Here is a 40,643-nt window from a genome sequence, read left to right on the forward strand (position 1 = left end):
CGCGCCGTAGCGCTTCCTCGTCGTCTTCATTCCCGTACCAGTCCTTCAGGTCAGGAGTAGCTTAACACCCTGTCCAGAAAACCGGCACCACCTCAAGGTGCTCGGGTTGGTCGCGCTCGACGGGTATCAGGCGGTGCAGGAAGTAGCCGTCAGGGTCGATAGCAAGGCCAAGGATAGGTGGAAGACGACTGCGGGCGGGGGAATGCTGGCAAAGGCTGCTGGCGGTCCTATCACGGGCTTCCGCGCTGGTTACATGGATCGAACGACCTTCACCGGGGCGCTGGTCATTGACGACCCGCTGAAACCAGATGACGCCTTCAGTCCGACCAAGCGCAAGACGGTCAACCAGCGCGCCACCAACACCTTCAGGTCGCGCCTGGCGCATGACGATGTGCCGATCATTGTCATCATGCAGCGACTGCACTCCGACGACTTCGTGGGGCACCTACTGACGGGCGGGACTGGCGAGAAGTGGCACCACCTGAACCTGCCGGTGCTGATCGACAACAGCGAGCCATACCCGGTCGAGTGGACCCACGGGCTGCCAATCAAGCACAATCTGCCTAATGGTCCGCTCTGGCGCGAGAAGCATGACGCGGCGGAAATCGAGGTGCTGAAGGCAGACGCGTACACGTTCGCCAGCCAATACATGCAGCGGCCAGTGTCGATCGAGGGCGCGCTTTTCAACATGGAGGGCTTCAAATGGTGGAAGGACCTGCCCCCGATCGAGTATTATTCGATCTATGCGGACACGGCGCAGAAGACCGGAGAGCGTAATGACTTCAGCGTGATCCAGCTATGGGGCAAGGCTGCCAGCGGGATATACCTGATCGACCAAGTGCGCGGCAAATGGGAGGCGCCCGAGCTTGAGAAGACAGCCAAGGCATTCTGGGAGAAGCACAAAGCGCTGACGCCACGCGGTTTTAAGGTTGAGGACAAGGCATCTGGCACGGGACTGATCCAGTCATTGCGACGCAACCAGCAAATCCCGGTGATCGGTATCCCCCGCGACAAGGACAAGTACACGCGGGGCCTAGACGCCGCGCCCTGGATCGCGACAGGGATGGTGCACCTGCCCGAGAATCACGAATGCAAGGTGGCGCTGCGTGCCGAGCTTCAGATGTTCGATGGCCTAGGCACAGGCTGGGACGATCAGGTCGATCCGTTGATGGATGCTATCGCCGATATGTTAGCCGGTGGCGGGGGCTACAACCTCGACGCCCTGTTGTAACGGCGGTAACGGGCCCACCCTCCCCGCCATAGCCCAGCACCATGGCGTGGATCACCGACAGCTTGACCCGTGCAATCGCAGCCGTAGTCTCGCCACTCTCCCGTTTCGGCAACCGTTCCACGTTCGGGTCCTACGGGGTCTTCAATTACCAGCTGGCCATCGCCGCATACCAGTCGAGCGGCCTGCTGCGTAAGGTCATCGCCATCCCAGCTAATGACCGGGTGCGCGAGTGGCGCGACTGGCAGGCAGACGGTGACCTAGCGGGCAAGATTGAGGCGGAGGAAAAGCGGCTCGGGCTGATCGCCAAGGTTCGCCAGGCGGAAACCCTGCGCGGCATCGGTGGCGGCGCGCTGATCCTCATCACGGCGGGCGATCACTCGCAGCCGCTCGACCCTGAGACGATAAACGCTGGCGGGCTGGTCGCGGTCAACGTCGTCAGCCGGTGGCAAATCCGGGGTGATGGCTGGATCCGCGAAATCACCGATCCGCGCTATGGCGAGCCGACGCGCTTCCTCATGGATACGGACGGCCGATCGGTGCCTATCCACCCCAGCCGCGTCGTCTGCTTTCGCGGGCCTACCCTGCCGGTTGGGTCGCTGCTGACCGATGAGGAAGCCTTCTGGGGCGATAGCCGGTTGCTGACCGTGCTGCGCGAGGCGGAGAACAGCGACAATGCGCAGGCGTGGTTCGCGGCGCTCATCAAGAAGGCAAAGTTGACCCGCGTCGGCATCGGCAATCTGTCCGAGCGTGTCGCCACGCCTGAGGGCTATTCCAAGATTGCCGCCCGGGTCGGCCTGCTTGCCGAGGGTGAGAATTCGCTGAACGCCAGCGTCTACGACCTCGGCAATGGCACCGATCTGCCTGCCGAGAAGATCGACGACTTTACCATGACGTGGAACGGTATCCCGGCCATGATGGACGCCTTCCTCCAGATGGTGGCGACTGTCGCGGACATCCCGTTTACGCGGCTGACCGGGCGCTCGCCTGCTGGCATGAACGCCACGGGGGCATACGATGACCAGAACTGGGCAAAGACGGTATCGGCCGGGCAGCAGCTCGAGACACGGCCCTGCCTCGACCAGATCGACCCGGTTCTGCTCCGATCCGCAGGCATCACCGATCCGGACAAGGTGTCGTGGAAGTGGGCACCGCTCTGGGCTCCGACCGAGAAGGAAGACGCGGACACGTTCTACGTCTTCACCCAGGCCGTCGAGAAACTGCAAGGCACCGGCACCATTCCAGATCAGGCGTTGGTCAAGGCGGTGCAGAACACCCTCTCCGATCGCGAAAGCTGGCTCGTCGGCATCGACGCGGCGCTCGCAGAAATTCCAGAGTCGGAAAGGTTCGGGCTCGACCCCGAAGACGACGGGACCGACCCGTCTGCTATTCAAGCGAAGGGAGGTGATCCAGAATCTCAGGCGACGGCGGGTGGCGATGGAAGCGCCCCCGCGCGTCGTGCTGCAAATGATGCCGCGCCGCGCTCGCTCTACGTCAGCCGCAAGGTGAAGAACGTGGGAGATTTGCAGGCGTGGGCTAAGTCTCAGGGGCTTCCCGATCTGCAAGACGACCTGCACGTCACCATCGCATACAGCACGACCCCCGTCGACTGGATCAAGATGGGCGGTGAATGGGGTAGCGATGAGGATGGCGGGTTGACCGTGCCTGCCGGTGGTCCGCGACTGGTTGAGCCGCTGGGTGATCGCACAGCCGTTCTACTCTTCGCGTCAAGCGGGCTTTCGTATCGCAATATGTCGATGCGTGAGGCCGGGGCGTCGTGGGACCACTCCGACTACCAACCTCATATCTCGCTGACCGGTGATCCTGTCGACCTGGCCAATGTCGAGCCGTATCGCGGACCTATCGAGTTTGGTCCTGAGATTTTTGAGGAGATCGATTGATGCAGACCGGTCATATCGAGGTGCACCTGCACGCTGAGCAGCGTCCGTGGTTCAAGCATGGGGTGACCGTGCTGGCGTGGGCCTGCGCGATTGTTGATCTCGCATCCACACGGGCAGCGCGCCGCGTCAGCGATATTGGGGCAGCGTTGCTCGTTCGTTATGGTATGCGGCTGACGGCAAAGTGATCCGCTGGCTTCGATCGCTGTTCGCATGGCGCACGATCTATGCGAACGATGCGTGGGAGTTGCGCGCGAATGACTTAACCGGCGCACGACGCTGGTTGCGCAAGATCACCGGTGGATACAGCCCCCGCCCTCTCATTGACGACGATGGGAACGTGATCCCACTTGGACCGCCCCCGTCGCGGCCGTCGCGGTGATCCGTGCGCTTCGACCGCAAAGACCGCGAACCAAGCGGTCAAAATTCGTGACTTTACAGCCCAATTGCGCCATTGTTGAGCGGCCCGGAAAGACGTTGGAGCGTCGATCCGAGCCTGACCAAACAACGCTATTGGAGTAGCGCGATGGCTTCCCTTCAAATCCTTCCCGTGCCGCCTCGAGTCAAGGACCATACGGGTTCCAAATTCGGTAGACTGACAGTTATCGGCTTCGTCGGCATGGATAGTGGCGTCCGACCTCGTCCGCGCTTTCTGTGCGAATGCGACTGCGGTGGAATGCACACTGCGCAAGCTGTATCGCTCGTCAAAGGGTACGTGAGAAGCTGCGGCTGCCTACAGTCTGAATGCGGGCGCCGAAACATTCGGCTGGCTATGGAGGCAGGGCGCGAAGCTAATCGCATCCGCCACACCACGCATGGCATGTCACACACACCAGAACACAATGCCTGGACTGGCATGAAGCAGCGCTGCCACAACCCACGCAACAAAATGTATAAGCATTATGGCGCGCGCGGTGTGGCCGTGTGCGATCGTTGGCGCGACAGTTTCGAGAACTTTCTATCTGATATGGGGCGTAGGCCAAGCGAAAAGCACTCAATTGACCGCATCAATGTAGATGGGGAATACGCGCCGGGAAATTGCCGCTGGGCTTCGGTAGAAACACAAGCGAACAACCGAACGGACAACCATCTTGTCGTTTACCAAGGGCAGCAGGTGTCCCTATCCGAGGCTGAACGACTTTCAGGTATATCGCAGAAAAACCTCTATTATCGTTCCAAAAAGGGTTGGGTCGGGGACAAGCTTTTTGCGCCGGTGAGGTCTCAGTAATGAAGTTTGATCTGCGAGCTATGGCGCGGCGGCCACGACGAAAATCTTTCGTGGTGTTCCGTGATATTAGGCCCCCGGCGACCTTTGCCTCTAATCTTTTTGCAGCAGTCTACGCACCGGCCGTAGCCATCTGGACGCGCCGCACTGATGCGATCCTGGCGGAATACGAGCGCAGCCTGTCCGCGCTGACGACGGACGCGGCTGGCGACATCAACAACGAGCTGGACCAGGCGGAGAACGAGTTCCTGCGCCTCGTGCTGTCGCTGCGGGCGGCTATGGGTGAGTGGCTAATCAAGGTCGAGAAGTGGGAAAGGTCGAAGTTCATCGGCGCAGCGCTTGCTGCGTCGGATGTCGACCTTTCCACCATGCTGACCAGCAATGATGTGAGCCAGCCACTGTCGGAGGTGCTGGAATGGAACGTCAGCTTAGTCCGAGACATTAACAGTCAGGCACGCCAGAGGATCGCAACGGCCGTCTTCAATGGCCTCCGTGCTCGCAGTCCCGCCCGCGATGTCGCTGCCGAAATCCGTAAGGCAACGGGCATGGCCCGCGACCGCAGTTTGCGCGTGGCGGCCGATCAATTGCAAAAGACCACCGCAAGGTTGGCGCAGGCTCGCGCTGAACAGGCAGGCATAACGAAGTACGTCTGGGTTCATTCAAGAAAGCTCCATCCGCGACAGAACCATGTCGAGCGCGATGGCAAGATCTTTGAATGGTCTGATCCGCCCGCAGATGGACCACCCGGAACCCAGCCTTACTGCGGCTGTAGGGCAAGGGCGTACTTGGAGTGGCTGGAAGAATAGTGTATGAAATTCGGGCCGGAAAGGTGGTGGAACACCCGACCGGCCCTGAGCAATCGGTCATTGGAGGACCATCATGCCTGCACCCGGAATATCAAAACGCGCGCCAGTCGGGAAGCGGTTCGGTCGTGTTGTCGTCTTGTCGCTCACCCGTCCTGCTCCGGGGAATTCAGCCGTTGTGGACTGCCAATGCGATTGTGGTGATGTCCGACCCTATTTTGTGGGTAATCTCGTCTCCCAGCGCCAACCTATGTGCCCTACATGCCGAACATTGGCACAGCCTGGGAAAGGCCAGGCTGGGCATCATCCGCTTTTCAACATTTGGAAAGCGATGATCCAGCGCTGCGAAAATCCCAACCACACTTGGTTCAAGCGTTATGGAGGTCGTGGAGTGCGGATATGCGACCGTTGGCGCAACGACTTCAATGCATTCGCGGCTGACGTTGGCGATCGACCGTCACCAAAGCACACCTTGGATCGCATCTGCGGCGACGGCGATTATGAGCCGGACAATGTGCGTTGGGCGACACCACTGGTGCAGCAACGCAACAGATCGGATACGTTGCGGATCGAATGGGCCGGTCGTACGATGTCAGGCAAAGAGGCGGCCGACATTGCTGGCTTAGAGGTGGCCACGTTTTACTACCGTCTCAAGGCCGGTTGGACGATGGAGCGCATTATGTCGACCCCTTCCACAATGACGACGAACAAGGGAAAGCCTAAGCCGAGGAAAGCCGCATGACCCCGCTTGAGCAAAACGCAAAAGGTGGTGCGGCTCATGCCGCCCAAGGTGAGCCCTTCGCTCTACTCGGTGAGGCCATGCGCGTTGATGTGGTAAACGAGAACGAAGGCCACGGAGATATTCGCGACCTTACGGTGTACGTGTCTTGGCTGGACTCCGAAGGCGGCATCATCTTGTGGGGCAACGAGATCGCGGAATTGCACACAGCGCTTGGTGAGATTGTAGCAGGCAGGGTCGATTTCAGTGGGGATGGCAATGAGCCCTCTTGAGCGAGCTGCGAGGGCTGTGGCCTGGGAAATGTTGATCCCCGACGAAGGCCCAATGAAGCCTGAACGGATCGCCCGCGCCGTGATCGAGGCGATCCGCGAGCCGAGTAGCCCTATGACGCATGCCGCGCAGAGCGAAAGCCACGTCGCTGGCAATTGTGAGGTCGACTATCATGGCATTTGGGCATCCATGATCGACGCGCTGCTGGAGGAAGGGGCGATGAAGCCCCAGCCGAACTACGCCAAGCAGATGGCCGATGTGATGACCCGCTACCAGCCCGCATTCGCTGCTTTTGGGAGGCAGATTGCAGAAACGCAGGCAGGGGCTGCCATGGCATTCGGTCGAGCACTGGCGGATCACCGCAAGACAAAATAACGCCTCCCACCTGACGGCGGTAAGCACCCCCGTCTAGCCCGAATATCCGGGCAGGGTGCTATTCTCGGATGCCCTGACGCTCGACGCCCCCCGCCCGCTGCAAGGCGGCGCTTTGGCTGTCCGCGCACGAGCCGCCCGAACCGGCGTTTACCAGTATGCCGGTCGCGAGATCGATCCTGACAATACGCATGGGCTGCGGGACACTGCTGTCGTCAACGTGCTGCGCGATGAGAGTGCGGTCTTTGACGAACGCGCCGTCCGCAGCTTTATCGGTAAGCCGATCACCGACGATCATCCGTCCCAGCCCGTAACCGCTGACAATTGGCGCACCCACGCGCGCGGGACGATCATGGGTGCAATGCGTGATGGCGAATATCTCGCATTCGACCTGATGCTGACTGATGCCCCCACCGTGGCGAAGGTCAATGCGGGCAAGCGTGAGCTTTCCAACGGCTATGCGTGCGATGTCGAGATTGGCGACTTCACCGCGCCTGACGGCACCAAGTGCCAAGCTCGGCAAAAGCCCGGCTCCATCATCGGAAATCACGTCGCTCTGGTCGATCGGGGCCGCGCTGGCTCCGACTGCGCCATTTGCGACGCCCTCCCCTCCAACCTTTTCGACACCCTGAAGACGGAGAAGCCCGTGAAGACCATGGTTATCGACGGGCTGACCGTCGACATGGCGAACGCCGATACGGCAATCGCCACCGTTCAGACCCTCATCGCCGCGCGTGATGCAGCGACCGGCAAGGTGACCACTCTGGAAGCCCAGACGGTTGCCGACGCGGCCACGCTGGTCGCCAAGGACGCGGAAATCGCCAAGCTGACCAAGGCGCTGGCGGATGCCAAGCCGACGCTTCAGCAGCTCCGCGACGCTGGCAAGGCATTCGCTGTGATCGAAGCCAAGGCCAAGGCGAATGGCGTGGCCGTCACCGACGCGATGGACGAAGCAGCCATCATGAAGGCCGTGGTCGACAAGGCGATGCCGGGCAACACCTATGAAGGCGAGCATGTCCGCATCGCGTTCGACGCGCTGACCAAGGACACGAAGGTCGATCAGCCCAAGGTCCAGCCGATCGGCGCGCCTGCCCAGATCACCGACGCGCACACCGATTACCTGAACGATCGCGCCAAGCAGCGCGCCGCTCTGTCGTCGGCCTGGAAGACGCCGTTCAACGCTGCCGACGCGGCATAAGGGGGGAAGAGACATGCCCATCACCGTTCAGGACACGTATCTCACTGGCTATGCGCAGGGCTTCCCCGGCATGCTGGCGGATGGCAACACACAGTCGCGCCCGACCGGCATTGCAGCTGACGCGGCCGGTATCGCATTCGGCAAGGCGGTCTTCTCGACTGGCGTCGGCAAGCAGGTCACCGCGACCCCCGGCACGAAGTTCAAGGGCATCGTGATCGCCGACAGTGGCATCGTGCCCGGCCTCACCGGCACGGCAGACGTGCACCCGCAGTACAGCACCATGTCGCTGCTCGATATGGGCGATATCTGGGTGCTGGCGGGCAGTAACACTACGAAGGACGCGGCGGCCTATGTGACCAGCGCGGGCGCCTTCACCACCACCGCGAGCGGCAACACGGCGATCCCTGCGACCTTCATGGACGCGGTGTCGAGCGGTGCGCCGGTCCGTCTCCGCGTCGTGCAGCAGTAAGAGGGGGCTGAACCAATGTACGCACCGAACATCATTCATCTTGGCGACGCGGCCCGCAGCTTTGGCGTGCCCCCGACGCTCGATCTTCACGACGCTCAGCAGACGGTCGGGTTCGCGCAGCCCGCGCTGTACCGTACCCACAAGTTCATCGGCCAGAAGTACCCGAGCTTCGACTATGCCGGGCTGGTTCCGGTCAACACCGATGGCGACATGTGGGATGTCGGCACGCTAGTCTATTCCGGCGATGTCGCTGGCAAGGCGGAATATCTGGGCGGCAAGGCCTTCGACGTTCCGAACGCCTCGATCAACTTCAACCAGGGCGTGACGCAGTTCCACTTGGCGGGCGTCGGCTATGAGTTGTCGCGTCGCGAGGTCGAGCGCTTCGCGCGCATGGTCGCGCAGAACCCTGGCGTCACCGAAGGCGGGTCCAACCTGGCCGAACGCAAGGCTTCGGCCGCGCGTATGGTTGCCGAGAAGTTCATCTACGATCGCGTCATTCGTGGCGATACCGGCGAGAAGAACTTTCTGGGCATGATCAACCAGACGGTCGTGCCCACCGCCAACGCCCCGACCGGCAATTGGGCGACCGCGACCGCCGATCAGATGTCGGCTGACGTGGACGCCGCACTGACGGACGTGTTCGTGAACACCCGCGAGACGGCAACTGCCAATTCGCTGCTGATCCCGACCAGCAAGTTCCTGATCGCCAACCGGACTCGGATGCCCAACACGGATCAGTCGATCCTGAAGTACATCACGGAGAACAACGCCTACACCGCGATCACCAAGCAGCCGCTCGACATCCGTCCGAGCCGCGAGCTGGAGACGGCGGGCACTGGCGGCACCGGCCGCATCGTCGCCTACGAGAAGAATCCCGACAACATGGAGTTCTTCCTGCCAGGCATGTTCGAGTTCATGCCGCTGTTCCCGACCTCGTCCATGACCTGGCGTGTCGACGGCGTGATGAACGTCGGTCAGTTCGAGCTCTATCGTCCGAAGACGATGAGCTACCGCGACAACATCTAAGGGAGCCGGATCATGAAGAAGACCAACTATCAGCCCGGCCCCCGTGGCATCAATCTGGCATCCGGTGGCACCTATTGGGTGGAGCCGGGCCAGAGCGTGACGATCACTGCCAAGGACAAGGACGGCGCTCAGCACATCGAGACTGAGGGCGGCGACAAGATCGAGATCAAGGGCGACATTCCCGATTTTGGCCGTAAGGTCGACGCCGAAGCGGATGCTGCTGCCAGCGATCGGGTCGAGGCGCTGACTGCCGAGAACGCGGACCTCAAGGCTCAGGTGGCGGCACTCCAGGCCGATCTGGAGAAGGCGACCAAGCCGGCCAAGTAACTCCTGCCGGGTTTCTCCCAGCCTCGGGCCGCTGCTTTCGGGCGGCGGCCTTTTTGTTGCGGCGCTGGCCTGAACGTCCGCGTCGTCGCTCGTCAGTAACGGCGGTACAGCCCGCCGCCTCATAGCCGCATGGAGGCAGTATGGCGCTGAATGCTCTCAACCTCTCCACCACCCAGGGCGTGCAGGGCCGCCCGTTCCAAGCGGCTATCTCCGGCCTGACCACGGGCCGGGTCGAGGTGTTGGGCGATGCGTCTCCGGGCTTTTCGGTCGTCAATGGCAACCTGATGTCGCGCGGCCTGCCCTATCCGGTGTCGACCGTCTCGTTGCGAGAATACGAACCAGGCGTCGGTCAGGGCTTTCGCGACACACGGATCGACATCACCGCCGTCACGCGGGACCAGCTTTTGGCGCAGGCTCAGGCGCTGCTCGGGCCGGGGCGGTCGCTGGTTCGATCGCGGGCTGCTGGCGAGCGCGATTACGCGGCTCCGAATTGGTGACCGCGATGGCTACCCCCGCAGACCTGAAGATGCGCTACCCGGCGTTCGAGAATGTCGATGACACGCGCATCCAATACTGGCTGACCGACGCAGATAGATACGTCACGGATGCCTGGGGCGCGGACGCTGATCCGGCCCGCTTGGCCTATGCGGCGCATAAGCTGGTGCTTTCCAAAGCGCCCGGCATCGCGGACGATAGCGATTTGGCGGTTCTCGGTATCCCGACCGGTGTGACGAAATTCAAGTCAGCCAGCATGGATGTCCAGATCAGCGAAGCGGCGTCCAATCGGTCGCTATCGAGCGGCTGGGATGCGACGACGTATGGCGAGGAATTCGCGGTCATACTCCGGCGCAACACGGGCGGGCCTATGCTGGTCGGCTATGTCGAGCCGACGTGCGGGTGGCCGGGCTGGTGACCATTCCCGCCGCCTTTGCCAAGATCGCCGTCGCCTTCTCGAACGCCGGGCTCGGGCCTTACGTCGACAGTTTCGCGGAATGGCCGGGCGTGCCTGTCATGGACGATGGTGGGTCGATCGTATCGCCGGGAACGCCGGTCAGCCGGCCGTGCAAGGTGCAGGTAGATCGCGTCACGGAAGCGATGCGCCAGGCTGAGGGCTACCGTGACAAGGATGTATCGCTGCTGGTGCTATGCGAGACGCTTGAGGGTGATCTGGACACGGATGCTACGCTGAACGTCACGGCTGGTCCGAACGCAGGGCGCTGGTCCGTGCAGTCGGTCGACAAGGATACAATGGGGACGTACTGGTTGTGCAGGGGAAGGAGAGCGTGATGCAGGAATTTACGATCCCCGGTTTGGCGGAGGCGGAGCGCCAAGAAGTATCGCTGCCATCGCCCCAAAATCCGACGCATTGTCGTCAAAACCCATGGCTTCGAAACGCTCGCCAACGGATCGCACAAGCCCAGCGCATTGCGCAGCTTGGTTGTCATTTAACAGGCCTCGTTGCTTCAGCACTAGCGCTAGGCTCGATGATAGCTGAGCGGCGGTCGTCGCGATTGCAAAAGCTTCCTGAATCATACTCTCATGACGAGAAAGAATGGTTTCGAGATTTGGTCGCTCGGGCGAATCTGGTCCGGAATCCTGCATGGTCCAAATGGTTGCAGGAAGAACTGCGGGAGTCGAGTCAGTACTATGACATCGGCCGATCGGTGGCTGAGGCTGGGCGCGCGGTAAGCCGAGGGCGGCGGGTCTGATGGTCAAGGCGAAAGGCGTTGACGCCTACCTTAAGCGCCTCCAGCGTCTCCAAGGTCCTGACGTCGTGCGCGAGGTCGGGCAAGCACTGTTTGTAGGTGGCGAGATTATCCAGCGTCACGCCCAAATTAGCATCACCACCGGATCAGTGAGTGGCAAAAACCATGAGCCCAGCAAGCCTGGCGATCCCCCCAACAACGACACTGGCGTTCTCGCGAACAACATCGAGACAATCCAGAAAGATCCGCTTTTGGTCGAGGTGTCGAGTAACGCCCCATACAGCGCTGCGCTGGAGGAGGGATCGAGCAGGCCCGCAGGCGTGACCGCGCGGCCGGGATATAAGCGCGCGGGGCCGGTGCGCTACGAGTTTGGCGATAGCAAGACGGAAGCCAGGCCATTCATGGGACCAGCGCGGGACGCCAAGCGGAAGGAAGTGGAAGACTTGGTCGCCAAGGCTGTTGAAAGAGTGAGCAAGAGATAATGGCGGGCGATCTTATCCGAGATGTGCGGCGCGCGGTGCTGGCACAGATGAAGGCTGACGAAGCCCTTAAGGCACTCGTCCCCGCTAGCCGCATGTACCCATCGACCACGCCCGCAACACCGACGTTCCCGTTTACCCGCCTAGATGGCTTCAATAGCCTGCCGCTGGACGGCGCCTGCTATGCTGGCGGTACGGTCACATTGCTTGCTCATGGATTCGCCAAGGACCGCAAGACGGGGACTGTGGTTGAAGATTATGCAGAGGACGTGGCGGGCAAGATTGGATCGGCTATGAAACTCGCGCTTCATCGCAAGCGCGTGACTATCGGCGATGCCACTGCCAGGCTGAATGTCCGCTCGGTGCGGCTCATCCGAGACGGCGACGATGACGAGGCATATCATGCCATCCTGTCGGTAGAGGCTCGCGTCATCATCGATTAGACGGTAAGGTGCGGCGTGGATGAAAAGGCCCTCACCTTCCTGCTGACCGCCCTGATACGCGAAGGCGTCATCCCAGAGCATATCGCATTAGACGCGGCAGAAGAGGCCCAAGCAATGGGGCATCCTATGAGCGCATTGCAGATTCGCGCCATGTGGGCCGAAGCCCATCACCCGCCGCAGCACGAACGCCAAGCAGAACAGCGCCGAGCGTCCATGCGGGTCATTGACGGCGGTAATTCCTCGGAAGGCTGATCCTTAGGCTTCGCTCAAACGAGTGGAGCCTGCCGAATGTCGTATCCGACCGAACCCGATTACATCCAGATCATGGTCAAGGTCGGCACGGCCTACACCATGCTTTGCGGCTTTGAAGGCGCCACGCTGAACAAGGCGGTCCAGACGAACGACCGCTATCGCCGTGACTGCGCCAAGCCTGCTGCAATCCCTGATCGATCGGTGCGCGTGACCGGCCGTTCGTGGGACATCAGTGGCACTGGCGTGGTCAATATGGACCAGTTTGACCTCTATGAGGACGTACTTGGTGCCCATTCCGACTTCCGCCTGCTCTACGGGCGTTACGATGACGGGCTGACGGATGGCGAGCGTACCGGGTCAATCTATGGCTATCGTGACGGCAAGGGTGTCATGACCTCGCACAACGAGACGCTTAGCGAGGACAGCACGGCTGAGCTTGCGATTGCTGGCGAAGGCAAGCTCAGCTGGACCGCTGGCTCTCCCCTGTGACGACCGCGATAGAGCTTGACTTTGGGCCGGGCCGCTATCGGTTCTTTCTCCCGCTCAAAGCTCAGATCGAGGTCGAACGGCTTTGCGGCAATAAGGCGATCGGCACGATTTATGATGAGCTGTGCGGCTCGGTCGGCATAAATCAGGAGACCGGGGCAGCGCTCTACCTGCCCGGCCCTGCCCGCGCCAAGGATGCCTACGAGGTCATCCGTCTAGCCGCTCAGTATGGCAGCGAGGGCTTCGTCGGTGGTCAACGCATATCCGTGTCGGCGATTGATGCCACTCGCATTGTGGACCAGTACGTCGATGGCCGCCCCTACGCGGAATTCATGCCGGTCGCCTGGGGCATCCTGAAGGCACTGCTGACCGGCATCCAGCTCGACGCGCCTAAAAAAAAAGGGCGTCAGAGGCGCACCAGCCGCTCAAGCGCGGTGAAATCCTAGCCGGGTGCGGATCGCTGGGATTGGACTGGGGAGAGATCACGATCGGCGAGTATCTGGAGGCTGTCGAGGCTCACAATCGATCGGCCAACCCTGACACGCCCAAGCCTGCCTCCCCCGAGTTTGTCGATTTCATGCAGCGGCAATTTAAGCAGGGGTGATCCCGCAGCCGTGGGGAAGCGGTTAGGAGTGGTTGGTCTAACCACGAATCTCGTGCTCGATGCGGTCAAGGATGCGCCGCATGTCGAACTCGAGTTCACGGATACGTTCTTCGTGCTCAGCAATGGTTTCTTTGTCATCGGCAGACTCTTGGTCTTGCGCGAACGACGCCTCCAGCCGCGATATGACCTCTGCGTTCATGGAACGCTTACTGGCGTAGGACGCCTCTTCAATGAGCGCCTTCAGGTCGTTCGGTAGCCGCACCCGAAAATAGGAAAAGTCTGATTCGTCGCTCATGGGCTATAAATGGCCCATTTTCTTGTTGACAGGCAATGGTCCATGTTGGACTATGTGCGGGCCATACAGACAGGAGGTGACATGGCAAGGGAAGACCCGATGCTGCGGGTTCGTCTTCCACGCGACTTGAAAGAGTTCGTGCAGGCGAGCGCCCGCGAAAACCATCGTTCCATGAACGGAGAAATTATCATCGCTCTTCGCGAGCGGCAGAAAGCGGCGTCAGCTCATACGGCCTGAGAACCGAGCTGACGCCTGTCACCCTGGACTTTGGGAGTTTCAGAATGAACGCTATCGTACATAGTGGGTTTGGCGGGAATGTGCCAGCCCGGATGAGCACTCGTGAGATTGCGGATCTCACCGGCAAAAAGCACGCTCACGTCATGCGTGACGTTCGCGTCACGCTGGGTGAACTGCTGGGGGAGGAGGGACTATCCAATTTTGGATCGTCCTATCTGAACGCTCAGAACAAGGCGCAGCCGGAGTTTCAGCTTCCGAAGCGGGAGTGCCTCATCCTCGTGTCAGGGTATGATGTGCATCTTCGGGCTCGCATCATCGATCGCTGGCAAGAACTTGAGCAAAGTGCGTCTGCGGACCCCATTGCGATGCTCAACGACCCTGCCGCCATGCGCTCCATCCTGCTCGGATACACTGAGAAGGTGATCGCGCTGGAAAGCAAGGTCGCAGAGATGGAGCCGGATGTCGCAGCGTATGAGCGGTTGGCGGTTTCGGACGGTTCGCTATGCTTCCGCGACGCCGCCAAGGTTTTGCAGGTGCGCCCGAAGGACCTGACGGACTTCCTCGTCTCGCACGGCTGGGTTTACACGAGGATGGGGGTGCCGGGCTACATCGCCTATCAGCCCAAGCTGCAATCTGGCCTGCTGGAACACAAGACCACCACCGTTCACCGCTCGGACGGCTCGGAAAAGATCGTCACTCAGTGCCGGATCACCCCGAAAGGCCTTGCCCGGCTGGCGAAGGAATTCCCGCCGATCGCCAAGGCGGCGTGACCCCCTAAGTTTAACTTAGGCACTCCTTAAACCAGAACGGCGCGGAGCTACCACCCTCCGCGCCACCCTGCTCACCACTAGCGCAAGGAAACTGCGCCATGGCTAATCACGTCTTTAATCGCCGGGGCATCCTCGGTGCAATGGCAATCGCACCTGTCGTCGTCGCGGCTCCGGCTGTTGCAGCAATCGGCCCGAGTCATTTTGAAACGTTGCGGCTGGAATATGTCCATATCCAGAAGACTGCTAACGCAGGGTATGACGACGAGGACCCGGCATTTCTCGCCCTCTGCGATCGCCTGTCCGCAATCGAGCGAAAGATGCAGAAGGGCAAATGCAGTAATCTCGCAGATGCCAAGGCCAAGATGCGTTTCATGCTGACCTCAGCCGTTTTGGTGCGGTCTTTGATGGTGAGGACGCACACGAAATGATCGAAGACATGTCGCGGTTCATGCTGTGACCCCCTCGGGCGGCCTTAGCGCCGCCCTTTTTAGCACATTCTATCCCAGACCTTGCCCATTTCGCCTGGAGCCATACTCTCTTCGAGCGCCGTCACATTGCCAGATATAAACCGCTGGCGTCCTGTCATGCCACCAAAGCCGTTGCGGCTGTTAACGTAGCCGCATGTTACCGGCGTGCCGGATGACCAACCCGTATGGACTTCTGAAAATTCTGCGCTGGACGGGTCTTTGAGCATATTGCGAACCATCCGCTGCGCTATCGCCTGATCCCCAAATCTTTGCCCGCCGTTTGCTGGTGTCGTCGCAGTAGGTTTTGGCGCAGGAGGCGTTTGCCCGCTTTTCCCATTAGCGACCACCAGGCCAATAACGGCAGCGCCGACTATGAAGATGGCTGTTGCGTGCCCCTTGTCATTGCTCATTCAGCCCTCCCAACGGCGGTAAGATTCAGCAATCCCACAATTTAGCCTGCCCCGGCAACCCCGGAGCAGCCTGTGCCGCAAGTCGACCCAATTATCCTCCAGCTCCGCGCGGAAACTACGCAGCTTCGCAACGAACTGCGATCTACCACGATTTTGGTGCAGGATCAGATGAACCAACAGACGCGATCGATCACGCGTCTGGAGGCTACGGCAGAGTCCTCGACGCGGCGTATTGGTTCTTCCTTCGCTGCCATGGGCGGCAACATCAGGGCTGCTCTGGCGGGTTTCGCCATTGGCGCTGTCGTACGTGAATTAGCCAGCCTTGCAGATCAGGCGAAACAGCTCGACGCTCAGCTTCGATTGGCGACTAGCGGCTTTGGAACGCTGGCGCAGGCGCAAAAAGATGTTCAGCGCATATCGGAAGAGACGCGCGGTTCACTAGAGGCAACTACCAAACTGTACGCGGGATTTGTGCGCGCTTCCCGTGAGACAGGAAGGTCGCAAGATGATGCCGCCCGCGCCACCCAGACCTTTGCCGAAGCCCTAAAGATCGGCGGTGCAAGCACCGAAGAAGCCGCTAGCGCCACCCTGCAATTCAATCAGGCGTTGCAATCTGGAGTCCTGCGGGGCGATGAGTTCAATTCCATCATGGAGGCGAGCCCCCGCATCGCTCGGCTTCTCGCAGATGCGCTTGGCGTTCCGATCGGTCAGCTTCGCAAGATGGCTGAGGAAGGTCAGATAACCTCCGATGTTCTGTTCAAGGCGCTTACAGACCGTAAATTCACGGCAGGCATCGACGCCGAGTTCAAGCAAATCCCTATCACTTTTGGTGATGCCGTACAGGCTATGGAGAATGCTGCCGTCATATCGTTCGGTCAGTTTGACAAGGGTGGCCGGTTTTCGGAGGCGCTGGTGTCATTTCTGGGCACGGGAACCGACACTTTTAACGGGCTCACCAGTCGCGCCGAGCAATATGGCGCTGACGCGCGCGCTATCTTTGACGGGCTCGGAAACCTATTTGATCCTATCGGCGCTAACGGTCAGGCAGTATTTGACGCCCTAGGCATTCGCATTTTCAGTGTGCGAGAGCAGATAACCAGTTTGCTACAGAGCATTGACAATGTGGACAACTTTTTCCGCCGCATCAATAATTTTGGCGTTTCCGTCGACAATGCTTTCATCAGTGGCCTTAACGAGGCCCAGCGACGGGCAGGCGGGCGGCCTGAGGACATGGCTCGACTGCGCCAATTTTTGCCAGAGGCCAATCGTGCCGGACGCTTTACAAGCGGAGCCAATGCGTCCGACGCACGCAGCGCTCAACGGCGCAATGAGGATGCTCTGGCTGCTCGCTTTGGTGGCATACAGGGCCTGAACCGTTATCTTTCAGATCCCACCAAATACAATCTGTTTGGCCAAAGCACGGCGCGTCCGCCACGTCCCACGCCGCCCCGACCGGGAGGCGCAGGCCGCACGCGGTCGGGGCGCTCGGGCAAGACCGATGCAGAGCGCCAGCAGGAACGCGACGACAAATTCACTGACTCGCTGTCAGCCGCTATCTCGCGTGACGCGATGGACGATAGCAGCGTACGCCCCATGCTCTTGCCAGACAGCGACCGCGTTGCAGCGGCTGCCCGACAATTTCGCGATATCATTGGCGAAGTGGGCAAGGATTACGACGACCCATTCGCCAGCGTTAAGGATTATGACGCCAGCCAGGATGTCTATTATAAAAGCCGCGAGGAGGCTGACCAGAAGCTTCAGCAGAAGCGCGAGCAGGACACGTATCAGCTTGCGGGTCTATTCGAGAGTGCGTTGACGCAATCGGGAGATCAGTTCTGGGAGAGCTTCAAGCGGAATGCGCTTAGGACTTTGGCCTTCATCGCGGCGCAGGCGGTTGTGACGTCCTTCTCGTCAGGTGGCGGTGGTTTTGGGTCGCTGCTCGGTAATCTGGGGCGGGGGCTAACTGGTGGTGGGGGCGGAAGCTCGCGGGGCGGCCTGTTGTCTGGACTCGGCTTTCTGTTCGGTGCGCCAACCGGCATCCCCGGCTTCGCCACTGGCGGGTCGATGCTGATCGGCGGACGCTCGGGCGTCGACCAGAACCTGCTCAGCTTGAATGGTCAGCCGATCGCACGGGTGAGCCGAGGGGAGACGCTGAACGTCAATCCTGGGTCCGTATCGCCGCGTGGTAGTGGCGGTCAGCGCGTCTTCAACATATCCGTCGACGCCCGGAACAGCGTCACCCCAGCCGGGTTTGCCCAAGACCTCAGCCAACGCATCCTCACCCAGGCAGCCCAGATGGATGTCGATGCCGGTCGCGCTACGCTCCGTCAGACGCCGGGCTACGTAGCCACCTCGCAGCGGTTCGGTCAGCCCAAGACGATCTAACGGCGGTAATAGCGTGGCCTACATGGGCACATCACGGCGTCATGGCCGTCTACCGTCGCTGCATCCTCTGGCGCCTCGCCTGTGAGCCTGTGGCGCGGCTATGGTCCGGGTTCGGGGACCTAGCCATCCCAGCGGATCACGTCGACCTTCAAGGCGGCGTCTATCGCGGTGCGGGAGCACTTCTCAGCGTCCCCACCCTCAAGCAGATGATGAACGGCCTGACCGATCGCGTGGAGTTTGAGGTGAGCGGCGTGACGGCGGAGACGGTGCGCCTCGCCATTGACGATCGCGATAGCGTGCAATGTGCTGACCTGCGCATCGGCTATGTGATGCTGGACGAAGACTGGCAGGTCACCGGCAAGCCGATCTGGACGTGGCGCGGCAAAGCCGACATCCTGACGACTGACCGGCAATCGGCTGATCGCGGAGGGCAGAGGACGATCACCCTGTCGGTCGCAGCGACGGACACCGACCGCAGCAACCCAACGCTCGCCTGGTTCACTGATGCCGATCAGCGACGTCGATCACCTGACGATGCCATCTTTTCGCGCGTCGCCAGCCTCCAGGCGGGTTCGACCCGTCGCTTCGGTGCGAAATGACGCTGGCGGATTACCTCAAGGCGTCGGTCAGCCGGTCGTGGGAACCCGGTGTCTTCGACTGCTGCTTCTTCCCAGGCGAATGGGCGGTGTCGTGGGGGCGCGGCGATCCGATGGCGACTTGGCGCGGGCGATACCGGTCCGATCGCGGCGGCCTGCGATTCATCAAGCGCGCTGGTGGATTGGTCGAGCTATGGGAGCGGGGTCTGTCGTCCATCGGGGTCGAGCGGGTGGGAAAGCCGCAAGCGGGCGACGTTGGCGTCGTGCTGGCGGTCAATGACGCCATGCGCCCCGAACCTGTGGGAGCCATCTGGACCGGCTCTAAATGGGCATTCGCGGCTAAGCGCGGGCTGGCGTTTGGTCCTGCGACATCTCTGGCTGCATGGGGTCCGCGATGAGCCGCGCTCTCGGGCAAATCCTAGCTGTCGCCTCGGCAGCCGCATTGATCGCAACAGGCGTTGGCGCGGCGGCCGGCCTCGCTGTGTTCGGCACAACAGCAGGTATTAGCTTCGGCAGTATCGGCCTCGGCACTCTTCTGACCGCATCGGCGGTGCTGGGAGCGGCAGCTCAGCTTCTTGGAGGCGGCGCGCAGGCGCAGAAGCCACAGACGACCGAGTCAGCAATCCGCGTTCCCCGCCCTCCCCGTGTCCGTGCGCTAGGCGTGTCCCGGCTTTACGGCGCTAGCATCTGTTACGAGACGATCAACGGCACGACGGTTGACGTGTGGGCGTTCCATGATGGGCAAGCTGCGGCGATCCTTCGCGTATACCTGAACGATGAACAGGTGACGGTTTCTAACGGCGTCGTTCAGACCCTCCCGGACAAGAGCTATCAAAGTGGACACGTAAAGGCGGGCTGGAGCCTGGGTCGTCCGCGCGAGACGGCATTCGCAGCCGTGCAGGCGGTCTTTCCGCAATGGACCGCACAGCATCGTGGCGATGGCGTGGTTACGGGCTACCTGCTCAAAAGCCCTGAGAAGGAGAAATATTTCCTGGAGACCTACCCACAGGGCGATCAGGTCGCGATGTCGCTTGTGGGTCAGTGGACGCCGGTTTTCGACCCGCGCGACCCTACACAGAACGCCTATGACCCGTCGACGTGGAAGCACAGTGAAAACGCGGTGCTGGCCTTCATTTGGTATCTGATGGTGGAGCGGGGCAAGGACTGGAACACGGTCTTTGTGCCGCAGTTGCCGCGCATCCTGGCGGCGATCAATGACGCAGGATCAGCGCAGTCGTTGGCAGCGGGTGGCACCGAAATGCGCTATCGGACCTGCCTATCCTACAAGGCTACCGAAGCACCGGCTTCCGTCGTAGGCTCCCTGCTGGCATGCTTTGACGGCTGGTACATATTCAACGAAGAGGGTCATCTGATCCTCTATTCGGGGCGGGTCTACGCGCCCACCGTGTCGATCGGGCCCGACCAGATCACCGCGTTCAGCCATCAGTCTGGCGTTGCTGACGAGGATTACGTCAACGAAATCGGCATCACGTACGTCAGCAGCTTGCACGACTATAACTCGGTCGAGGCTGAGTCATGGCGGGATGAGGATGATATCGCCAAGCGCGGGGCCATCCGGTCGGCTGACCTTGGCGCGGTCGTCCCGAGCCATACCCAGGCACGCCGCCTCGCCAAGCGCCGCATGGCTCGCAACAATGCGGCTGATCGCGGGCGCGTGACGACCAACTATTCCGGCCGGGTTGTGCTTGGTGAGCGCTACATCAATCTGAACCTGACCGAGGGCGGGGCGACGTTCTTCAAGGGGGTGGCCGAGGTTATCAGCCTTGAGCGCGACGAGATGAGTGGTGGCTTCACGTTCGATTGGGTCGCGGTTGGTGCGAACGTCGACGCGTGGAACCCGGCCACTGAGGATGGCGAAGGCGCGCCGATCGGCAACCGCTACGCGCCCGAACCGCTGGGCCGACCCGTCATCACGTCTGCTACGGTTTCGTATGCTATCGCGACCGGCGATGGCTCGGTCGAAGGCACTGGAGCACGCATCCAGATCACAGTGGAGAGCGACGGCTCTACCGGCCTCACCTGGTACGCGCGCTGGCGCGTTGGCACTGGGGCTTGGAATGAGCAGGCTTACGCAGATCAGGACCCAGGCCCTTCGGTTGCGTTGCTGACCAGCTTCGTGCCCATAAACGCGGACGTGCAGGTGCAGGTGGAATACCGCAGCGCTGGCGGTCAGCTATCGGGCTGGAGCGACACAGTGATCGTTGAGACGGCTGGTAGCCCGGCAGATCCGGCCCCGATCGCGTCCGCCATCATCGCGACCAGCAAGCCCTCTGAGGCTCTGACCATTACGGCTCAGTCTGACAGTGGTGGTGCGTCCATTACGATCAGCAACCACGATCGGATTTACAGCGACCGCACCGTCTCTGTCAGCGGCGGTGTCCTATCCGGGCTGACGGCCGATAGCTACTACGCAATCTTCTATGACGATGTGCCGCGCGCGGGTGGCAGTGTGACCTATCAGGCGTCGACCAATCCCGATGACGCGGTGCTGTCTGCCACATACCCCTATCGCCATTATGTTGGCTTCGCAAATACTCCTGCTGTTGGCGCACCTCCCAGCAGCGGGGGCGGGGCTTCCGGGCCGGGTGGATCTGGCGGTGGCATCGTGCCTGAAAAGCAATTGCCTCAAGACTGACGGCGGTAATATTTGAATGGGTCGAACGTAGCCATGAGACATGGCGACGCCTATTTTCCCCGCGCATCTGTTCTGTCCCAGTGGGGTCCGCTCCTACATTGAGCGCAAGGTGCTGTCGGGCGGGACCAGCCTGTCAGGCGTCGAAGATCAAGTCATCATTGATGGCGGCGGGCGCTGGAGCATCGAATACAGCGATATATCGCTGAACTCCCCGGCCGAGATCAAGGCGTGGGAGGCATGGAACGGCTATTTGAACGCAGGCACCGCGCCTGTGCTGGTGCCTATGCTGTCGCTGGAAACGGCACCCCGACCAGCGTTCGGCGCGCGTGGGTTGATGCCCCCAAGCGACCTCTACACCGACGACCCGCTGTTCCCGACGGTCACTCGGTTCCAGGCGCCATACATTGTGGCGACGGTGCTGGAGACCGCTCCTCTGCGTGCGACGACGATCAAGATCGCAATGGTTCGCGGCGCTCCAATTACGGGTGGCGAACGCGTCTCGTTCGGCAATCGCGGTTACCGCATCCGACGTCGCATCGCGGTCGACACCTATCAGATTGAGCCGCCCCTTCGCGCTCCAGTCAACGCGGGCACGGACGCAAACTTCGATTGGCCTGTGACCCTGTGTCTGGCGGTCCCTGGCGAGGATTGGACGCCAATGATTGAGCTAGGCCAATACGCAGATGCATCCATCAAGTTTGTCGAGGTGTCGGAATGACCGTCATGCTCGACCTAGAAGTGCCACGCAATGGCGACTACTCAGCGACCTCGCAGCTTGTGGACGACGCGGGCCTGCCGATCGACCTGACCAGCAACACCATGGCGCTGGATATCCGCCGCCTTCCTGGCGATGGCGGCGCTCCCGTGGCGTCCGCTGCCGTCGAGATTGAGCCCGGCACGCAGGGATACTTCACCGAGACCATCAAGGGCGCGTCGCTGGTCGGCGTGTCCGGTCAATACGAGGTGGTGCGCCTCGCATACGACCTGCGCCGGGTCGACAGCGGTGGCCTCATCACTGTCGAGCGCCGTGGCATCATCAGCCTTGTCCCTGGAGTCACCTATGGCGGATAAACTCGTCGTCACGGGCGCACGCGGCCCGGGCCTTACCGAAATTGCCCGGCGGACCGGCAATTATGGCGTACAGCCGACCGATAGCGATGCCGAGGCCTTGGGTAAGTTCGCGGATGCTGCGATTCAGCAGAACCCCGGCTTTAAAGGCGACACCGGAGACACCGGCCCCGCCAACAGCACGTACCCATCGGTCGCAGGCATCACCAATGCGCCGATCACCAACCTGTCTGCGATCCGCGCGGACGGTCAGGGGGGCCTTTACACCTACACCACCGGAGATTTCACCGGTCAGGTCGACAACAACCTTGTCATCGCATCGGGACAGGTGCCGATCACGACCGGCGCGTGGGTGCTGAATACGACGGACTATGTCCCGGCATGGTCGTCCTTCGAACAGGTCATCGTCCCTATCGCCTACACGCGCGTCACGACCGGCGGCTTCTATCCACAGGGCGTTTATGCTGCGCGCTCTGGCGGTGCCAGCTACCGGTTGGATGAGGATCAGACGACCACCACCAGCACTGCGTGGCGAAAGAAATCGAAAAACGGGCGCTGGTTCGTTTTGGACGAGCAGCAGCCATCATTGCCGATGTTCGGCTGCAAGTCGGGCGGTGATCGCGCGTCGGCCGATGCCAACGAAGCACCTATGCACGCTGCGTTCGATTGGCTCAACCAGGCGTTCGGTCGGCGCCTGTTCATCCCTCGTGCCGAATGGGGATTTACGACTGATCTGCGTGTCCTGAAGAATGGCGCTTGCATCCAGGGCTTTGGCGCAGACAGCGTTCTGAAGGGCTGGGATAATGCCCGCCTGATGGTGGGCCAATGCGTCGTCCTGCCCCCCGATAGCGGTAGCGGGGGCCGAAATAATAAGGGCGGTATTGAGGTGCTATCCCCCCGGTTTGAGGATTTCACCGTCGCGCCCGATTACGCGCATAACGGCGAAATTGTGTGCCTCGACTTCACGCAGAAGGCGGTGTTCCGAAACGTCGATGTCGGGGCGGTGGGCGTGACGGGCACCAACGGTTTCGACGGCATCAAGACGCGCTGGACCCAATACACTACATTCTACAATTGCACGGTTAACGTGAACGGCAATCCTTTTCTGGTGTCGATGGAGAACATCAACCCGGCAAATGAGGATCATTTCACCTGGGTCGGGTGCGAGTTCTACTGCGGCAAGCCACGACGTTACACGGGACCGTCGGCGGGAATCCTGATCGACTGGGGTGCAGGACGTAGCGCAGGCATGCTGCGCTTCACAGTTATCTCGCCACACTTCGCACGGTTCATTGATATTGGCCGGGACGGGACGGTTGATGATCGGTATAGCGGGATCGCCGTCCGCAAGGCTCCGGGTGACAACACGGATACGCGCGCGATCCTCGGCGGTATTGTCGTAGGTGGGTATTTCGAGAACGTACAACGCTGCTTCGACACGGCCACGTTCATGCTGAACGGCAACGACCTGAGTCACATTTCCTTCGAAGGTACGAATGCTCTGGCGTTCGACTATTTCGCGATCGGCAAGGATGTCACGAAGGGTTCAGTGGGCTTGTCCAACACGACGCCTGTGCAGGGCAATGTGTGGATCCAAGGAATGCGCGCCTACTTTGGCATGGGCAATCGGCCAAACCAAGTGACAACGTTGTTTTCCGACTATGCAGGCTTCCATCGGTTTGCTGATAAGGAATCCGGCGGTTCTGTAACCACGGCTTCCTCAGCTACAAAATTGAAGAGAATGGGTTCTGTCACCGTGCCCAGCGGTGCAACTACGATAACCGTTACGCACGGCCTGTCGAAGATCGGTCAGGGCCAGGTGCCGACCACAACGATTTACACGCCAGTCTGTGAAGGTTGGGCGGGGGGTGCGTACGTCTCCGGCGAGGATCGATCTGCGGGCACCGTGACGTTCGATTTCATCGCGCCAACCGCTGATAAAATTTTGAGCTGGACCGCAGAGATTCCGGAGGAATGACCATGCAAGTCAATGATTTCGCACGTCTTAAGACGATGGTGGAAGCCGAGCGGGAAGCCGCGGCGGTCCACTTGTCGCGGCCGATGATCGCGCTGACGAATGCCGTCGCGGCGTATGTCGACGGCGTTGACCTGTCTGACGAGCAGCGTGGGGAGGCGCAGGCGATCCGGGATCGTTACGCCCCCGCCGCTGAACCCGCCTAATCGCTTCAACCAAGGAGAAGACTATGAGTGACGATCCCATTTCGCCGATCGTGATCCCGCCCGAGGGTGATGAGCCGAGGCCGGACGCTGGCAGCGGTGGTGGTGGGACGGGAAATCCTCCGCGCCCTCCGAAGCCTGGCATCGGCGGTTGACCAAACTTGTCTTCTTCGGCTTGGCGTGTGCTGTAGCGGTCGTATTCGCGGCCTGCGCTCAGCATGACCGCCGCGCCACGGTGCTATGCGCCCTGACATTGATGGCCAATTGGGTCGCCTGCTCGATGCCTTGGCTCTATCTGCCTTTCTCCTATGAGGCGGTAACCAACGCGATCGGCATGCGCCAGCCGCAAGAAGACGGGTGGGCCATTGCCGACTTGATAGCGCTGGCGGTGACTGCTTGGCTTGGTCGCGCAATGTGGTGGGGCCTGTTCTTGCCGGTGCTATACCTCGGAATGCTGGCGATGCACGTAATCGCCTGGGCAAATCACCTTCAGTATCAGGATTATAGCCTGCTGCTTGATGTGACGCTCTGCGTCCAATTGGCTCTAATCTTCGTGCTGGGAGGCGGGGGTGTTGCAGATCTGCTGCTTAGCGGCTGGCGCGGTCATATCCTACCTCGCTTATCAGTGTTGGCTCCATATCTGGCGCGAGGAACACGATGATTGAGCATGAAGCCGCTGGCTTTGCCGAAATCGTAGCAGCCTCAGCCAAGCGAGCACCGTGGGGCTGGGCTGGCCTGATGGGGTTCATGATCGCGCTCATCAAGGTATGGCCGATCATCAATGACCAGCTCATCAAGGTGAAGGAAAAGCGTCGCAGCGACAAGCGCGACGATGCTGCCGAGTGGCGCGCGGAAATGCGCAAGGAGGTGGCGGAGCTTCGCGCGGAGGTCAAGCAGTGCCAAGCGGACACGCTGGTCGCGAAAGAGCGCGCACACAAATACGAGATGCGCCTGATGACCGTCGCCAACGCCTTCCAGATGGTCGCTGGCGAGTTGCGGAAGGTCGACCCTGATAACCCGACGCTTAAGCAGGCGGTCGATCTGGTCGGGCTGGCGATCACCGAGGACATGGGGATGAACCGCGCGCTCAATGAGTTGTCGCGCGTGCCAGGAGTTGGGGAATGACCGATCGCCGCACCGCCCTTTTTGACGCGATCCGTCCGTTTGCGCCCGACCGTAAATTCCTCGCCAGCCATGTGCAGGTCATTGACGCGCTGGCGGACAGCTTTGGGATGCAGAGAATGGATGCTCAGCCAAAAATCCCCGACGATTACTGGCCTATGCTGGCTAAGATCGAGAGCGGCAATCGACCGTATATCAAGGCCAACACGTCGAGCGCATCTGGCCTGTACCAGTTCATCAAGTCGACCTGGCTTGGCGAGGGCGGCAAGTGGGGGACCGATGCAACGCAGGCGTTCGGTGGGTTGAAGCCGTCACAGGAAGAGCAGACGGCACGCGCGCGAACCTTCACCGAGAAGAATGCCGCCTATCTCGCGCGTCAGGGCATCCCAATCAATAAAGCGTCGCTGTATGCTGCACACTTCTTCGGGCCACAGACTGCCGCGAAGGTGATCGGTGCGGATAAGATCGCGCGGGCCGATCTGCTGGCGGGGGATGCTGCGACCCAGGCCAATCCCTCTATCCTACGCGGCAAGACTGTGGCGCAATTCCTGACGTGGCTACAGGGTAAGACGGGGGAGATGGCGGTATGACCCCCGAACGCCACAACCTCATTGCGCTCGGCATCGTGGTGGGCGCTATCTGCTACCTCGCCACGATCGCGGCTGCGCTGGCGCTTTACGGCAAATACACGGAGGCCATCGGCTTTGGCGGCCTCACGACCGGCCTTGTGGCGGTCCTTGGCGTGCTGGTGCGCGGCAAGAGCCAGCCCGAACCTACCGGCACCCCCTCTGATCCCATCAGCACAAAGGATGTAATCAATGGATAATCAGCATAAGAAGATCACCGGCTACCGCGACCTGTCGCAGGCGGAAATCGACCTCATGAACGAGGTGAAGACTCACGAAGCCAAGTGGAATGGCCTGATCGACAGGCTCAAGGCCATGGGTTCGGCTGTCGACCAGCGCAATGTTTCGATCGCCGTCACGGAAGGTGAAAACGCATATATGCGCGCCGTTCGCGCTATCGCTCAGCCTGAAAGGAAGGTCGCATGAACATCGGCAAAGCACTGAAGTCCATCGTGAGGGTGGTGAAGGAGAACCCGCAGGCCGCGATCATCGTGGGGACGCTGGTGGCACCCAAGCTGGCGGCGCGCGTGGTGCCTATCATCGTGGCGGCTACGGCTAAGCCGGTGGAGTAAGACCGGTTAATAACCAGTAATGAAAGCTAATGATTGAACCATTGGACCTTATCATTGGAGTAGGTTCAATGGTTGGGAGGTAGCTGCGGCGGCTGTAACAGCTACCCCATCATCGGCTTGGTGGGCCTTTATCCTCACCAACTACCTATTAGCGCCGCAGCTGACGTGGTATACCGCGATGCCCCCGCTCTGCTTCGGCATCGGGCTAGGAGGGTGGCGCTACGGTGTCACTCTCAATCCTCCCCTCCCCCATGCGCGCGGGCGCGAAGCGAAGCCGCCACGAGGGCTAGTTCGTGGCTCTGCGCGAACCCTAGAAACTGCGTCCGTTTCAAGTTGGCGTTGTACATGACATGCACGGTCCATCCGAGCGTCTGATAGTCAGGCCGGTAAACCTCCATGTGGTCCCACTCGTCGGGCAAAATCATCATGGCGGCGTTAAGCCACGCTTCGGCATTGACCAGCTTCTGGAACGCCAGCCATTCACGTGACCAGGCGATGACACCCTCTCTCGACGACTCTCTGCGTGACATGCAGGCATCAAACGCCTCGTACATCACCTCCCGATCCGGCCCGGTGAGCTTTTCCACGCGATCCGCGAGCGCAAGCAGCTTATTCATGGCCCTGACTCCTGATGGCGGTGGCGAGATCGCGGGTTGCGTCATCGAACTGGCGTCGCTTGTGCGGGTTCAGCTTGTCGCGGGCATCGCCGCTCATGCACGGCATGTTCTCACCTGTGATAAGCGAGACGAATACCGTAGCGCCGGGGATCACACCGCCCTTGCCTTCGATATACGCCGCATCGCGCTCTTGTTGCGCCTTCTCGGCTGCTTGGCGGTGGCGGGCGAAGGCTTGGACGGTGCTGCTGTCGTCCCAAACGCCATCTATGATTTCACGCTTGGCCTTCCTTGACGATACGCAAGAGGCGGCAGCCTCACGGTCTTCCTGCTTTACCCTAACCTCACCCACCGCTCTTCTCCCGCAGGATGTGGTCGCGGCCAATCTGTTCGGAGACAGCGTGACCTAGATCAGTGATGCGCCACCAGACCTGAAAGCCCTTGCGCTCCACCCGGTCGAATAGCTTGCGACGAACGAGCGGGCGCATGACGATCGCTGACATCGGCATCCCGAAAGCCTGCCCCTTCGACAGCACTAGATCCCTCTGCGCCCTCGTCAGCCCAGCCGCGACGCGCGCGATTTCGGTGGGGTCGGTCATCATTTACGGATCCCGTACTTGGCAAGCTCTTGCAGCAAGGCCGGGTCAGAGCGGTCGCGGAAGAACTGCCCCATACCCTTGGCCTTCATGCTGCCAAGACGGCGTTTCTCGATCCCCGCCTCCCGCATGATCTTCGCGTCGGTGTTGGTCATTGGTGTTCTCCGAACATATCGGCTATAGCCATCGCGGCTTTTGCGCGTTGCTGGATGCCTGCCCGGCGCATTGGAGCGTCGTAGCGGTTGTGGCATTGCTGGCAGGCGTGAAACATACGCTCAATGCTGGTTTCTTCGAGCGGTACGCCGTGCTCATGAGCTAAGGTCAGCACGACCTTGGAACCCGTGACAGGATGCGGCTGGTAATTGACGGCGCTACACCTTCCACCCTCATGATCTAAGCCGCATCGGCCATCGCATTCGCACCGATCGCCGCTACGCTCCCGAGCTGATGCGACCATTGTCTTCCACGTCTTGGGATAGCGCGATCTGTTCTCAGGCCTGATTGGCATCGCCGCCTCCGAGGGCTTTGCGGGCGGGGGCTGGCGGCACCTCGCAGGCGTCGAAAGCGCGCAGGACTTTTCGGGCTGCCGCTGCTTCGGGCGCATTGTGGTGCGGTGTGTAGGCTAAGTACGCCTCCAAATCGCGAAGTGCATCAGCCACCGGGAAGAATGTGCTTTGAAGCATCGACACGGACTGGTTTGCCCATTTGATGGCTAACTCCCGATCCCGGTCTAGCCGCGCGTTTTCCTGCGTGAGGGTTTCGAGGGCTGCAATCGCCTCAAAGACTGCGTTCTCGACACGAATGTCGTAATCGCAGGAGCAATGATACTCCCGCCCCTGACAGCCTCGCGCATGGTCATCAGTGGTGTTTAGTTCGCGCAGCCGGGTTAGCAGCCGCTCGGTCAGGTCGGTCATGCTGCTACCTTTCTTGGCCAGGGAAGCGTCATGATGCCGAAACCGGCATCCGCCGCCCTCTGGAGTGATGCGAAGCCAATTTCACCACGCGCCATCAGCGCCGTTCCGCACGACGGGGATTTTCCCTCTGTGCCGTCAGGCCGGAGAAACCGGATCTTGCGGGTGAACAGGATGGCGTCAGCACGCTGGAACGCCTTCCAAAACCAAGGGGCTGATGTGCGATCCGGCACCAAAGCAATGCCGTTTCCATGCTCCATAAATTTGTCGAGCCACGGTTCTAATCCGTTGCGACCGCCAAACGGAAAGTTGCCCCAGACGAAGCCTTCCCATGGCTCAGAAAGCCCATCGCCTCGGAGATTTACCGAAGCAGGCACATGGCCCGCTGCATGGCGTGCTGGACAAACGTCCATATCGAACCAGCAGCCAAGGGCATTGAAAACCGCAGGCGGCGTGTACCATTCATCGGTAACGCCCGGCGCTTCCCACGCGCTCATGCTGCTTGCTCCTTGTTGAGGCGGGAGAGAGAGGCGATTTCAGCCTCAAGCGCTGGGGTGCGCGCGAACCACTCGCCATGGAGGCGATCGTCTGCAAAGCGGTGGTGATATACACGTTCTTGGGTAAAGCCGCCCGGGCAGACAGCCAGAATGGATAGCGCTCGAAAACTGCCGGTCTGGACCTCTTTGAGGCGAGCGCTTGGGTTCGCAGAACTGCCGATCTTCACCGGCCCATCTGTACCACCGATAAAATAAACCAGCCGATCCGCCGTAGCGGACTGAGGCTGCACGGACCGGGCTTCTTCGTCGCTGCGCAAGCGTTCGATCTGAGCCAGCTTATCCGTACAGCATTTGCACAGGAACAGCTCGTCCCATGGGTTCTTGAGCAGCGACATCATGCCACCGCCCGCGAATCGCGTTCGCTACGATCTAAAGTGCGGAATGAAGTGCGGAACAGGCTGTGGATAACTCTCCCGCCTGCGGCCAAACCCTTGGAAAATCTTGGCTGGGGCGGCAGGATTCGAACCTGCGTATGACGGTACCAAAAACCGTTGCCTTACCGCTTGGCGACGCCCCAGTGGAGAGGCGCGCCTTATACCCGGCGCGCCGCTCTTGAAAAGCCCCTATTCCGGGGAAATCGTTAGCCCAGGCGACGCATCCAGCCATGGGGGTCGGGGGCCTGGCCGCGCTGGATGGAGACCAGCTGTTCGCGAAGGCGCATGGTCAACTGGCCGGGACCGCCGCTACCGATGGTGAAGCGGCCCGCCGGCTCGGCGACGCTGCCGATCGGAGTGACGACGGCGGCGGTGCCGCAGGCGAAGGCCTCGAGCAGGCGGCCGCTGGCGGCGTCGGCGCGCCACTGGTCGATGGCATAGGGTTCCTCGCGCACGGTCAACCCTTGTGCGCGCGCAATGGTCAGGATCGAATCGCGGGTGATGCCGGGCAGGATCGTGCCGGTCAGCGGCGGGGTCACCAGGCTGCCGTCGTCGAACACGAAGAAGACGTTCATGCCGCCCAACTCCTCAACCCAGCGGCGCTCGACCGCGTCGAGGAAGACGACCTGATCGCAGCCATTGGCGATGGCTTCCTTTTGCGCGAGCAGGCTGGCGGCATAGTTGCCGCCGCACTTGGCGGCGCCCGTGCCGCCGGGCGCGGCGCGCGTATAGCCCTGGCTGACCCAGATCGAAACCGCAGGCGCGCCGCCCTTGAAATAGGCGCCGACCGACGAGGCGATGACCATATAGAGATATTCGGATGACGGCTTCACGCCCAGGAACACCTCGCTGGCGAACATAAAGGGGCGCAGATACAGCGCGCCGCCATCCTGTTCGGGGATCCAGTCCCGCTCGACCGCGACCAGGCGCTCCACCGATTCCAGGAACAGCTCCTCGGGCAGTTCGGGCATCGCCATGCGCCGCGCCGAGTCCTGGAAACGGCGGGCATTGGCTTCGGGCCTGAACAGCGCCGTGCCGCCATCGGCCAGGCGATAGGCCTTCATCCCTTCGAAGATTTCCTGCGCATAATGCAGGACCGACGCGGCCGGATCGATGGTCAGCGGCGCGCGCGCGGTGATCTGCGCATCGTGCCAGCCCTGTTCGTCGCTATAGCGGATCAGGGCCATGTGATCGGTGAAGACGCGCCCGAAACCGGGATCGACCAGACGTGCGGAGCGCTCGCTCGCCTCGACCGGGGTCTGGCTAGGATCGAACCGAAACGTCAGGGATTGCTGCGCGTTCATGACCATCTCTCTATTTTGGGTTGCCGTGGCCTAGGACGTGTGAGTAGACGGGTCAACATGGCTGCCTCGAACCAGTCCGCATCGGCACAATTTCTCCGCGAGCCCGAGCTTCGGCGCGGGCTGGAACTGCTGTATTTCGGCAATAGTCACATAGTACGGTCGATCGATCGCGGGCTCGCGGCACAAGGGCTGGGGCGTGCGCATCACCGCGCGCTCTATTTCATGGCGCGCAAGCCCGACATGACGGTCAGCGAGCTATTGTCGTTACTGGCGATCACCAAGCAGTCGCTGGGTCGCGTCCTCAACGAGCTGGCGAGCCGTGACCTGGTCGAAACGCGTCCGGGCGACCGCGACCGCCGGCAAAGACTGCTGCGGCTGACCCCGGCCGGCGCGGCGATGGAGGCGCAGTTGTTCGACGCGCTGCGCGAGAAGTTGGCCAAGGCCTATGCGCGTGCGGGGCAGCAGGCGGTCACGGGGTTCTGGACCGTATTGGAGGGCCTGATTCCTGAACCGGAACGCGCCCGCGTCGAGGATTTGCGCAGCAACGACGGCTGATCCGGGGATCAGCGGCGCGCCGCCGCCGCCATTTCCCGATTGCGCCGTTCCGAGGCGGTCAGCGTAGCGACCATCAGCCGCTTGAGCGCATCGTTGGCGTCGAGGACGTTCAGACCTTCGCGTGTCGAGCCCCCGGGACTGGCCACACGATCCGCCAGAATGCCGGGCGACGCATCGGCCCCGACCGCCATCGATCCGGCGCCGTTCACCGTCGCCAAGGCCAATTGCTGCGCCAATTCGGCGTCGAGGCCCAGCGCGACGCCCGCCTGCGCGATCGCATCGATGAAGCGGAACACGAACGCCGGACCGCATCCCGCCAGCGCGGTCACCGCGTCGAAGCGCGCCTCGTCCTCGATCCACGGCGCCAATCCCAGCGCCTCGGCCAGCCCCTGCGCATCCGCACGAATCCGGGGATCGGTCGAGCGGGTGAACAGCGCCGTCACCCCTTGGCCTATCGCGACCGGCAGGTTGGGCATCATCCTGACCGTCGCACCGGCCGGAATACGCGCGGCCAGCGCCTGTTCCTCGACACCAGCGAGGATCGACAGCAGCAGCCCGGGGTTCAGATGCGCGAGCCCGGGAGCGATATCGTTCAGTTGCTGGGGCTTGAAGCCCAGCATCAACGTCGCCGGCGCCTCGTCGATCGGCAGCGCGGTCAGCGAGCGGACGCCTTCGGGGGCGCCGCGACCGCTGCGCGTGATGACGGTCACCTGCGCCGGGTCCAATCCTTGCGACAGCCAGCGGCGGAGCATCGCGCCCGCCATATTGCCGCATCCGATCAGCCAGAACGGTCCACCGGGAAAGCGCATCCCCTGCCCTTCAGGCCTCACCCTGGGTCTCGATCAAAGCGGCGGCCAACGCCTCGCGCGGACTCTTTCCGCCCCACAGCACGAACTGGAAGACGGGATAAAAGCGTTCGCACTCCTCGATCGCCGACTCCACCAGCAATTCGGTGGCGCTGAGGGAAATGGTACCATCCTCGCCACCATCGACCATCGCGGCGTGGCGATAGAGCAGGATGCCGCTGTTCGACCAGAGTTCGAAATGGCCGATCCACAGCTGCTCGTTGACCAGCGCCAGCGCCTCATAGATGCTGGCGCGGCGATCCTCGGTCACCTTGATATCGGGGAAGGCGAGGAATTGCAGGACGCTGTCGTCGTCACGCCAAAGCGCGCGCAACTCATAGGTCGCCCAGCTGCCCTTTACCGTGGCGACGATCTCTTCGTCATGCCGCTCATGCTCCCAGCCATGCGCGGCGAAATACGCCTCCAGCATATCGATGGGGGCCGATTCTTCCGTTTCGTGATCGGTCGATTCAAGCATCACGCCGTCCTGCGAACAAAACCAGACCGTTACAGGTTGCACCCGTAACGGTCCCACTGCAAGCAACCGCGCCCCGAATCCTGTGGATAGCTGCCCGCGTAATTACCACGGGCAGACTGTCCGACGGTATCGCGCCGATCAGGATTCGGCCCCGGCCGTCACCGACGACGCGCCACCCTGCTTGGCCTCCAGCGCATCGAGCCGGACCTTCAGCGCATCGGCTTCGTCACGCGCGGCGACGGCCATCGCCTTCACCACCTCGAACTCCTCGCGGCTGACGAAATCCAGGCCGCCGATCCATTCGCGGGCGCGGGCGCGTGCGCTGGATTCGGCCTCGCGGCCCATGCCAGCGACCGTGCCGGCCAGGCCGTTCATCACCTTGGCGAAATCGTCGAAAAGCTTGTTGTCGGCCTGCATGATCAAATTCCCGATAAATGTTTCAGAGCATTTGGGAGGTTTGGGTGCGCGGCACAAGGCTTTCCGCATCGGGATTGAGCTGGCCGATCCGCCAGTTCAACACGCCGGCGAACGACAGCCAGACCAGATAGGGCAGCATCAGCCACGCCGCGCCGCGCCGGATCCGCGCGAAGGCGAAGGTCGTCGCGATCGCCAGCGCCAGGATCGCGAGAAGCACGATCAGCGCCAGACCCACCGCATGCGCACCGAAGAACAAGGGCGTCCAGGACAGGTTCAGCGCCAGCTGGGCGACGAATAGTCCGATGGCGACGCCCCGCCCCTTCGCTCCGCGCGCGTGCAGGATCATCGCCAGCGCCAATCCCATCAGGATGTAGAGCGTCGTCCAGGCGACCGGAAAGACCCAGCCGGGCGGCGTCAGCGCGGGCTTGACCAGCGCACGATACCATTCATTCTCGCTGCCCGACGGTACCGACCGCCCGGAGGCGAAGCCCAGCAACAGGACCAGTGGCACGGTCACGACCGCCCAGCGCAGAAATGCCATTCGCAACTGCCCCTTCGATGCGATCGCGCCCACTCGTTCCTCTTTCGTTATGATCCGGTCGGTCTGCCGTACTGCCACGCGACAGTAAACGGAAAGCTCAACGCCAATCGGTTAGACCCGTTCAATTTCGGGATGCGGCCACCAGAAACTCGACATTCCCCTCCGGCCCCGTGATCGGGCTTTGCGTCACGCCGGCGACGTGCCAGCCGCTGGCCGACAGCCACTCGGCGACCTCGTCGCAGACCCGCGCGTGGACGGCGGGATCGCGCACCACCCCGCCTTTGCCGACCTCCTCGCGCCCCGCCTCGAACTGCGGCTTGATCAGCGCGAGCAGGCGCCCCCCCGGGCCCGCGAAGGTGATCGGCCTTTCCAGCACCTTCGCCAAGCCGATGAAGCTGGCGTCGCAGACGATCAGGTCGACCGGTTCGGGAATATGCGCCTCTGTCAGGATGCGGGCGCTCGTCTGTTCATGGACCACCACGCGCGGGTCCTGGCGGAGCGACCAGGCAAGCTGGTTGGTCCCGCTGTCCACCGCATAGACGCGCTTCGCTCCCTTTTGCAGGAGCACGTCGGTGAAACCGCCCGTCGACGAACCGACATCGATCGCGATGACATCCGTCACGTCCCAGCCGAAATGCTCCAGCCCATGCGCCAGCTTGATGCCGCCACGCGACACCCAGGGATGATCGCGGCCGCGCACTTCCAGGCCGGCGTCGGCGGCCAGCTGCTGGCCGGGCTTGGCGATCTTCGTCTCGCCCGAAAAGACGAGGCCGGCCATGATCATGGCCTGCGCACGGGACCGCGATTCCACGAGTCCGCGATCCACGAGCATCTGGTCGACACGCTGTTTGGCCATGGCCGCCCCTATCGCGCCCCTCCGCTCGTCGCAAGCCGCCATCCGTCAGGCGCCGCAGCTATTGCCTATCTATTCGATAGGAATAAGTTGTGGATCAGGGTCGAACGGGACTCGATCGTTCGGCTCCGGCAGCAAGGAGATGCCCGATGGGTTCGTTCGCATCGCATGAAACGCACAAGCCGACCATCCTGACCGTGCCGGGTCTCGGCGGCTCTGGCCGGTCGCATTGGCAAAGCCTTTGGGAAGACGCTCGCCCCGACACGATCCGGGTCGAACTGGGCATGTGGTCGACACCGCATCGCAACGCCTGGGTCACCCGGCTCGACGAGGCGATACGTCAGGCGCAAGCGCCGGTGATCCTGGCCGCCCATTCGCTCGGCTGTCTCGCGGTGGCCTGGTGGGCGGAGCTTTCGCCGCAGCCCTATGGCTGGCCGGTTGCGGGCGCGCTTCTTGTCGCACCGGCCGATGTCGATCGCGCGGATGCGCCTGACAGTCTGAAGGGGTTCGCCCCCTCCCCGCGCACACCGCTTCCCTTTCCCTCGATTCTGGTCGCCAGCCGCGACGACCCGTGGATCGCGATCGAGCGCGCGCACAGCCTGGCCGTCGATTGGGGCAGCCATTTCGTCGATGCCGGGCATCACGGGCATATCAATGCCGCCAGTGGTCTTGGCTGGTGGCAGGAAGGGCAGGAACTACTCGGCCGGGTGATCGCGGCGAGCGGGGCGGACCGCGAAGCCCGGTCGGGGCCGCTGGCACCGAGCGCCGCGCGGGTGGTGCTGGAGTTGAACGCGACCGATGCGCCGCAGGCGCATTATCTCAGGCGGTGAGAAGGAACCCACGCGGGACGTCGCCGCGTGGCCTTCGACTTCGCTCAGGCTGAACGGGGGTTCGGGCCGTCATCCGCTTCGACAGCGTCCCGATCTTCCCGCTCCGCCTCGGCCTTCGCCGCCGCCGTGGCGGCCTTCATCCGCCGCCACATGCGCACATTCACCCCGATCATCATGACCACCGCCAGCGTCGTGAAGACGATGACCGCGGTCCAGCCCCGGATCATGCGCGGACGCCCCCGGTCACCTCGGCGGCATGGGTGCTGTTGTGGCGGAGCGCCTTGAGCACCGTCTCGACGATCGCATCGGCGTCCAGACCGGCCTGGGCATATTGCACCTCCGGCTTGTCGTGATCCTGGAAGATGTCGGGCAGGCGCATCGTACGCAGCTTGAGGCCGGCATCGATCAGCCCCTCGTCCGAGGCCATGGTCAGGACATGCGCGCCCAGACCTCCGATGGCATTCTCCTCGATCGTCACCGCCACTTCGTGGGTGGTGAGCAGCCGGCGGATCAGCGCCTCGTCGAGCGGCTTGGCGAAACGCAGATCGGCGACCGAGGTCGACAACCCCTTGGCCTCCAGCGCGTCGGCGGCGCGCAGCGCCTCGCCAAGACGGGTGCCCAGCGACAGGATGGCGACCTTCTTGCCCTCACGCACCATCCGGCCCTTGCCGATCTCCAGCAATTGGGGCGTCTCGGGCAAAGCGAGGCCGACGCCATTGCCGCGCGGATAGCGGACCGCGATCGGGCCGCTGTCATGGTTGACGCAGGTATGGACCATATGGACCAGCTCCGCCTCGTCGGCGGCGGCCATCACCACCATGTTGGGCAGGCTGGCGAGATAGGTGACGTCGAACGATCCCGCGTGCGTCGCGCCGTCCGCCCCGACCAGCCCGGCCCGGTCGATCGCGAAGCGGACCGGCAGGTTCTGGATGGCGACGTCATGCACCACCTGGTCATAGGCGCGCTGGAGGAAGGTGGAATAGATGGCGCAGAACGGCCGCAGGCCCTGCGCCGCCAAACCGGCCGCGAAGGTCACCGCATGCTGCTCGGCGATGCCCACGTCGAAGAAGCGGTCGGGGTGCGCATTGGCGAACTTGTCGAGCCCGGTGCCCGACGGCATGGCCGCCGTGATCGCGCAGATACGGGGATCGGCCTCCGCCTCACGTGCCAGGGCCTCGCCGAAGACGTTCTGATAGGCCGGCGGCCCCGGCGGCGCCTTGGCCTGCGCGCCGGTGATGACGTCGAATTTCTGGACGCCGTGATATTTGTCCGCCGCCGCCTCGGCCGGGGCATAGCCCTTGCCCTTCTTGGTGACGACGTGGATCAGGATCGGCCCCTCCTCGGCGTCGCGGACATTCTCCAGCACCGGGATCAGATGGTCAAGATTGTGACCGTCGATCGGCCCGACATAATAAAAGCCCAGCTCCTCGAACAGCGTGCCGCCCATGGTCATGCCGCGCGCGAATTCGTCGGTCTTGCGCGCCGCCTTCTGGATGGGACGCGGGAAGCGCTTGGCCAGCTTCTTCAGCACGTCGCGCACGCCCAGGAACTCGCGGCTCGACACCATGCGCGACAGATAGGCGGACAGACCGCCTACCGGCGGTGCGATCGACATGTCGTTGTCGTTCAGGATGACGACCAGGCGATTGCCCGCCTGTTCGGCGTTGTTCATCGCCTCATAGGCCATGCCCGCCGACATCGCGCCATCGCCGATCACCGCGATGCCCTTGCCGGGCGTGCCGGCCAGCTTGTTGGCGACCGCAAAACCGAGCGCCGCCGAGATCGAGGTCGAGCTGTGCGCCGCGCCGAAGGGGTCGTATTCGCTTTCCGACCGCTTGGTGAACCCGGACAGGCCGCCGCCCTGGCGCAGCGTACGGATACGGTCGCGGCGACCGGTCAGGATCTTGTGCGGATAGCATTGATGGCCGACGTCCCACACCAGCCGGTCGGCCGGCGTGTTGAACACGTAATGGAGCGCGACCGTCAGCTCGACCACGCCCAGCCCGGAGCCCAGATGCCCCCCGGTGGTGCCGACCGCCGAGATCGTCTCGGTCCGCAACTCGTCGGCCAGCTGCCGCAATTGTTCGGGGGCGAGCCGCCGCAGATCGTCGGGGGTGTGGACCGTGTCGAGCAACGGGGTCTGAGGAATATCTGCCATCACACCGGCTTATCGCAGCAAATCGGTGGTGTCGATTGCCACCTTTCACCTATGTCATGTTGACGACATGGGGCCGGGTTGCAAAATCGGGACATGTTCACATTCCGCTGGGCCAACTCGACCGACCTTCCCGCCATCGCGGTCCTGATGGACCGCGCCATCGCAACGCTTCAGCAAGCGTTTCTCTCCCCGGCCGAAATTATCGCCAGTCGCGCGGTCATGGGCCTGGATACGCAATTGATCGCCGATGGCACCTATCTGCTCGCGTTTGCCGAGGGCCGGCTGGCGGGATGCGGCGGATGGAGTGCGCGCGCCACACTGTATGGCGGGGATCACAGCACGGGGCTGCGCGACGCCGCGCTGCTCGATCCCGCGACGCAGCCGGCGCGCATCCGCGCCATGTACACCGACCCTGACTTCGCCCGGCGCGGGCTGGGCCGGATGATTTTGACCCGGTGCGAGGATGCCGCCAGGGATGCGGGCTTTCGGCGCGCGGAGATGATGGCGACGCTGGCCGGCGAACCGCTCTATCGCGCCTGCGGATATGCGGCGATCGAAGCGGTGCGCTCCGCCCCCGTCGAGGGCGTTACCGTACCCCTGATCCGTATGGGCAAGAGCCTTTAGCCCGGCTGATCGGCATGCCCGGTCAACCCCTCGCGCAATCCGAACAGCGGCCGCGCACCTCGATCACCGGACGCTCCGGGCTGAACCCGGCCCCGCGTGCGGCATCGCGCACCGCGCCGGTCAGGCTGTCGTCGTCGATATGCGTGGTCTGGCCGCATTTGTCACAGACCAGGAAGATGCAGTCGTGCAGGCAATTGGGATGAGCGTTCGCCACATAGGCGTTCGCGCTTTCCACCCGGCGGGCCAGATTGGCGCCGACGAACAGGTCGAGGATGCGGTACACGCTGTTCGCCGCCACGCGTCGCCCCTGCGCCTTCGACATGGCGTCGGCGATGTCATAGGCCGAGGCGGGTTTCTCGAAACCGGCCAGCGCCTCGAACACACTGGCACGCATCGCGGTCCATTGCTCGCCCGCGCGTTCCAACGTGGCTTTTGCCGCCTGGGCGAGATCGGCCCCTTCGGGCTCCATATGTTGATGCGCGTGCGCCATGACCGGGACTTAAGACGGGACCGTGGCGGGAGCAAGCCGGCCCGCACGGCGATGACGGAAGGAAACCGCGGAAAGCCACAACGATCCGGCCAACCCCGGTCCGAAGACCGGGCCGGATACCGCCGACCTGCGGGATGAGCGATGCGATGCGGCGTCCATGATCGTGATCTGGGGATGGCGACCACCGGTTACAACATCACATCGCATGCGCGGCCGCGACCGGGGTCATTCGGTCCACTATATTCCGTCCGTCCCGCTCCCTATGATGGGGGCATGCTGCACCCGAGCCCCGCCTTCATGGTCACCGCCCGCCCCCGTGCCCTCGCCCGCTGGTTGAGCTTCGTTGCCGGCCTGATCGTCGCGATGGTGATCGTCGGCGGCATCACCCGCCTGACCAACAGCGGCCTGTCGATTACTGAGTGGAAGCCGATCACCGGCATCGTCCCCCCGCTGACCGACGCCCAGTGGCAGGCCGAATTCGACAATTACAAGCGCATCCCCGAATATTGGACGTTCAATCGCGACATGGACCTGGGCGGGTTCAAGGCGATCTTCTTCTGGGAATATCTCCACCGTGTGCTGGGACGGGTGATTGGCATGGCCTTTGCCCTGCCGCTGATCTGGTTCTGGCTGCGCAAGGCGATCCCGGCGGGATACAAGCCGCGCCTGCTGGCGCTGCTGGCGCTGGGCGGTTTGCAGGGAGCCATCGGCTGGTGGATGGTCGCCTCGGGCCTGGTCGAGCGGACCGATGTCAGCCATATCCGACTGACCGTCCATTTGCTGACCGCGCTGTTCATCCTGGCGGGCATCGTCTGGACCGCGCTCGACCTGCGCGCACTGCACCGTAGCCGGCTGGCGCCGCCGTCCAGGCTGACGTTGCTGGGCGGCGGTGCGCTGCTGGTCCTGTTCGTCCAGTTGATGTTCGGCGCGCTGACCGCGGGGCTCGACGCCGGCTATGCCTTTTCGAGCTGGCCGTTGATGGGCGACGCGTGGTTCCCGCAAGGCACGCCGATGATGTCGCCCGCCATCGCCAATGTCTTCGACAATCCGGTCGTCGTGCAGTTCATCCATCGCTGGTTCGCCTTCGCGGCGGCCGGCCTGCTCGTCTGGATGGCCGCGCGGGCAATCCGGCACGGCGCGTTTCGGGCGGGATGGCTGGTGATCGCGCTGGTCGTCGTCCAGATCGGCCTGGGCATCGCGACGCTGCTGTCCGGGGTGCAGATCGATATCGCGGTCGCGCATCAGGCCAATGCCGCGCTCCTCCTCATCGCCGCCACCTGCGCCGCCCACCGGCTCGGCCGCTTACCGGAAAAGCCCATGGTATCATAATACCCGTCAGCAAAGCCGCACTTTGCTTGACATTTTCATGCCCCTCCAGCATTGGCCTCTTGTCCGCGCTGCCCGATCCAAAGGGCGGCGCGTTGCATTTCAAACCGAAAGGTCTCACGCCCATGAAGGCGCTCATGAAGACCACCAAGTCGGCCAAGCCGCACGAGGTGGAGAAGAAGTGGCATATCGTTGATGCCGACGGTCTGGTTGTCGGCCGTGCCGCCACCATCATCGCGAACATCCTGCGCGGCAAGCACAAG

61 protein-coding genes and 1 tRNA gene are annotated in these 40,643 nt (G+C 62.3%); 42 read left to right on the plus strand and 20 right to left on the minus strand.

Annotated features, from left to right (window positions below; genetic code table 11):
- The first annotated feature begins 106 nt into the window (after positions 1-106).
- The 20 genes from terL (at position 107) to ACQKJZ_RS04475 (ending at position 13,367) form a co-directional block, all read left to right on the plus strand.
- Positions 107-1,231, plus strand: coding sequence for a phage terminase large subunit (terL, locus tag ACQKJZ_RS04380; protein WP_427730096.1), 1,125 nt, complete (start codon positions 107-109; stop codon positions 1,229-1,231).
- Positions 1,232-1,272: 41 nt separating this feature from the next.
- Positions 1,273-3,129, plus strand: a complete 1,857-nt coding sequence (locus ACQKJZ_RS04385; protein ID WP_427730097.1) for an anti-CBASS protein Acb1 family protein — start codon at positions 1,273-1,275, stop codon at positions 3,127-3,129.
- On the plus strand, positions 3,129-3,314 hold the full coding sequence (locus tag ACQKJZ_RS04390; RefSeq protein ID WP_427730098.1) for a hypothetical protein: 186 nt from the start codon (positions 3,129-3,131) through the stop codon (positions 3,312-3,314). Before ACQKJZ_RS04385 ends, ACQKJZ_RS04390 begins: the two co-directional genes overlap by 1 nt.
- A gap of 668 nt (positions 3,315-3,982) precedes the next feature.
- Positions 3,983-4,354 (plus strand): hypothetical protein, encoded by a 372-nt coding sequence (locus ACQKJZ_RS04395; RefSeq protein ID WP_427730099.1) that lies wholly within the window; start codon positions 3,983-3,985, stop codon positions 4,352-4,354.
- Complete coding sequence (locus tag ACQKJZ_RS04400; RefSeq protein ID WP_427730100.1) at positions 4,354-5,157, plus strand: phage minor head protein; 804 nt, start codon at positions 4,354-4,356, stop codon at positions 5,155-5,157. The genes ACQKJZ_RS04395 and ACQKJZ_RS04400 overlap by 1 nt, the downstream gene beginning before the upstream one ends.
- A 328-nt stretch (positions 5,158-5,485) precedes the next feature.
- The gene (locus tag ACQKJZ_RS04405) at positions 5,486-5,896 is read left to right on the plus strand and encodes a hypothetical protein (RefSeq protein ID WP_427730101.1); all 411 of its coding nucleotides are present in this window, start codon (positions 5,486-5,488) and stop codon (positions 5,894-5,896) included.
- Positions 5,893-6,165 carry a hypothetical protein gene (locus ACQKJZ_RS04410; protein ID WP_427730102.1) on the plus strand — a complete coding sequence of 91 codons (273 nt, stop codon included), beginning with the start codon at positions 5,893-5,895 and terminating at the stop codon, positions 6,163-6,165. The genes ACQKJZ_RS04405 and ACQKJZ_RS04410 overlap by 4 nt, the downstream gene beginning before the upstream one ends.
- Before the next feature lie 28 nt (positions 6,166-6,193).
- Positions 6,194-6,538 (plus strand): hypothetical protein, encoded by a 345-nt coding sequence (locus tag ACQKJZ_RS04415; protein ID WP_427730103.1) that lies wholly within the window; start codon positions 6,194-6,196, stop codon positions 6,536-6,538.
- 112 nt (positions 6,539-6,650) lie between these two features.
- Positions 6,651-7,733 (plus strand): DUF2213 domain-containing protein, encoded by a 1,083-nt coding sequence (locus ACQKJZ_RS04420; protein ID WP_427730104.1) that lies wholly within the window; start codon positions 6,651-6,653, stop codon positions 7,731-7,733.
- Positions 7,734-7,746: 13 nt separating this feature from the next.
- Entirely contained in the window at positions 7,747-8,202 is a 456-nt protein-coding gene (locus tag ACQKJZ_RS04425; protein ID WP_427730105.1) for a structural cement protein Gp24, read from the plus strand.
- A gap of 15 nt (positions 8,203-8,217) precedes the next feature.
- The gene (locus ACQKJZ_RS04430; RefSeq protein WP_427730106.1) at positions 8,218-9,228 is read left to right on the plus strand and encodes a DUF2184 domain-containing protein; all 1,011 of its coding nucleotides are present in this window, start codon (positions 8,218-8,220) and stop codon (positions 9,226-9,228) included.
- A 12-nt stretch (positions 9,229-9,240) separates the two neighbouring features.
- Entirely contained in the window at positions 9,241-9,555 is a 315-nt protein-coding gene (locus tag ACQKJZ_RS04435) for a hypothetical protein (protein WP_427730107.1), read from the plus strand.
- A 140-nt stretch (positions 9,556-9,695) separates the two neighbouring features.
- On the plus strand, positions 9,696-10,052 hold the full coding sequence (locus tag ACQKJZ_RS04440) for a hypothetical protein (RefSeq protein WP_427730108.1): 357 nt from the start codon (positions 9,696-9,698) through the stop codon (positions 10,050-10,052).
- A gap of 5 nt (positions 10,053-10,057) precedes the next feature.
- Complete coding sequence (locus ACQKJZ_RS04445; RefSeq protein WP_427730109.1) at positions 10,058-10,468, plus strand: DUF4054 domain-containing protein; 411 nt, start codon at positions 10,058-10,060, stop codon at positions 10,466-10,468.
- On the plus strand, positions 10,465-10,842 hold the full coding sequence (locus tag ACQKJZ_RS04450; RefSeq protein ID WP_427730110.1) for a hypothetical protein: 378 nt from the start codon (positions 10,465-10,467) through the stop codon (positions 10,840-10,842). Before ACQKJZ_RS04445 ends, ACQKJZ_RS04450 begins: the two co-directional genes overlap by 4 nt.
- A 421-nt stretch (positions 10,843-11,263) precedes the next feature.
- Positions 11,264-11,743, plus strand: coding sequence for an HK97 gp10 family phage protein (locus tag ACQKJZ_RS04455; protein ID WP_427730111.1), 480 nt, complete (start codon positions 11,264-11,266; stop codon positions 11,741-11,743).
- Positions 11,743-12,183 (plus strand): tail completion protein gp17, encoded by a 441-nt coding sequence (gene gp17, locus ACQKJZ_RS04460; protein WP_427730112.1) that lies wholly within the window; start codon positions 11,743-11,745, stop codon positions 12,181-12,183. The genes ACQKJZ_RS04455 and gp17 overlap by 1 nt, the downstream gene beginning before the upstream one ends.
- Positions 12,184-12,198: 15 nt before the next feature.
- On the plus strand, positions 12,199-12,435 hold the full coding sequence (locus ACQKJZ_RS04465; RefSeq protein WP_427730113.1) for a hypothetical protein: 237 nt from the start codon (positions 12,199-12,201) through the stop codon (positions 12,433-12,435).
- A gap of 36 nt (positions 12,436-12,471) precedes the next feature.
- Positions 12,472-12,924, plus strand: a complete 453-nt coding sequence (locus ACQKJZ_RS04470) for a hypothetical protein (protein WP_427730114.1) — start codon at positions 12,472-12,474, stop codon at positions 12,922-12,924.
- Positions 12,921-13,367, plus strand: coding sequence for a hypothetical protein (locus tag ACQKJZ_RS04475; RefSeq protein WP_427730115.1), 447 nt, complete (start codon positions 12,921-12,923; stop codon positions 13,365-13,367). The genes ACQKJZ_RS04470 and ACQKJZ_RS04475 overlap by 4 nt, the downstream gene beginning before the upstream one ends.
- Before the next feature lie 195 nt (positions 13,368-13,562).
- Here ACQKJZ_RS04475 and ACQKJZ_RS04480 read toward each other — a convergent pair whose 3' ends face one another.
- Positions 13,563-13,820, minus strand: coding sequence for an Arc family DNA-binding protein (locus ACQKJZ_RS04480; protein WP_427730116.1), 258 nt, complete (start codon positions 13,818-13,820; stop codon positions 13,563-13,565).
- Between the two features lie 9 nt (positions 13,821-13,829).
- On the opposite strand from ACQKJZ_RS04480, the gene ACQKJZ_RS04485 reads away from it, so the two are divergent.
- From ACQKJZ_RS04485 to ACQKJZ_RS04495, 3 genes are all read left to right on the plus strand, one after another.
- On the plus strand, positions 13,830-14,057 hold the full coding sequence (locus tag ACQKJZ_RS04485) for an Arc family DNA-binding protein (RefSeq protein ID WP_427730117.1): 228 nt from the start codon (positions 13,830-13,832) through the stop codon (positions 14,055-14,057).
- 44 nt (positions 14,058-14,101) lie between these two features.
- On the plus strand, positions 14,102-14,827 hold the full coding sequence (locus ACQKJZ_RS04490; protein ID WP_427730118.1) for a phage antirepressor KilAC domain-containing protein: 726 nt from the start codon (positions 14,102-14,104) through the stop codon (positions 14,825-14,827).
- Between the two features lie 98 nt (positions 14,828-14,925).
- The gene (locus ACQKJZ_RS04495; RefSeq protein ID WP_427730119.1) at positions 14,926-15,255 is read left to right on the plus strand and encodes a hypothetical protein; all 330 of its coding nucleotides are present in this window, start codon (positions 14,926-14,928) and stop codon (positions 15,253-15,255) included.
- 59 nt (positions 15,256-15,314) lie between these two features.
- Here the strand turns inward: ACQKJZ_RS04495 and ACQKJZ_RS04500 are convergent, their stop codons facing one another.
- Complete coding sequence (locus tag ACQKJZ_RS04500) at positions 15,315-15,704, minus strand: hypothetical protein (RefSeq protein ID WP_427730120.1); 390 nt, start codon at positions 15,702-15,704, stop codon at positions 15,315-15,317.
- Between the two features lie 72 nt (positions 15,705-15,776).
- Here ACQKJZ_RS04500 and ACQKJZ_RS04505 point away from each other — a divergent pair, with 72 nt between their 5' ends.
- From ACQKJZ_RS04505 to ACQKJZ_RS04570, 14 genes are all read left to right on the plus strand, one after another.
- Positions 15,777-18,089 (plus strand): tape measure protein, encoded by a 2,313-nt coding sequence (locus ACQKJZ_RS04505; RefSeq protein ID WP_427730121.1) that lies wholly within the window; start codon positions 15,777-15,779, stop codon positions 18,087-18,089.
- Positions 18,090-18,295: 206 nt separating this feature from the next.
- Positions 18,296-18,688: a hypothetical protein gene (locus tag ACQKJZ_RS04510; RefSeq protein ID WP_427730122.1), complete on the plus strand. Its 393-nt coding sequence runs from the start codon at positions 18,296-18,298 to the stop codon at positions 18,686-18,688.
- Positions 18,685-19,083 carry a DUF6950 family protein gene (locus ACQKJZ_RS04515; RefSeq protein ID WP_427730123.1) on the plus strand — a complete coding sequence of 133 codons (399 nt, stop codon included), beginning with the start codon at positions 18,685-18,687 and terminating at the stop codon, positions 19,081-19,083. Before ACQKJZ_RS04510 ends, ACQKJZ_RS04515 begins: the two co-directional genes overlap by 4 nt.
- On the plus strand, positions 19,080-21,341 hold the full coding sequence (locus ACQKJZ_RS04520) for a hypothetical protein (protein ID WP_427730124.1): 2,262 nt from the start codon (positions 19,080-19,082) through the stop codon (positions 21,339-21,341). The genes ACQKJZ_RS04515 and ACQKJZ_RS04520 overlap by 4 nt, the downstream gene beginning before the upstream one ends.
- Positions 21,342-21,381: 40 nt before the next feature.
- Complete coding sequence (locus tag ACQKJZ_RS04525) at positions 21,382-22,059, plus strand: hypothetical protein (protein ID WP_427730125.1); 678 nt, start codon at positions 21,382-21,384, stop codon at positions 22,057-22,059.
- On the plus strand, positions 22,056-22,412 hold the full coding sequence (locus ACQKJZ_RS04530; protein WP_427730126.1) for a hypothetical protein: 357 nt from the start codon (positions 22,056-22,058) through the stop codon (positions 22,410-22,412). The genes ACQKJZ_RS04525 and ACQKJZ_RS04530 overlap by 4 nt, the downstream gene beginning before the upstream one ends.
- Entirely contained in the window at positions 22,402-24,387 is a 1,986-nt protein-coding gene (locus ACQKJZ_RS04535; RefSeq protein ID WP_427730127.1) for a hypothetical protein, read from the plus strand. Before ACQKJZ_RS04530 ends, ACQKJZ_RS04535 begins: the two co-directional genes overlap by 11 nt.
- 2 nt (positions 24,388-24,389) lie before the next feature.
- A complete protein-coding gene (locus ACQKJZ_RS04540) occupies positions 24,390-24,590 on the plus strand; it encodes a hypothetical protein (protein ID WP_427730128.1) in 201 nt (66 codons plus the stop codon).
- Between the two features lie 148 nt (positions 24,591-24,738).
- Positions 24,739-25,248, plus strand: coding sequence for a hypothetical protein (locus ACQKJZ_RS04545; protein WP_427730129.1), 510 nt, complete (start codon positions 24,739-24,741; stop codon positions 25,246-25,248).
- Positions 25,245-25,712: a hypothetical protein gene (locus ACQKJZ_RS04550; RefSeq protein WP_427730130.1), complete on the plus strand. Its 468-nt coding sequence runs from the start codon at positions 25,245-25,247 to the stop codon at positions 25,710-25,712. The genes ACQKJZ_RS04545 and ACQKJZ_RS04550 overlap by 4 nt, the downstream gene beginning before the upstream one ends.
- Complete coding sequence (locus tag ACQKJZ_RS04555) at positions 25,709-26,299, plus strand: hypothetical protein (protein ID WP_427730131.1); 591 nt, start codon at positions 25,709-25,711, stop codon at positions 26,297-26,299. The genes ACQKJZ_RS04550 and ACQKJZ_RS04555 overlap by 4 nt, the downstream gene beginning before the upstream one ends.
- Positions 26,296-26,535 (plus strand): hypothetical protein, encoded by a 240-nt coding sequence (locus ACQKJZ_RS04560; protein ID WP_427730132.1) that lies wholly within the window; start codon positions 26,296-26,298, stop codon positions 26,533-26,535. Before ACQKJZ_RS04555 ends, ACQKJZ_RS04560 begins: the two co-directional genes overlap by 4 nt.
- The gene (locus ACQKJZ_RS04565) at positions 26,528-26,761 is read left to right on the plus strand and encodes a DUF7681 family protein (RefSeq protein ID WP_427730133.1); all 234 of its coding nucleotides are present in this window, start codon (positions 26,528-26,530) and stop codon (positions 26,759-26,761) included. Before ACQKJZ_RS04560 ends, ACQKJZ_RS04565 begins: the two co-directional genes overlap by 8 nt.
- Positions 26,758-26,907, plus strand: a complete 150-nt coding sequence (locus ACQKJZ_RS04570) for a hypothetical protein (protein ID WP_427730134.1) — start codon at positions 26,758-26,760, stop codon at positions 26,905-26,907. Before ACQKJZ_RS04565 ends, ACQKJZ_RS04570 begins: the two co-directional genes overlap by 4 nt.
- A gap of 233 nt (positions 26,908-27,140) precedes the next feature.
- On the opposite strand, the gene ACQKJZ_RS04575 is transcribed toward ACQKJZ_RS04570, so the two are convergent.
- From ACQKJZ_RS04575 to ACQKJZ_RS04620, 10 genes are all read right to left on the minus strand, one after another.
- A complete protein-coding gene (locus ACQKJZ_RS04575) occupies positions 27,141-27,524 on the minus strand; it encodes a hypothetical protein (RefSeq protein WP_427730135.1) in 384 nt (127 codons plus the stop codon).
- Complete coding sequence (locus ACQKJZ_RS04580; RefSeq protein WP_427730136.1) at positions 27,517-27,873, minus strand: hypothetical protein; 357 nt, start codon at positions 27,871-27,873, stop codon at positions 27,517-27,519. The genes ACQKJZ_RS04575 and ACQKJZ_RS04580 overlap by 8 nt, the downstream gene beginning before the upstream one ends.
- Positions 27,866-28,123, minus strand: coding sequence for a hypothetical protein (locus ACQKJZ_RS04585; protein WP_427730137.1), 258 nt, complete (start codon positions 28,121-28,123; stop codon positions 27,866-27,868). The genes ACQKJZ_RS04580 and ACQKJZ_RS04585 overlap by 8 nt, the downstream gene beginning before the upstream one ends.
- Positions 28,120-28,272: a hypothetical protein gene (locus ACQKJZ_RS04590; RefSeq protein ID WP_427730138.1), complete on the minus strand. Its 153-nt coding sequence runs from the start codon at positions 28,270-28,272 to the stop codon at positions 28,120-28,122. Before ACQKJZ_RS04590 ends, ACQKJZ_RS04585 begins: the two co-directional genes overlap by 4 nt.
- Positions 28,269-28,445 (minus strand): hypothetical protein, encoded by a 177-nt coding sequence (locus tag ACQKJZ_RS04595; RefSeq protein WP_427730139.1) that lies wholly within the window; start codon positions 28,443-28,445, stop codon positions 28,269-28,271. The genes ACQKJZ_RS04590 and ACQKJZ_RS04595 overlap by 4 nt, the downstream gene beginning before the upstream one ends.
- A 163-nt stretch (positions 28,446-28,608) precedes the next feature.
- The gene (locus tag ACQKJZ_RS04600) at positions 28,609-29,031 is read right to left on the minus strand and encodes a hypothetical protein (protein ID WP_427730140.1); all 423 of its coding nucleotides are present in this window, start codon (positions 29,029-29,031) and stop codon (positions 28,609-28,611) included.
- Positions 29,028-29,525 (minus strand): DNA N-6-adenine-methyltransferase, encoded by a 498-nt coding sequence (locus tag ACQKJZ_RS04605; protein WP_427730141.1) that lies wholly within the window; start codon positions 29,523-29,525, stop codon positions 29,028-29,030. The genes ACQKJZ_RS04600 and ACQKJZ_RS04605 overlap by 4 nt, the downstream gene beginning before the upstream one ends.
- Positions 29,522-29,923, minus strand: a complete 402-nt coding sequence (locus tag ACQKJZ_RS04610; RefSeq protein WP_427730142.1) for a GIY-YIG nuclease family protein — start codon at positions 29,921-29,923, stop codon at positions 29,522-29,524. The genes ACQKJZ_RS04605 and ACQKJZ_RS04610 overlap by 4 nt, the downstream gene beginning before the upstream one ends.
- A gap of 104 nt (positions 29,924-30,027) precedes the next feature.
- Positions 30,028-30,102, minus strand: a tRNA-Gln gene (locus ACQKJZ_RS04615).
- Positions 30,103-30,165: 63 nt separating this feature from the next.
- Positions 30,166-31,263, minus strand: a complete 1,098-nt coding sequence (locus ACQKJZ_RS04620) for a branched-chain amino acid aminotransferase (protein WP_427730143.1) — start codon at positions 31,261-31,263, stop codon at positions 30,166-30,168.
- A 57-nt stretch (positions 31,264-31,320) separates the two neighbouring features.
- Between ACQKJZ_RS04620 and ACQKJZ_RS04625 the strand changes: the two genes are divergently transcribed.
- A complete protein-coding gene (locus tag ACQKJZ_RS04625) occupies positions 31,321-31,818 on the plus strand; it encodes a MarR family winged helix-turn-helix transcriptional regulator (RefSeq protein WP_312489818.1) in 498 nt (165 codons plus the stop codon).
- An 8-nt stretch (positions 31,819-31,826) separates the two neighbouring features.
- Here ACQKJZ_RS04625 and ACQKJZ_RS04630 read toward each other — a convergent pair whose 3' ends face one another.
- The 5 genes from ACQKJZ_RS04630 to ACQKJZ_RS04650 all read right to left on the minus strand — a co-directional run bounded on the left by ACQKJZ_RS04630 (position 31,827) and on the right by ACQKJZ_RS04650 (position 34,955).
- Positions 31,827-32,627, minus strand: coding sequence for a pyrroline-5-carboxylate reductase family protein (locus ACQKJZ_RS04630; RefSeq protein WP_427730144.1), 801 nt, complete (start codon positions 32,625-32,627; stop codon positions 31,827-31,829).
- Positions 32,628-32,637: 10 nt separating this feature from the next.
- Complete coding sequence (locus ACQKJZ_RS04635) at positions 32,638-33,141, minus strand: YbjN domain-containing protein (RefSeq protein WP_312489820.1); 504 nt, start codon at positions 33,139-33,141, stop codon at positions 32,638-32,640.
- A 138-nt stretch (positions 33,142-33,279) separates the two neighbouring features.
- Positions 33,280-33,558: an accessory factor UbiK family protein gene (locus ACQKJZ_RS04640; RefSeq protein WP_312489821.1), complete on the minus strand. Its 279-nt coding sequence runs from the start codon at positions 33,556-33,558 to the stop codon at positions 33,280-33,282.
- A gap of 22 nt (positions 33,559-33,580) precedes the next feature.
- The gene (locus ACQKJZ_RS04645) at positions 33,581-34,099 is read right to left on the minus strand and encodes a TspO/MBR family protein (RefSeq protein ID WP_312489822.1); all 519 of its coding nucleotides are present in this window, start codon (positions 34,097-34,099) and stop codon (positions 33,581-33,583) included.
- Between the two features lie 121 nt (positions 34,100-34,220).
- Positions 34,221-34,955, minus strand: coding sequence for a TlyA family RNA methyltransferase (locus tag ACQKJZ_RS04650; RefSeq protein ID WP_427730145.1), 735 nt, complete (start codon positions 34,953-34,955; stop codon positions 34,221-34,223).
- 146 nt (positions 34,956-35,101) lie between these two features.
- Here ACQKJZ_RS04650 and ACQKJZ_RS04655 point away from each other — a divergent pair, with 146 nt between their 5' ends.
- Complete coding sequence (locus ACQKJZ_RS04655) at positions 35,102-35,782, plus strand: RBBP9/YdeN family alpha/beta hydrolase (protein ID WP_427730146.1); 681 nt, start codon at positions 35,102-35,104, stop codon at positions 35,780-35,782.
- 44 nt (positions 35,783-35,826) lie between these two features.
- Here the strand turns inward: ACQKJZ_RS04655 and ACQKJZ_RS04660 are convergent, their stop codons facing one another.
- Together ACQKJZ_RS04660 and dxs are read right to left on the minus strand one after the other, a co-directional pair.
- Complete coding sequence (locus tag ACQKJZ_RS04660) at positions 35,827-36,009, minus strand: hypothetical protein (protein WP_312489825.1); 183 nt, start codon at positions 36,007-36,009, stop codon at positions 35,827-35,829.
- Positions 36,006-37,940: a 1-deoxy-D-xylulose-5-phosphate synthase gene (gene dxs, locus ACQKJZ_RS04665; protein ID WP_427730147.1), complete on the minus strand. Its 1,935-nt coding sequence runs from the start codon at positions 37,938-37,940 to the stop codon at positions 36,006-36,008. The genes ACQKJZ_RS04660 and dxs overlap by 4 nt, the downstream gene beginning before the upstream one ends.
- Before the next feature lie 93 nt (positions 37,941-38,033).
- Between dxs and ACQKJZ_RS04670 the strand changes: the two genes are divergently transcribed.
- Positions 38,034-38,564 carry a GNAT family N-acetyltransferase gene (locus tag ACQKJZ_RS04670; protein WP_427730148.1) on the plus strand — a complete coding sequence of 177 codons (531 nt, stop codon included), beginning with the start codon at positions 38,034-38,036 and terminating at the stop codon, positions 38,562-38,564.
- Positions 38,565-38,586: 22 nt separating this feature from the next.
- Here ACQKJZ_RS04670 and ACQKJZ_RS04675 read toward each other — a convergent pair whose 3' ends face one another.
- A complete protein-coding gene (locus tag ACQKJZ_RS04675; RefSeq protein WP_312489828.1) occupies positions 38,587-39,054 on the minus strand; it encodes a Fur family transcriptional regulator in 468 nt (155 codons plus the stop codon).
- A 273-nt stretch (positions 39,055-39,327) separates the two neighbouring features.
- Between ACQKJZ_RS04675 and ACQKJZ_RS04680 the strand changes: the two genes are divergently transcribed.
- Together ACQKJZ_RS04680 and ACQKJZ_RS04685 are read left to right on the plus strand one after the other, a co-directional pair.
- Positions 39,328-40,383, plus strand: a complete 1,056-nt coding sequence (locus ACQKJZ_RS04680; RefSeq protein WP_427730149.1) for a COX15/CtaA family protein — start codon at positions 39,328-39,330, stop codon at positions 40,381-40,383.
- A gap of 122 nt (positions 40,384-40,505) precedes the next feature.
- Positions 40,506-40,643, plus strand: a 138-nt coding sequence (locus ACQKJZ_RS04685; protein WP_427730150.1) for an uL13 family ribosomal protein, incomplete at its 3' end; no start/stop codon positions are given.

The sequence above is a fragment of the Sphingomonas sp. NPDC019816 genome (assembly GCF_050274375.1).
Taxonomy (GTDB): domain Bacteria; phylum Pseudomonadota; class Alphaproteobacteria; order Sphingomonadales; family Sphingomonadaceae; genus Sphingomonas.

What these genes read in the sequence shown, in the direction of transcription:
- ACQKJZ_RS04385 (WP_427730097.1), top strand. Translation starts at nt 1,273, where the DNA reads ATGGCGTGGATCACCGACAGCTTGACCCGTGCAATCGCAGCCGTAGTC.
- ACQKJZ_RS04390 (WP_427730098.1), top strand. Translation starts at nt 3,129, where the DNA reads ATGCAGACCGGTCATATCGAGGTGCACCTGCACGCTGAGCAGCGTCCG.
- ACQKJZ_RS04395 (WP_427730099.1), top strand. Translation starts at nt 3,983, where the DNA reads ATGAAGCAGCGCTGCCACAACCCACGCAACAAAATGTATAAGCATTAT.
- ACQKJZ_RS04400 (WP_427730100.1), top strand. Translation starts at nt 4,354, where the DNA reads ATGAAGTTTGATCTGCGAGCTATGGCGCGGCGGCCACGACGAAAATCT.
- ACQKJZ_RS04405 (WP_427730101.1), top strand. Translation starts at nt 5,486, where the DNA reads ATGATCCAGCGCTGCGAAAATCCCAACCACACTTGGTTCAAGCGTTAT.
- ACQKJZ_RS04410 (WP_427730102.1), top strand. Translation starts at nt 5,893, where the DNA reads ATGACCCCGCTTGAGCAAAACGCAAAAGGTGGTGCGGCTCATGCCGCC.
- ACQKJZ_RS04415 (WP_427730103.1), top strand. Translation starts at nt 6,194, where the DNA reads ATGTTGATCCCCGACGAAGGCCCAATGAAGCCTGAACGGATCGCCCGC.
- ACQKJZ_RS04425 (WP_427730105.1), top strand. Translation starts at nt 7,747, where the DNA reads ATGCCCATCACCGTTCAGGACACGTATCTCACTGGCTATGCGCAGGGC.
- ACQKJZ_RS04430 (WP_427730106.1), top strand. Translation starts at nt 8,218, where the DNA reads ATGTACGCACCGAACATCATTCATCTTGGCGACGCGGCCCGCAGCTTT.
- ACQKJZ_RS04435 (WP_427730107.1), top strand. Translation starts at nt 9,241, where the DNA reads ATGAAGAAGACCAACTATCAGCCCGGCCCCCGTGGCATCAATCTGGCA.
- ACQKJZ_RS04440 (WP_427730108.1), top strand. Translation starts at nt 9,696, where the DNA reads ATGGCGCTGAATGCTCTCAACCTCTCCACCACCCAGGGCGTGCAGGGC.
- ACQKJZ_RS04445 (WP_427730109.1), top strand. Translation starts at nt 10,058, where the DNA reads ATGGCTACCCCCGCAGACCTGAAGATGCGCTACCCGGCGTTCGAGAAT.
- ACQKJZ_RS04455 (WP_427730111.1), top strand. Translation starts at nt 11,264, where the DNA reads ATGGTCAAGGCGAAAGGCGTTGACGCCTACCTTAAGCGCCTCCAGCGT.
- gp17 (WP_427730112.1), top strand. Translation starts at nt 11,743, where the DNA reads ATGGCGGGCGATCTTATCCGAGATGTGCGGCGCGCGGTGCTGGCACAG.
- ACQKJZ_RS04470 (WP_427730114.1), top strand. Translation starts at nt 12,472, where the DNA reads ATGTCGTATCCGACCGAACCCGATTACATCCAGATCATGGTCAAGGTC.
- ACQKJZ_RS04480 (WP_427730116.1), bottom strand. Translation starts at nt 13,820, where the DNA reads ATGAGCGACGAATCAGACTTTTCCTATTTTCGGGTGCGGCTACCGAAC.
- ACQKJZ_RS04485 (WP_427730117.1), top strand. Translation starts at nt 13,830, where the DNA reads ATGGCCCATTTTCTTGTTGACAGGCAATGGTCCATGTTGGACTATGTG.
- ACQKJZ_RS04490 (WP_427730118.1), top strand. Translation starts at nt 14,102, where the DNA reads ATGAACGCTATCGTACATAGTGGGTTTGGCGGGAATGTGCCAGCCCGG.
- ACQKJZ_RS04495 (WP_427730119.1), top strand. Translation starts at nt 14,926, where the DNA reads ATGGCTAATCACGTCTTTAATCGCCGGGGCATCCTCGGTGCAATGGCA.
- ACQKJZ_RS04500 (WP_427730120.1), bottom strand. Translation starts at nt 15,704, where the DNA reads ATGAGCAATGACAAGGGGCACGCAACAGCCATCTTCATAGTCGGCGCT.
- ACQKJZ_RS04510 (WP_427730122.1), top strand. Translation starts at nt 18,296, where the DNA reads ATGATGAACGGCCTGACCGATCGCGTGGAGTTTGAGGTGAGCGGCGTG.
- ACQKJZ_RS04515 (WP_427730123.1), top strand. Translation starts at nt 18,685, where the DNA reads ATGACGCTGGCGGATTACCTCAAGGCGTCGGTCAGCCGGTCGTGGGAA.
- ACQKJZ_RS04520 (WP_427730124.1), top strand. Translation starts at nt 19,080, where the DNA reads ATGAGCCGCGCTCTCGGGCAAATCCTAGCTGTCGCCTCGGCAGCCGCA.
- ACQKJZ_RS04525 (WP_427730125.1), top strand. Translation starts at nt 21,382, where the DNA reads ATGGCGACGCCTATTTTCCCCGCGCATCTGTTCTGTCCCAGTGGGGTC.
- ACQKJZ_RS04530 (WP_427730126.1), top strand. Translation starts at nt 22,056, where the DNA reads ATGACCGTCATGCTCGACCTAGAAGTGCCACGCAATGGCGACTACTCA.
- ACQKJZ_RS04535 (WP_427730127.1), top strand. Translation starts at nt 22,402, where the DNA reads ATGGCGGATAAACTCGTCGTCACGGGCGCACGCGGCCCGGGCCTTACC.
- ACQKJZ_RS04540 (WP_427730128.1), top strand. Translation starts at nt 24,390, where the DNA reads ATGCAAGTCAATGATTTCGCACGTCTTAAGACGATGGTGGAAGCCGAG.
- ACQKJZ_RS04550 (WP_427730130.1), top strand. Translation starts at nt 25,245, where the DNA reads ATGATTGAGCATGAAGCCGCTGGCTTTGCCGAAATCGTAGCAGCCTCA.
- ACQKJZ_RS04555 (WP_427730131.1), top strand. Translation starts at nt 25,709, where the DNA reads ATGACCGATCGCCGCACCGCCCTTTTTGACGCGATCCGTCCGTTTGCG.
- ACQKJZ_RS04560 (WP_427730132.1), top strand. Translation starts at nt 26,296, where the DNA reads ATGACCCCCGAACGCCACAACCTCATTGCGCTCGGCATCGTGGTGGGC.
- ACQKJZ_RS04565 (WP_427730133.1), top strand. Translation starts at nt 26,528, where the DNA reads ATGGATAATCAGCATAAGAAGATCACCGGCTACCGCGACCTGTCGCAG.
- ACQKJZ_RS04570 (WP_427730134.1), top strand. Translation starts at nt 26,758, where the DNA reads ATGAACATCGGCAAAGCACTGAAGTCCATCGTGAGGGTGGTGAAGGAG.
- ACQKJZ_RS04575 (WP_427730135.1), bottom strand. Translation starts at nt 27,524, where the DNA reads ATGAATAAGCTGCTTGCGCTCGCGGATCGCGTGGAAAAGCTCACCGGG.
- ACQKJZ_RS04585 (WP_427730137.1), bottom strand. Translation starts at nt 28,123, where the DNA reads ATGATGACCGACCCCACCGAAATCGCGCGCGTCGCGGCTGGGCTGACG.
- ACQKJZ_RS04590 (WP_427730138.1), bottom strand. Translation starts at nt 28,272, where the DNA reads ATGACCAACACCGACGCGAAGATCATGCGGGAGGCGGGGATCGAGAAA.
- ACQKJZ_RS04600 (WP_427730140.1), bottom strand. Translation starts at nt 29,031, where the DNA reads ATGACCGACCTGACCGAGCGGCTGCTAACCCGGCTGCGCGAACTAAAC.
- ACQKJZ_RS04605 (WP_427730141.1), bottom strand. Translation starts at nt 29,525, where the DNA reads ATGAGCGCGTGGGAAGCGCCGGGCGTTACCGATGAATGGTACACGCCG.
- ACQKJZ_RS04610 (WP_427730142.1), bottom strand. Translation starts at nt 29,923, where the DNA reads ATGATGTCGCTGCTCAAGAACCCATGGGACGAGCTGTTCCTGTGCAAA.
- ACQKJZ_RS04620 (WP_427730143.1), bottom strand. Translation starts at nt 31,263, where the DNA reads ATGAACGCGCAGCAATCCCTGACGTTTCGGTTCGATCCTAGCCAGACC.
- ACQKJZ_RS04625 (WP_312489818.1), top strand. Translation starts at nt 31,321, where the DNA reads ATGGCTGCCTCGAACCAGTCCGCATCGGCACAATTTCTCCGCGAGCCC.
- ACQKJZ_RS04630 (WP_427730144.1), bottom strand. Translation starts at nt 32,627, where the DNA reads ATGCGCTTTCCCGGTGGACCGTTCTGGCTGATCGGATGCGGCAATATG.
- ACQKJZ_RS04635 (WP_312489820.1), bottom strand. Translation starts at nt 33,141, where the DNA reads ATGCTTGAATCGACCGATCACGAAACGGAAGAATCGGCCCCCATCGAT.
- ACQKJZ_RS04640 (WP_312489821.1), bottom strand. Translation starts at nt 33,558, where the DNA reads ATGCAGGCCGACAACAAGCTTTTCGACGATTTCGCCAAGGTGATGAAC.
- ACQKJZ_RS04645 (WP_312489822.1), bottom strand. Translation starts at nt 34,099, where the DNA reads ATGGCATTTCTGCGCTGGGCGGTCGTGACCGTGCCACTGGTCCTGTTG.
- ACQKJZ_RS04650 (WP_427730145.1), bottom strand. Translation starts at nt 34,955, where the DNA reads ATGGCCAAACAGCGTGTCGACCAGATGCTCGTGGATCGCGGACTCGTG.
- ACQKJZ_RS04655 (WP_427730146.1), top strand. Translation starts at nt 35,102, where the DNA reads ATGGGTTCGTTCGCATCGCATGAAACGCACAAGCCGACCATCCTGACC.
- ACQKJZ_RS04660 (WP_312489825.1), bottom strand. Translation starts at nt 36,009, where the DNA reads ATGATCCGGGGCTGGACCGCGGTCATCGTCTTCACGACGCTGGCGGTG.
- dxs (WP_427730147.1), bottom strand. Translation starts at nt 37,940, where the DNA reads ATGGCAGATATTCCTCAGACCCCGTTGCTCGACACGGTCCACACCCCC.
- ACQKJZ_RS04670 (WP_427730148.1), top strand. Translation starts at nt 38,034, where the DNA reads ATGTTCACATTCCGCTGGGCCAACTCGACCGACCTTCCCGCCATCGCG.
- ACQKJZ_RS04675 (WP_312489828.1), bottom strand. Translation starts at nt 39,054, where the DNA reads ATGGCGCACGCGCATCAACATATGGAGCCCGAAGGGGCCGATCTCGCC.
- ACQKJZ_RS04680 (WP_427730149.1), top strand. Translation starts at nt 39,328, where the DNA reads ATGCTGCACCCGAGCCCCGCCTTCATGGTCACCGCCCGCCCCCGTGCC.